The 57,671-nt window shown below is 65.0% G+C and carries 5 protein-coding genes (1 of these 5 running past the window's edge); all 5 read left to right on the top strand.

The features are described from left to right. Nucleotides 1–139, top strand: partial view of an amidohydrolase gene (locus ACFI9K_RS02690; RefSeq protein WP_462662118.1) — the end only. Its footprint begins 1,319 nt before the window's first position; the window shows 139 of its 1,458 coding nt (coding positions 1,320–1,458); its start codon lies off the left edge, out of view; it ends in the stop codon at nt 137–139. A 96-nt stretch (nt 140–235) separates the two neighbouring features. Continuing rightward, nucleotides 236–661 (top strand): PPOX class F420-dependent oxidoreductase, encoded by a 426-nt coding sequence (locus tag ACFI9K_RS02685; protein WP_462662117.1) that lies wholly within the window; start codon nt 236–238, stop codon nt 659–661. A gap of 207 nt (nt 662–868) precedes the next feature. Next, complete coding sequence (locus ACFI9K_RS02680) at nt 869–21,853, top strand: non-ribosomal peptide synthase/polyketide synthase (protein ID WP_462662116.1); 20,985 nt, start codon at nt 869–871, stop codon at nt 21,851–21,853. A gap of 92 nt (nt 21,854–21,945) precedes the next feature. After that, entirely contained in the window at nt 21,946–43,749 is a 21,804-nt protein-coding gene (locus ACFI9K_RS02675) for a non-ribosomal peptide synthase/polyketide synthase (protein WP_462662115.1), read from the top strand. Between the two features lie 254 nt (nt 43,750–44,003). Beyond that, complete coding sequence (locus ACFI9K_RS02670) at nt 44,004–57,617, top strand: non-ribosomal peptide synthetase (RefSeq protein WP_462662114.1); 13,614 nt, start codon at nt 44,004–44,006, stop codon at nt 57,615–57,617. Nucleotides 57,618–57,671 lie beyond the last annotated feature (54 nt).

The following is a 57,671-nucleotide window of genomic DNA, read 5'->3' as shown; positions in this document are numbered from 1 at the left end:
GGCCCTCCGAGTCGGTGACGCGGCGGACATCGTCGTGCTCGTCGAGCACCCCGAGCACCGCACGGTGCGCGACCTCGCGGACACGGAAATCAGGGCCACGTTCTGTGCAGGTGCGCTCACCCACGCAGCTGCGGTGTAGGTGCGACGACCTCGTGCGCGTGTTGCGCAGCCAGAGGTACGCGAAACGCGCACGAGTTGATCGATGTTGTCGGTGCTGCCGCGTACCGTGGTTTCGATGACGTCTTTCACCGATCCGCGCGTGCTGGAGTTCCTGTCCGCAGGGACACGCACCGGCAAGCTCGGGTACCTCGCCTCGGACGGGCGGCCCCTCGTGGCCCCCATCTGGTTCGTCGTCGAAGGCGATGCAATCGTGTTCAATACGGGAGCAGACACGGCCAAAGGCAAGTCGATCCGCCGTGACCCCCGCGTGGTCCTGACCGTCGATCTCGAGCAGCCACCGTACGGATTCGTTCAGGTGCAGGGCATCGCGTCGGTCGACGAGGACCCGGCGGAACTGGTGCGCACCGCAACGGAGATCGGGGCGAGGTACATGGGGCGCGAGCGCGCCGACGAGTTCGGGACCAGAAATGGCGTTCCGGGCGAATTGATCGTTCGGGTGACGCCGAACAAGGTCATCGCCGCTTTCGACATGACCGCATGACGATCGGCGCTCTCTGTGCGGTCGGCACTGTAGATTGACCGGGTGCCGAATCGAGTCGGAGTGTGTCGGGGGACCCGAATCGGGTACCGAGGTGTAACGGTCCGGTGCGTACGTACGGATATGTACTGAAAGGTAACTTCGAGTTGGCTCCGGTGAGAAAATAGAGATCGAAGTAAGCAACTTGCTCGACGTGTTGGGTGCCCACCGATGGCTGCTGGTTCAGCAGCCGGTGGGGGCGCGTGTGATTGTGGGAAAGAGAGGCCTCGATTGGACCCGCTAGGTGTGGAAGGTGCTGGACACGACGACGGAGTCGGCAGTCCTGAGCATTCGTCGTTCCCCCTGTCACCGGCCCAATTGGGAATGTGGTTCGCGCAGCACGTGGACCCGGCCGTACCCGCGAACATCGCCCAGTACATCGAACTACACGGCGACCTCGACGTAGCGCTTCTGCGCCGGGCCTCGTCCCAGGCCGCTCTCGAACTGCAGTCCGGCTTCGTGCGGCTGCTCGAAATCGACGCCGAACCTCGGCAGGTCGTCGACCCCACTCTCGACGACTCCCTGAACTATGTGGATCTGCGCGGTGAGGCAGACCCGCGCGCCGTTGCTCTGGCGTGGATGCACGACGACTACAGCGCGCCCATCGACATTCTTCGCGACCGGTTGATCGCCGCTACCGTCCTGCGCTTGGACGACGATGTCTGGTTCTGGTACGAGCGCGTGCACCACGTGGTGCTCGACGGTTTCGGAGCCGTCACCTTCATGAACCGCGCGGCGGAGCTGTACACCGCAGAAGTGGATGGCGTCGAGCCGACCAAGAATCTGGCGTCGGACCTGACGAAGGTCTACGACATCGACGTGGCCTACCGCGACTCGAGTCGCTTCGAGGCCGACCGCGAGTACTGGGCGTCGCGCATCGACGGCATCGACGGAGTGACCACTCTCGCCGGACACACGGCCCCGCCCGCAGCGAAGAGTCAGATCGACAGCACGGCCCTGTCCGCCGAGACCATGGACCGGCTCGAAGCTCTGCGAGCTGACACCGACACGACGATGGCCACCATCGTGATCGGTGCCTTCGCCGCCTACCTCGCCCAGATGACCGGCCGGGAAGACGTCGTTCTCTCGCTTCCGGTGACCGCACGTACCACTGCGGTACTCCGCCGTTCCGGTGGCATGGTCTCCAACGTCGTGCCATTGCGGCTCGACGTGGCAGGCGACACCACCGTCGAAACCCTTCTCGCACGCGTCAACGCGGAGGTCTCCGGGGCCCTGCGTCACCAGCGTTATCGGCATGAGGACATCCGTCGCGATGCGGGCAACGCCAGCGGTCAGGCATCGTTCTTCGGGCCCTGGGTCAATATCATGCTGTTCTTCGGCGAGGTGCGCCTCGGATCGATGGTCGGCGGGATCAATATTCTCTCGACCGGTCTGATCGAAGACTTCGGTCTGAACCTGTACACCAGCGTCGCCGGTTCCTCCACCCACATCGACTTCGAGTCCAACCCCAACTTGTACGGGGCGGAGCAGGCGGGGCGGAACCACGAGCGGTTCGTCGACTTCTTCGCCCGCTTCGTGGCGTCGGGCCCGAAAGATCGGGTGTGGGATCTCGAGCTGACGGACGGTACCGAGCGTGAGCTCGTCGTCTCGACGTGGAACGCAACCGAGCACGATACGAATCCGCTCACGTTGCTTTCGGCATTCGAGAGGGCAGCTGGGACGAACCCCGGCGCGACGGCTCTGGTGTACGAGGGCCGGGCGCTCACCTACGGCGACCTGTCGGCCCGCGTCAACGTGCTTGCTCGACACCTGATCGACATGGGCGTGGGCCCCGAGACGCTCGTCGGACTGTCGATTCGACGCTCGTTCGACCTGGTCGTCGGCATGTACGCCATCGTGGCGGCCGGCGGTGCGTGGGTACCCATCGATCCCGACCATCCTGCCGAGCGCACGGCGTACATCCTGGACTCCGCCCAGCCGCGCTGTGTGCTGATCTCCTCCCTCGACGAGGTTGCCCTGCCCGCCGGAACCGAGACGGTGGCGGTCGACCTTCTCGATTACAGCTCGCGATCCGCCGCGCCGATCCGCGACTCCGAACGCACTGCGCCACTGAGGCTGTCGAATACCGCCTACGTGATCTACACGTCCGGCTCGACAGGAAGACCGAAGGGTGTCGCGGTAGAGCATCGAGCAATCCACAACCAGATGGAGTGGATGCTCGCGGAATACCCGATGGACTCATCCGACGTCTACCTGCAGAAGACCGCCACCACGTTCGACGTCTCGCTCTGGGGTTTCTTCCTTCCGCTCCGAGTCGGCGCAACCATGGTGCTCGCGACGCCCGACGGTCACCGCGATTCGGTGTACGTGGCGAGCAAGATTGCCGAACATCGAGTAACGGTCACCGATTTCGTGCCGTCCATGCTGACAGTGTTCGTCGCCAATGCGCCGGTGAACACGTGCAGCTCGCTGCGACACGTGTTCGTGATCGGTGAGGCGCTGCCGGTCGAGACCGCTGCGTCATTCCGCTCTATCTGCCGAGCCGGACTTCACAATCTCTACGGCCCCACCGAGGCCGCTGTCTCGGTGACGTACTACGAGAGCAGCCCGCAGGACACCCGATCCGTGCCGATTGGTGTGCCCGAGTGGAACACCCGGGCTTTCGTACTCGACAACCGACTGCGGCCCTCGCCGGTGGGAGAAGCAGGTGAGCTCTACCTCGCAGGCGTCCAACTGGCCCGGGGGTATGTGGGTCGACCCGACTTGAGCTCGGATCGTTTCGTGGCCAACCCCTACGGTGCCGACGGAGAGCGGATGTACCGCACCGGCGACCTCGTTCGGTGGCGCAGCGACGGAGTGCTGGACTACATCGGCCGAACTGATTTCCAGGTCAAGTTCCGCGGTCAGCGGATCGAGCTGGGCGAGATCGAAACCGTGTTGCTCGCACACGAATCCATCTCACAGGCAGTGACCCTGGTCGTGGAGACTGTCACCGGCGATCAGCTCGTCGCGTACGTCGTCGCGGCCCCCGGACGATCCATCGAGTCCGCTGCCGCAATCGAATTCGCTGGACACGCGTTGCCGTCCTACATGGTGCCGGCTGCGGTGGTCGTCCTCGATGCACTGCCGCTGAACACCAGCGGCAAGCTGGACCGGAAAGCGTTGCCGGAACCGGTGTTCAGCAGCGCGAAGAAGTATCGGGCACCGAAGAGCCGCGCAGACTACGTGGTCGCGGGAATCTACGAGGATCTGCTCGGGGCGTCCAAGGTCGGTCTGGACGAAGACTTCTTCGAGCTCGGTGGCAACTCGCTGATAGCTACTCAATTGGTGACCCGCGTGGGCAGTGCTCTGGGAGTACGGCTCGGCGTTCGAGAGCTGTTCGAGGCACCCACCGTCGGTGCGCTCGCGGCCAGGGCGGAATCGGCGGCCCGGCTCGGAGCGGACGTGCCGGTGTTGGAGGCCAAGGAGCGGCCCGAGCGCATCCCGCTTTCGCCTGCGCAGCAGCGTATGTGGTTCCTCAACCGCTTCGACCCCACGACAGCGGTGTACAACCTTCCTTTCTCCGTCAGTCTGACCGGACCCCTCGACGTGGTCGCCTTGTCGGCTGCATTCGCCGACGTCGTCGATCGACACGAGACGTTGCGGACCGTGTACCCCGAGGTGGACGGTTCACCCGAACAGGTTGTGCTCCACGCGGCCAGGACACCCGCGAAGATCACGCCCATCCGGATCGAACGGAACGAGCTCGGTGGCCGGCTGCACGAGTTGGTGGCCAAGGGTTTCGACGTCACGATCGACACTCCATTCCGGATCGCGCTCTTCGAGATCTCACCGACCGAACACGAACTCGCCATGGTGCTGCACCACATCGCCGCCGATGGCGCGTCGTTCGGTCCGCTCGCACGAGACGTGCTGGTGGCCTACGCGAGCCGGATCAACGGGCGCGCACCCGAGTGGACGCCGCTCGAGGTGCAGTACGCGGACTACGCGTTGTGGCAGCGAGCTGTGCTCGGACCCGAGACCGACCCGCTGTCGATGGCCTCCCGCGAAATCGCCTATTGGAGTGCGACTCTCGAAGATCTGCCGGATCAGTTGGCGCTGCCGTCGAGCAGGCCGCGCCCCGCGGTCTCCTCGAACGCGGGTAGCAAGTTGCGCGTCGAGGTTCCGGCGGGACTGCACGCCTCGCTGACACAGCTGGCGCGCGCGAACAACGCCTCGCTGTTCATGGTGATGCAGGCGGCCTACGCGCTGTTGCTCGCCCGACTGAGCGGCACCACCGACATTGCCATCGGAGCGCCGGTGGCGGGCCGCGGCGAGCCTGCGCTCGACGATCTGGTCGGCATGTTCGTCAACACCCTGGTGTTGCGCACCGATGTCGATCCAGGATCGACGTTCGAGGAGCTCCTCGAACGAGTCCGCGACACCGATCTGTCTGCGTTCGCTCATGCGGATGTGCCGTTCGAGCGACTCGTCGAGGTGCTCAATCCGGTCCGTTCGACGTCCAGGCATCCGTTGTTCCAGGTTGCGATCTCATTGGAATCCGCGATGTCGCGGGAGCTCACAGTCGGCGGACTACGAGCGGTGGCCGCCGAATTCGACGTCCCCATCGCCAAATTCGACGTACAGCTGTGGCTGACCGAGCACTTGGACGACGGCGTGCCCGCGGGTATCGATGCGGTGTTCGAGTACGCCACGGATCTGTTCGATGCAGAGCTGGTCGACAGTTTCGCTCGTCGATTCCTCGACATCCTGGACGCCGTCACGATCGACCCGACGGTTCCGGTCGGTGACGTCGACATCGTCGACGCCGTGGAATACGAATCCGTCGTGTCCACGTGGAACGTGTCGGGACCGGACGTCTCTCGCGAGGTCACTCTGATCGACGTGCTCGACGCCGCAGCCTCGGCACGCCCGGATGGAGTCGCCATCCGCTTCGGCGGTACGTCGATGACGTACGGTGAGTTCGATTCCCGCACCAACAGCCTTGCGCGCGTGTTGATTTCGCATGGCGTCGGCCCCGAGAGTCTAGTCGCGGTCGCCCTCCCGAGGTCGGCGGAACTCGTCGTCGCGCTCGTCGCTGTGGTCAAGGCCGGTGGCGGTTACCTACCCGTCGATCCCAGCTACCCGCTGGACCGCGTCGAATACATGCTCGACGATGCGCGTCCGACATCCATCCTCTTCTCGGGAACAGGCCCGGTCGAGCTGCCTGCGGACGTCCAATCTCGTCTCGGCGCAACGTTCGTCGATATCGACACGGTCGACTTGGCCTCGATGTCGGATGCTCCGGTGACCGACGCCGATCGCATCCGTCCGCTTCGACCCACCAACGTCGCGTACGTCATCTACACCTCGGGTTCCACCGGTCGTCCCAAGGGTGTTCTGATTCCGCACCGCAACGTGGTTCGGTTGCTCGCGAACACCGAGGCGGTCTACGGCTTCGGAGCGGACGACGTGTGGACGATGTTCCATTCCTACGCGTTCGACTTCTCTGTGTGGGAACTGTGGGGTCCGTTGTTGTACGGCGGAACCCTGGTGGTTGTCGACTACTTCACCTCGCGCTCACCCGAGGCGTTCCACCAACTGCTGGTGGACGAACGGGTGACAGTGCTCAATCAGACCCCGTCGGCGTTCTACCAACTGTCCGAAGCCGACCGCACGGCCGCCTCGGCCGGCGGAGAGCTGTCTCTGCGCTATGTGATCTTCGGCGGCGAAGCACTCGAACAGCGGCGATTGAGCGGTTGGTTCGAGCGGCACGGCGATCGAGCGCCGCAGCTGATCAACATGTACGGCATCACCGAGACCACCGTGCACGTGTCTTATCAGGCATTGGGCCCTGCGTCCGTCGCTACGAGCGCGTCGGTGGTCGGTAAGCCGATAGCTGGACTGCGTGTTTACGTCCTCGATACCCGCATGCATCCGGTGCCCGTGGGGGTCCCCGGCGAAATGTACGTTGCCGGTGGGCAATTGGCGCGCGGATATCTCGGGCGCGCGCCACTCACCGCCGTGCGGTTCGTCGCCGATCCCTTCGCCTCCGGATCCGATGGGGGGTCGTTGCTGTACCGCACCGGTGACCTCGCGCAGTGGAACGCGTCCGGCGAGCTCGAATATTTGGGCCGCTCCGACGATCAGGTCAAGGTGCGTGGGTTCCGGATCGAGCTCGGCGAGGTGGAAGCTGCGGTGACTGCGCAGCCGACGGTCACTCAGGCTGCCGTCGTCGTCCGTGAGGATTCGCCGGGTGCGGCGCGCCTCGTGGCGTACGTGGTCTCCGCTGCGGTCGAGGGTCGCCCGATCGTGGACATCGAGGATCTCAGGGCTGGTATCGCTGCAGCCCTGCCGGAATACATGGTGCCGTCCGCCTTCGTTGTCCTCGACGCGATTCCGCTGACGGTCAACGGCAAACTCGATCGCCGTGCGCTTCCTGCGCCGGTGTTCGAGGTGCGCGAATTTCGCGCTCCCACCACCCCGATCGAGGAAATCGTCGCCGACGTCTTCGCGGACGTGCTCGGGGTCGAGCGGGTGGGATTGGACGACGACTTTTTCGAGCTCGGCGGTAACTCGCTGATTGCCACCCAGGTGGTCTCACGGCTAGGTGTCGCACTCGACGCCACCGTGCCGGTGCGCATGTTGTTCGAGGCATCGACGGTTGCGATGCTCGCGGTGCGCGTCGAACAGGCCGCCGGGGAGGGCGGGCGGACTGCGCTGGTCGCTACGGTCCGTCCCGAGCGAATCCCGTTGTCGCTTGCGCAGCAACGCATGTGGTTCCTCAACAGGTTCGACGTCGACTCCGCCGCATACAACATTCCGTTCGCGCTGAAGTTGACCGGCGACCTCGATGTGGCTGCACTGCAGGTCGCCATCATGGATGTCATCGACCGGCACGAGTCCCTGCGCACGGTCTATCCCGATACCGCGGACGGACCGCAGCAGTCGATCCTCGACGCCGCTCAGACGGTGCCGAACCTGATGCCGATCCCGACGTCCGCAGCCGATATTCAGCGGCAGGTCTTCGCCCTGGCGTCGACGACGTTCGATGTGACCGTCAATGTTCCGATCCAGGCCCGACTGTTCGAGATCGGCCCACGCGAACACGTGATCGCCATGGTGGTGCACCACATCTCGGCCGACGGCTGGTCGATGGGCCCACTGGCGCGGGACATCATGATCGCCTACGCCTCGCGCACCGCGTGGGAGAACCCTGCCTGGATGCCGTTGGAGGTGCAGTATGCCGACTACAGCCTGTGGCAGCGTTCGGTTCTGGGCTCCGAGGACGATCCGCAGTCGCTGATCTCGGGTCAGGTGAACTACTGGGCGGACATCCTCGCCGGGCTACCCGACCAGCTCGATCTGCCGACCGACCGGCCGCGCCCCAGCCGCCAGTCCTACCAGGGCTCCTCCATCGGATTCGACGTGCCTGCGGATGTGCACCAGGGACTGTCCGCGCTGGCGCACACCCACAATGCGTCGCTGTTCATGGTCGTCCATGCTGCGCTGGCAGTTCTTCTGGCCCGCTTGTCCGGGACCGAGGACATCGCCATCGGTACGCCGGTCGCAGGCCGCGGTGACGCAGCGCTCGACGACGTGGTCGGGATGTTCGTCAACACGCTCGTCCTCCGCACCGACATCGACTCGGGGCGCACGTTCTCCGAACAGATCGGCCGCGCGCGTGAGGTAGCGCTCGGAGCCTTCGGGCACGCCGATCTACCGTTCGAGCGTCTGGTCGAGGTCCTCAACCCGTCTCGTTCGCAGGCTCGACACCCGCTGTTCCAGGTGATGCTCTCGTTCGAGAACCTCACCCGGACACACGTCGACCTGCCGGGCCTGTCGGTGGACAGCGTCGCTCTCGATGCCGAGGTCGCGAAATTCGATCTGCAGCTCACCGTCACCGAGTCCATCGGAGTCGACGGCCGCGGACAGGGTATGGCGGCCGAACTGACCTACGCCACAGACCTTTTCGATGCCGAGACCGTCCGCGGTTTCGCCGATCGATTCGTGCGGATGCTCACCGCCGTGGTGGCCGATTCGTCGGTGGCTGTCGGCGACATCGATCTGCTCGCCGACGGCGAGCACGACCGCGTGGTGGCCGAGTGGAACGACACCGAGCACGAGGTACCGTCCGACGTCACGCTTGTGAACCTGTTCGACCGACAGGTCGCCCTGACCCCGGACGCACCCGCGTTGGTCTTCGAGGGCGACCGACTGACGTACGCCGAGTTCGATGCGCGAGTCAACCGTCTTGCGCGCCACCTGGTGTCGTTGGGCGTCGGCCCCGACACGTTGGTCGGGCTCGCGATCGCCCGCAGCCTTGATCTGTTCGTCGGTATGTACGCGATCGTCAAGGCCGGGGCCGGATACGTCCCGATCGACCCGACCCAACCGGCGGATCGAAACGACTACATCGTGGCTACCGCGGCACCGATCCGAGTGCTGTCCACCGTGCGCGACCACGTGGAGTTCGCCGGCGTCGACACGATCGACATCGACACCCTCGATACGTCGAGCTTTTCGCCGGAACCGTTGCGCGACAACGACCGGCTCGCCCCCCTGCGTGAGCAGAACCTCGCCTACGTCATCTTCACATCGGGTTCGACAGGACGCCCCAAGGGCGTCGGAGTGTCGCATCGCGCCATCGTCAATCGATTGCTGTGGATGCAGGGCGAATACGCGCTGACGCCGCAAGACGTGGTGCTGCAGAAGACTCCGTCGACCTTCGATGTGTCGGTGTGGGAGTTCTTCTGGGCGCTCCAGGTGGGCGCAACGGTGGTGATCGCCGTTCCCGACGGTCATCGAGATCCCATCTACCTACTCGATGTCATTGCGCGCGAGCGTGTCTCGGTAGTGCACTTCGTGCCGTCGATGATGTCGGTGTTCGTGCCCGAGGTCGAGCGGCGTCGCAGCGCTGGGGCATCGCTCCGGCTGATGTTCGCCTCGGGTGAGGCACTGCCGCCCACCACCGCTCGCGCTCTGCGGCGTGCGGTCGCGTCGGTGGAACTGCACAACCTGTACGGGCCCACCGAGGCCGCCGTGGACGTGACGTACCACGCCGTCACGGACTCGGATTCCGAGGTCATGCCGATCGGTGCTCCGGTATGGAACACCGCTGTCTACGTGCTCGATTCACGACTGCACCCCACCCCCGTCGGGGTTGCAGGTGAGCTCTATCTCGCCGGCACCCAGCTGGCGCGGGGCTACGTGGGACGTCCCGATCTGACTGCGGACAGGTTCGTCGCGCACCCGTTCGCTGCGGGCGGGGCACGGCTGTACCGCACCGGCGACGTCGTGCGCTGGAATCGCGACGGCGAGCTCGAGTACGTCGGACGTTCCGACTTCCAGGTCAAGTTGCGTGGCCTGCGCATCGAACTCGGTGAGATCGAAACGGCACTGCTGGCACAACGATCGATCTCTCAAGCCGTTGTGGTGGTCCGCCGCGAACAGCTCGTCGGATACGTCGTCCCGTCGGGAGTGTCGGTCGACACCGGAGCCGTCCTGTCGGCGCTAAGAGGCCGTTTGGCGGAGTACATGGTGCCGTCGACACTCGTCGTGCTGCCCGAATTCCCCCTCGGTGCCAGTGGAAAGCTCGATCGAAAGGCGTTGCCCGACCCCGCATTCGAGGTCACCGAATACCGCGAACCGACCAACGACATCGAACGTACCGTCGCCGAGGTGTACGCCCAGGTGCTGGGCGTCGAGCGTGTGGGTCTTGACGACGATTTCTTCGAGCTGGGTGGAAACTCGCTCATCGCAACGCAACTCGTGTCCCGTCTCGGTGTTGCGCTGGACACCCGGATCGCCGTCCGCGAGCTGTTCGACGCGTCGTCGGTGGCCGACCTCGCAGCCAGACTGGGCACCCTCGTCGCCACCGGCAGCAGGCCCCCCTTGGTCCCGCAGCCCCGTCCGCAGCACATCCCGCTGTCGCTGGCGCAGCAGCGGATGTGGTTCCTGAACAAGTTCGACGTCGAGTCGGCAGCCAACAACATTCCGATCGCCGTACGGTTGTCCGGTCTGCTCGATCGGCGGGCCATGCAGATTGCGGTCGCTGACGTCGTCGCCAGGCACGAGTCTCTTCGAACGGTGTTCCCGGAGACCGACGGCACAGCTCATCAGGTGATCGTCGATGCACAGACGGCCACCCCCGACCTGACGCCTGTCGACATAGCCGCACACGACGTGGCGGACGCGATGCGCGAACTGGCCACCACCGGCTTCGACCTGTCCAAGGACCTGCCGTTCCGGACGAGGCTGTTCGAGGTCAGTCCCACCGAGCACCTGCTCGTGTTCGTCGTCCATCACATCGCGGCCGACGGATTCTCTCTGGGTCCGCTGACTCGTGACGTGATGAATGCCTATGCCGCGCGGTCGATGAACCAGGAACCGTACTGGTCTCCGCTTCCGGTCGATTACGCCGACTACAGCCTCTGGCAGCGTGAGGTCCTCGGTTCCGAGAGCGATCCCACGTCCATCGTCTCGCAGCAGATCGACTACTGGACAGCGGCATTGGCCGGTCTACCCGACCAGTTGGATGTGCCGTCGGATCGTCCGCGGCCCGCCGTTGCCTCGAACAGCGGTGCGCTGGTGCGCTTCTCTATCGACGAGGATCTGCATCGCGGCCTGATCGACGCAGCGAGAGCCGAGAACGCCTCGCTGTTCATGGTGGTGCACACCTCGCTGGCGGTACTGCTGTCGCGGTTGTCCGGTGAAGCCGACATCGCGATCGGTACTCCGGTCGCCGGTCGTGGCGAGGCCGCTCTCGACGACCTGATCGGCATGTTCGTCAACACCCTGGTCCTGCGCACCGAGATCGATACGTCCCGGCGGTTCGACCAGGTGCTCGCCGACACCCGAGAGACCGACCTCTCTGCGCTGGCTCACCTCGACGTTCCGTTCGAGCGGCTCGTCGAGATCCTCAACCCTGCCCGTTCCACGGCGCGTCATCCCCTCGTACAGGTGGTTCTCGCGTTCCAGAACCTGGGTCAGAAAGACCTGGAACTGCCGGGACTGTCGGTGTCCACCGTCGACTTCGAAACCGTGGTCTCGTTGTTCGATCTCCAATTCACTTTCGTGGAGAAGATCGGTCCGGCCGGTGCCCCACAGGGCATGGTCGTCGACGTCACCTACGCGACGGATCTGTTCGACGAGGACACCGTCCTCGTTCTGTGCGAGCGGTTGGTCACCGTCCTGGGTTCGGTCGCGGAGAATCCCGCGGCCGTGGTCGGCGAGATCGAGCTTCTCGATGACAGTGAACGCACCCGAGTCCTTCGTGAGTGGAACGACACCGAGCATCCCGTCGACCGCTCGCAGACCTTGGTCTCGTTGTTCGAGGCCCAGGTCGAGAAGACCCCGGACGCAACGGCTCTGGTGTTCGAGGGTGAGTCGCTGACGTACGAGGAGTTCTCGAGTCGCATCAACCGACTCGCTCGCGTGCTGATCTCTCGCGGAGTCGGGCCGGAGACATCGGTTGCCGTCGCCGCTCGTCGGTCGATCGAGCTGCTCGTCGCCATCCATGCCATCGTCACGGCCGGCGGTGCATACGTCCCCATCGATCCGGACCAGCCTGCCGAACGTACGGGCCACATCCTCGACACCGCGGCTCCGGTCTGCATCCTGACGACCGACCGCGACGGGTTCTCCTTCGGCTCGGATGTCCCTGTTCTCGACATCGCCGAGAATTCGGCCGCGGGTCTCGACGTGTCGGACGCTCCGATCGGCGAGGCGGATCGACGTGCTCCGCTGCTGCCGTCGAACGCCGCGTACGTGATCTTCACCTCGGGTTCCACCGGTACCCCCAAGGGTGTTGCGGTGACACACATGTCCATCGTCAACCGTCTGTCGTGGATGCGAGAGCACTTCCCTCTGACGGCCGACGACGTGATGCTGCAGAAGACCCCGGTGACGTTCGACGTCTCGGTACCGGAGCTGTTCTTCCCGTTGCAGATCGGTGCGACGTTGGTGATCGCGAAACCGGACGGTCACCGCGACCCGACGTATCTCGTCGATCTCATCGTCGAACGATCCATCACCGCTGCTCATTTCGTGCCTGCACTGCTCGAGGTGTTCGTCGGAGAAGACGGTGTTTCGCGCGCAGAGTCGCTGCGGATGGTGTTCGCGTCCGGTGAGGCTCTGTCCGCAGGCGTGGGCGCTCGACTGCGAGCCGTGTTGCCGAACACGACACTGCACAATTTGTACGGTCCGACCGAGGCTGCTGTCGAGGTGACCTCGTACGACGTCACCGAGGCCGACGTCGACGTCGTGCCGATCGGGGCCCCGGTGTGGAACACCCAAACCTACGTGCTGGATTCACGTTTGCGACCGGTGGCTCCCGGAGTCGCCGGCGAGCTCTATCTCGCGGGTGTGCAGTTGGCGCGCGGATATCTGGACCGTTCCGATCTGACCGCCGACCGTTTTGTCGCCGACCCGTACGGCGAGCGTGGCGACAGAATGTATCGCACCGGCGACCTGGTGCGCTGGCGTGACGAGAACCGTCCGGGCACCGCCGGATCGGGTGGGGTCCTGGAATACCTGGGCCGCACCGACTTCCAGGTCAAGCTTCGTGGCCTGCGCATCGAACTGGGCGAGATCGAAACCGTGTTGCGGCGCCATCCCGGTGTCGGATCGGCTGTGGTGCTGGTGCATTCGATCGAGGTGACCGGCGATCAGCTCGTCGCGTACGTCGTGCCTACTCCTGGGTCGACCCTCGACCCGGCCGAGCTGACCGAGACAGCGGCGGGGTCACTGATCTCGTACATGGTCCCTGCGGCGTTCGTCGTGCTCGATTCCCTGCCTCTCACACCGAGCGGCAAGCTCGACCGTCGATCGCTCCCGGATCCCGAGATCGTCCAGCGCGAGTTCAGAGCACCGAGCACGGCCACGGAAATGGTTGTGTCCGATGTGTTCCGCGAGATTCTGAGCGTAGACCGAGTGGGTGCGGACGACGAGTTCTTCGCACTCGGTGGAAATTCGCTGGTGGCGACGAGAGTGGCGTCGCGTATCGGCGTCGCACTCGACACCACCGTGTCGGTTCGCGCGATATTCGAGGCCGCCACGGTGTCTGCGCTCGCAGCCCGACTCGACGAGCAGACCGGTTCCGGTGGACGAAAGTCGTTGGTACGCAGCGAGTTGCCCGAGACCATACCGCTGTCGCTCGCGCAACGCCGAATGTGGTTCCTGAACCAGTTCGACGTCGACGCCGCAACGAACAACCTTCCGGTGGCCATCGAGCTGACCGGCACGCTCGACGTCGAAGCCCTGGCTGCCGCCGTCGCCGACGTCGTCGAGCGGCACGAATCGTTGCGCACGATGTATCCCGAGGTCGACGGAACTGCGTCGCAGGTCATCGTCGACGCCGCGCAGGTAGTTCCGGAACTGCACGCCCGTTCGGTCGCCGAGGCCGAGGTCGTCGGTGCGCTCACCGATCTGTTCATGGGCGGATTCGACGTCGCGACGGTACCGCCGCTCCGCGCAGCGTTGCTGCGGATCGAACAGGAGCGTCACGTCCTTGCGTTCGTGACCCACCACATCGCTGCCGACGGCTATTCGATGGGACCGTTGACCCGTGATCTGATGATCGCCTACGGGGCCAGGTCTTCCGGCGTGTCACCGAACTGGGAGCCACTGCCGGTTCGCTACGTGGACTACACCCTGTGGCAGCTCGCCGAGCTCGGTTCCGATGACGACCCGCAGTCGCCGATCTCGACGCAGATTCGGCACTGGTCGCACACGCTGTCCGGGCTACCCGACGAAATCACGTTCCCCGGTGATCGGCCTCGCCCGGACACCGCGTCGTATCGCGGCGGAAACGTCGTCCTCAATGTCGGTGCAGCAACCCGGGCGAGCTTGATGGATCTGGCGCGCGACCATCGGTCGTCTCTGTTCATGGTGCTGCACACCGCACTCGCCGTACTGCTTGCGCGACTGTCCGGTGAGCGGGACATCGCGATCGGTACACCGGTCGCAGGCCGTGGCGACGCGGCACTGGACGATGTGATCGGCATGTTCGTCAACACCCTGGTGCTGCGCACGGACGTCGCGTTGGAATCGTCGTTCGTCGCTGCGCTGGAACATGTCCGGGAAACGGATCTGTCGGCCTTCGGCCATGCGGACGTTCCGTTCGAGCGTCTTGTAGAGGCTCTCGATCCGGCTCGTTCGGCCGCGCGACACCCGTTGATCCAGGTGATGCTGACCGTGCAGAACATGGAGCAGACCGAACTCGAGCTGCCCGGACTGCACGTGCGCGGACTCGACCTCGACATCGTCACGGCCAAGTTCGATCTGCAGTTCACGTTCACCGACAATGCCGACGGCAGCACGCGACTCGACGTCACCTATGCTCGCGACCTCTACGACGAGGACACCGCCCGCAGCTTCGGTACCCGGTTGCTGCGCATCCTCGACACGGTCGCCGAGAACTACGGCGTTCCGGTGGGAACCATCGAGTTGATGGACACGGCCGAGCGCGACCACGTTCTGGCGCTTGCCCGTACGGCACCCGCCGTCGTGAGTACGCCGGAGACGCTGGTGGACCTGTTCGCCGCTCGCGCCGCCGAGGCACCCGAGTCGGTGGCCGTGGTGTTCGGCGATCGCAGCTCGACCTACCGGCAGATCGACGAGGCATCCAATGCACTGGCCCGCCGTCTGTCGGCGGTCGGAGTGGGCCCGGAAAGCCTTGTCGCCGTGGTTCTTCCACGGTCCACTGACCTCGTCGTCGGCTTGCTCGGCGTGCTCAAAGCAGGTGGCGGCTACGTCCCGATCGATCCGTCCTACCCGGCCGATCGCATCGAGTTCGTGCTGACCGACTCGCGTCCTGCCGCCCTGTTGACCTGGTCCGGGGTCGAGGTGGATCTGCCGACGACATTGCCGCGCGTAGAGATCGACTCGTCCGAAGACGCGGTCGACACTGCGCCGTTGGAACCGACCGAACTGCGTTCACCGCGCTCCGACGCACACGTCGCGTACGTGATCTACACGTCGGGGTCCACCGGTAAGCCCAAGGGCGTGGTGATTCCGCATCGCAATGTCGTTCGCCTGCTTGCGAACACGCAGAGCGAGTTCGACTTCGGTCCCGAGGACGTGTGGACGCTGTTCCATTCCTTCGCTTTCGACTTCTCGGTCTGGGAGCTGTGGGGGCCGCTCACCACCGGCGGCACCGTGGTCGTCGTGGACTACTACACGTCACGGTCACCGGAAGCTCTGCGCGAGTTGCTGGTTTCCGAGCGGGTCACCGTGCTCAACCAGACACCGTCCGCCTTCTACCAGTTGGACGAGGCCGATCGAACCGCCGCCACAGCGGCCGATTACGCGCTGCGGTTCGTGATCTTCGGTGGCGAGGCACTCGAGCTGCGCAGGCTGTCCGGCTGGTTCGCCAGGAACGGTGACAGTCGTCCGCGACTGGTCAACATGTACGGAATCACCGAGACCACGGTGCATGTGTCGCACCGCGAGCTCGATGTGGCCTCGGCCTCGTCCGCCTCGGGATCGCTGGTGGGACGGGCGATTTCAGGACTCGCGGTCTACGTACTCGACTCCCGGCTCGGGCTCCTTCCGGTCGGAGTTCCCGGCGAGATGTACGTCTCGGGCGGCCAGGTCGCGCGGGGATATCTCGGCCGAGCAGGATTGAGCGCCACCCGTTTCGTGGCCGATCCGTTCGCTGCGGACGGATCGGTGCTGTACCGCACCGGCGATGTCGCACGGTGGTCCGCTTCGGGCGAACTCGAGTTCGTCGGGCGAGCCGACGATCAGGTCAAGATCCGCGGATTCCGGATCGAGCTGGGCGAGGTCGAATCGGCTGTCGCCGCAGCGGCGACCGTGGGCCAGGCAGCCGTGATCGCTCGCGAGGACACTCCGGGCTCGGCGCGACTGGTTGCATACGTGGTGCCCGTTGCGGGTGCTGTCGTGGACGTCGACACCCTGCGCTCGTCGGTCGCCGAGAATCTCCCCGACTACATGGTGCCGTCCGCGTTCGTCGTACTCGACACCATTCCGTTGACGGTCAACGGAAAGCTCGACCGGCGCGCGCTTCCCGCGCCCGCAGCTCAGCTTCGGCAGTTCCGTTCGCCGTCCACGCCGATCGAGGAGATCGTTGCCGGTGTCTTCGCCGGTGTGCTGGGAGTGGATCGCGTCGGACTCGACGACGACTTCTTCGAGCTCGGTGGAAACTCGCTCTTCGCAACCCAGGTAGTCTCTCGGATCGGTGCCGCTCTCGGCCGAAACGTGCCGGTGCGGATGCTGTTCGAGGCATCGACGGTCGAGTCGCTGGCGCACCGAGTGGAACGCAGCTCCGGGCCCGAGCGCCCTGCACTGGTGGCGCGGCCGCGACCGGACTTCGTCCCGTTGTCGCTGGCGCAGCAGCGCATGTGGTTCCTCAACCGGTTCGACAACTCGTCGACGGCCTACAACATCCCGTTCGCGATGCGGTTGAGCGGCAACCTCGACGTCGATGCGCTCGAGCAGGCCGTCCTCGACGTGATCGAACGTCATGAGACCTTGCGTTCGGTGTACCCGGACTCGCCGGACGGACCTCATCAGGTGATCGTGCCGATGTCCGAGGTGCGCACAGCATTGACCGTTGTGGACACCGATGCCGAATCCGTCGCTACCAGCGTCGGTGAACTGTTGGCGACCACCTTCGACGTCACCGCGTCGATCCCGTTGCAGGCGGTACTCTTTCGGGTGTCCGACACCGAGTTCGTGCTCGGAATGGTCATCCACCACATCAGCGCCGACGGGTTGTCCACGGTTCCCCTCTCGACCGACGTGATGACGGCGTACGCCGCGCGTTCCCGTCGATCCGATCCGCAGTGGTCTCCATTGGCCGTCCAATACGCCGACTACGCGCTGTGGCAGCGGGAGGTACTCGGCGACGACGGCGATGCCGACTCGATCGCAGCGCAACAGATTCGGTACTGGACGGACGCGTTGACCGACCTCCCCGATCAACTGGATCTGCCGTTGGATCACCCACGGCCCGCCGAGCAGACCTTCCGCGGCAGCCGCATCGACTTCCACATCGATGCCGAAATCCGCGCGTCCCTTATTTCACTCGCGCGTACCCACAACGCCACGGTGTTCATGGCCGTGCACGCAGCGTTCGCGACACTGTTGGCCCGCATCTCCGGATCGCAGGACATCGTGGTCGGTACCCCGATTGCCGGTCGCGGCGAAGCCGAGATCGAGAATCTCGTCGGAATGTTCGTCAACACGCTGGTGTTGCGCCTCGACGCGCGCTCCGATGCGAGCTTCGAGGACCTTCTGGTAGCGGCTCGCGAGACGGACCTGCAGGCCTTCGCGCACGCGGACATCCCGTTCGAGCGTCTGGTCGAGGTGGTGAACCCGACGCGTTCGACGGCTCGGCATCCCCTGTTCCAGGTGGGCTTCTCCTTCCAGAACTTCGTGCGGCGCAGCTTCGAGTTGGACGGTCTCGACATCTCGGCCCTCGACACCGACTCGACGACGTCTCAGTTCGATCTGCACCTGATCGTCACCGATACACCCGGATCGAGCGACCCGCAGAGCGCAGAGCACGGCGGGTTCGGGGCGATGTTGACCTACGCCACAGATCTGTTCGACGAGCGAACCGCCCGGACTCTGGTCGATCGGTTCCAGCAACTGTTGGGCGCAATCGTCGCATCGCCTGCGACCGCCATCGGCGATCTGGATCTCTTGCTGGGCGACGAGCGCGAGACCATGGTCTCGCGCTGGAACGACACGCATCGCAGCATCTCCGAAAGCACGTTGACCGACCTGTTCGCCGCATCGGCCGCGCGCGATCGCAGCGCCGTGGCTCTGATCCACGACGACGGATCTCTTACCTACGGCGAGTTCTCCGATCGCGTCGCACGGCTGGCGCGTCATCTGATCTCTGTTGGGGTCGGACCCGAAGTACGTGTGGGTCTTGCGATTCGCCGCTCCGTCGATCTGCTCGTCGGCATGTACGCGGTCTCGGCCGCGGGCGGTGCGTATGTTCCGCTCGATCCGGATCAGCCTTTCGAGCGCAACTCGTTCGTCCTCGAGACGGCCGAACCTCTGTGTGTGCTCGTCGCCGCGAACGGTGCAGACGAAGATGGGATCGCCTCGGTCGCGACGGCCGTCGACATCACCCAGCTGGACCTGTCCGGCTATTCCGCCGAGCCGGTGGCTGCGCACGAGCGGACGTCCGTGCTGCGCCCTGAGAACACGGCGTACGTCATCTTCACCTCCGGTTCGACCGGGCGACCCAAGGGTGTCGCGGTGAGCCACGGTGCCATCGTCAATCAACTCGAGTGGATGCGTGCGGAGTACGGCCTGGGTAGTGACGACGCGTCGCTGCTCAAGACGGCGGCAACGTTCGACCTCTCGGTGTGGGAGTTCTGGTCTCAGCCGACGTCGGGCGGACGGGTCGTCATCGCGGCTCCCGACGCGCATCGCGATCCGGACTATCTCCTGGCGACAATCCGCGAGCACGAGGTGACGACGCTGCATCTGGTGCCGTCGACCTTGACGATGCTGACCAGTGTCGCCGGCGGTTCCCTCGGACCATCCTTGCGTCGTGTGCTGGCCATCGGCGAAGCACTTCCGGCTGCTCTGGCGCAGGACTTCCGCCGTCGTAACACCGCCGAGCTGTACAACCTGTACGGGCCGACCGAGGCCGCTGTGTCGGTGACGGCTCACCCGGTGACCGACGCCGACACGGTTGTCGTTCCCATCGGTGTGCCGGAAGCGAACACTTCTGTCCACGTGCTCGATTCGCGTCTGCACCCGGTTCCGGCGGGAATTACGGGCGAGCTGTACCTCGCCGGTGATCAGCTCGCACGCGGGTACTTCGGCCGCGAGGATCTCACTGCGGAACGGTTCGTTGCGAACCCGTTCTCGGCGGACGGCGGGCGGATGTACCGCACCGGTGACCTGGTGCGGTGGCGTCTGGCGGACGGCGGTCCCGAGGGTGCCGACAGTGCACGACTCGAGTACGTCGACCGAGTCGACTTCCAGGTCAAGATCCGGGGATTCCGGATCGAGCTCGGGGAGATCGAAGCCGCTGTGCGCGCACTGCCTCAGATTGCCGAGGCTGCTGTGGTGGTCTACCGGGACTCGGTGGTCGGTCAGCAACTGGTCGCGTACCTGGTGGGTGTCGACGGATCGGCTCCCGACACGGCAGCGGCCGAGAAGGATCTGGCTCGCGTCCTGCCGTCGTACATGATTCCGGCCGCGTTCGTCGTGCTCGAACGGCTTCCGCTCAACGCCAACGGCAAGCTCGATCGCGCGGCACTTCCGAACCCCGAGTTCGCAACAGCCGAGTTTCGGGCACCGGTGGGACCGGTCGAGGAGGTCGTTGCGCAGACCGTCGTCGATCTGCTCGGCATCGACCGGGTCGGACGGGACGACGACTTCTTCGCGCTCGGCGGCAACTCACTGATTGCAACGCAGTTGGTGTCTCGACTCGGACAAGCGCTCGATGCGCAGGTTCCGGTGCGCGCAGTCTTCACTGCCTCGACGGTCGAGGGCCTCGCAGCTCACATCGCGCCCCTCGTCGGCGGGGGAGCCCGTCGGGAGCTGACGCCGGTCGAGCGGCCCGAGGTTCTGCCGCTCTCGGTGGCCCAGGACCGAATGTGGACGATCAACCGAGTCGATCCGGAGTCCGCCGCGTACAACATCCCGGTGGCGGTCCGACTGACCGGCGAACTCGATGTAGCTGCTCTCGCGGCGGCGTTCGACGACGTGGTGGCCCGACACGAGATTCTGCGGACCCGGTATCCGGAGGGCGCGGACGGTCCGATGCAACTCATCGGATCGGTCGCCGACGTCGGGGTCGACCTGACCCCGGAGAAGGTCGACCGAGACGCGGTGCCTGCCCGCCTGATGGAAGTCCTGGGGACAGGTTTCGACGTCACGAGCGAAGTGCCGGTACGTGCAGCTCTGCTTGAGGTCGGTGCGGACGAACACATACTGGCCGTTGTCGCGCACCATATTTCCGCCGACGGTTTCTCCATGGGCCCGCTCATCCGTGACGTGATGGTGGCCTACACGGCACGCGTCGACGGAGGCATGCCCACGTGGGAGCCGCTCGACGTCCAGTACGCCGACTTCGCGATGTGGCAGCGCGAGGTACTCGGCAGCGAGGCCGACCCGGACAGCGCGCTCGCCCGACAGCTGTCCTACTGGACCGAACGACTGTCCGGAGCTCCGGAAGTGCTGGAACTACCGACCGATTCACCGCGTCCGGCCCGGCCGTCGATGCACGGTGCTGCCTATCGGTTCACCATCGGTCGGGATGTCGCCGGTCGCATCGAGGAGATCGCGCGGGAGCACGCGGCCACCACGTTCATGGTGATCCACAGCGCGTTCGCCGTCCTGCTCTCGCGGCTGAGCAACTCCACCGACATCAGCATCGGCACGCCGAGCGCCGGCCGCGGTGAGCAGAAACTGGACGACCTGGTCGGCATGTTCGTCAACACTCTGGTTCTGCGTACCCGCGTGCAGCGCGCCGATTCGTTCCTGGATCTGTTGCAGCAGGCCAAGGAGACCGATCTCGCCGCGTTCGGCAACGCGGACGTGCCGTTCGAGCGTCTCGTCGATGCGCTCGGTCGGGCCAGGTCCACTGCATACACGCCGTTGTTCCAGGTGATGCTGACGTTCCAGAACCACACCACCGGAACGTTCGAGCTGCCAGGACTGCGCATCGAGGCGCTCGACGCCGGCGACGACCAGGCGAAGTTCGACCTGCAGTTGACCGCGGTCGAGTCGTTCGACGAGGCGGGATCACTCGCTGCGATCGAGGCGACGTTCACCTATGCGACGGAGCTGTTCACCGAGACAAGTGTGGCGATCTTCGCCGAGCGCTTCGGAAAGATCCTCGAGGCGGTCACGGCCGATCCGATGGTGGCCGTGGGCTCCATCGACGTTCTCACCGACGACGAGAAGGCCGAGTTCGCACCCAAGGCCACTCCGAAGACGATCGACGACCTGCCCGAGTTGGTGGCGCAGGCAGCGGCCGTCGCACCGGACGAGATTGCGTTCGAGCACGAGTCGACACGGGTGACGTTCGCCGCCATGAACGACAAGGTGACGCAGACGTCGGCGACGATGGGCGGTGCCATGAAGCCGCAGGCACTCATGACGGTGACATTGTCCGCTCTGGTGCCCGGCATACTTCCGGCCCTCGGTGCACAAGGGCTCACCACGGCTCTGGCATCGTTGATCGAACGTGCGGAGTCGGTGATCGCGTCATCGTGAGCGGTGCCGATCCCGGCAGTACGTATCCCCGCCGACCGGGCGGGGCCAACGAGAACGACACGGCACGGTTTTCGATCAGGAGGAATGGATAGATGGCGTCAGGCGGCCTCGGCGGTAGCTCTTCGACTATCGAGGACCTGCCTCGGCTGGTTCGGAGCGTCGGTGCGCTCGAACCGGATCGGGTGGCGCTGACGCACCTCGGTGTGGAGCTGACCTACGTCGGTCTGGATGCGGAGATCACCGCCCTCGATACGGCGATGGGCGGCGCCCTCGGACCCGACGCTCTGGTGCCCGTGGTGCTGTCCACCGCTGTCCCCGGTCTGATCGAGGCAACCGAGGGTGGCCTCGACGCCGTCGTCGCGGGTCTCATCGGCGACGCGGTGTCGGTGTTGGGACACGACACGGCAGCCGCTTCGTCCACGGCAGCCGGGCCCCAGAGTTCGGCCGAGGCCGACACGCTCTATCGGCGTTTCGTCGAGCAGGTCGAGCAGACCCCGGACGCACCTGCCCTGACGTTCGCCGGCGAGACGCTGACGTACTCGCAGTTCGCGGATTCGGTGAACAGGTTGGCCCGACACCTGATCGAGCGCGGTGTCGGCCCGGACGCCCGAGTCGGCCTGTCGATTCGTCGATCGATGGACCTGCTGATCGGCATGTACGCGATCACCGCCGCCGGTGGTGCGTACGTTCCACTCGACCCGGATCATCCGTCCGATCGGTTGGGGTACGTCCTCGATATCGCCGAGCCGGTGGTGGTGGTCACGACCTCCACCGATCACCCCGACGTGCCGGCGTCCACCGAGACCGTGTCGGTGGATACGGTCGATCTGTCCGGGTACTCCGCCGGCCCGGTGACCGACGAAGACCGCCGCGCACCACTCACGTCCAGCGATCTCGCGTACGTCATCTTCACTTCGGGGTCGACCGGTCGGCCCAAAGGCGTCGCGGTGGGGCACAGCGCGATCGTGGCCAACATCGCGTGGCGGCAGCGCGAATACGTCATGACTGCCACGGACGTCGTGCTGCAGAAGACGCCGTTCACCTTCGACGTGTCGGTGTGGGAGTTCTTCTGGCCGTTGCAGATCGGTGCCCGGCTGGTGATCGCCGAGCCCGACGGTCATCGGGATCCCGCGTACCTGGCCCGGATCATCGGTGAGCAGAGCGTCACGATTACCCACTTCGTGCCGTCGATGCTCTCGGTGTACGTCGCCGAACCCGCTGCAGCACAGGTGACGTCGCTGACGACAGTGTTCGCATCGGGTGAAGCCCTGCCGGCACGCACCGTCAATGCCTTCCACCGGATCTCTGCCGCGTCACTGCACAACCTGTACGGCCCCACCGAAGCCGCAGTCGACGTCACGTACTACCGCACGCAGGATGTCGAGGAGGCTGCTGTCCCGATCGGTGCCGCGGTGGCCGACACCGAGCTCTACGTTCTGGACGAGTCGCTGCACCGGGTGCCCAGAGGCGTCGAGGGCGAGCTGTATCTCGCCGGTGTGCAGCTCGCGCGCGGCTATCTGCGCCGAGGCGACCTCACCGCGGATCGTTTCGTCGCCGACCCGTTCGGCGGGCCAGGCGATCGGATGTACCGCACCGGCGACCTGGTGCGCAGGCGCTCCGACGGGCTGATCGACTACATCGGCCGCACCGATTTCCAGGTGAAGCTGCGCGGACTCCGCATCGAACTCGGTGAGATCGAATCGGCTCTGCTCGCCGAGCCGAACGTGAGCCAGGCTGCGGTGCTGGTGCATTCCGACGAGGCCCACGCGGAGCTGGGTGAGCATCTGGTCGGTTATGTCGTCTCGTCCGACCCCGAGATCGACCACAGCGATCTGGCAGCTGCGGTACGGCGTCGTACACCGGACTACATGGTGCCGTCGTTGTTCGTCGTGCTCGACGAGTTCCCGCTCAATTCGAGTGGCAAGCTCGATCGAAAGGCGTTGCCGGCTCCCGACTTCGGGTCACTCGTCCGTGAATACCGAGCTCCGGACACCGAGACCGAGTCCGCACTCGTCGAGATCTTCCAGAACGTCCTCGGTATGGACCGCGTCGGCATCGACGACGATTTCTTCGCGGTCGGAGGAAACTCTCTCAACGCCACCCGAGTCGTCGCGCGCGTCAACGCCGAACGCTGTGTGTCCGTGGACGTTCGCGCGTTTTTCGATGCCCCCACCGTGGCCGAGCTCGCCGCTGTCGTCGATGCAGCGGAGACGTCGAGTGGTGCACCCCGTGCCGCCCTCACCGCGCAGCCGCGACCGGAGCGCGTTCCGTTGTCGTTGGCTCAGCAGCGGATGTGGTTCCTGAACCGGTTCGAGCCCGAATCGGCCGTCAACAACATTCCGGTCGCCATCTCGCTGTCCGGCGATCTCGATCTCGATGCGCTGCGTGCGGCGGTCTCGGACGTGTTGGGCAGGCACGAGTCCCTACGGACGATCTATCCGGATCACGCCGGAGTGGGATACCAGCAGGTGCTCGAACCCGACTCCGCCACAGTGGATGTGGAGTTCTCGGACGTCGATCAGGCCCGGCTGCCGGAGACGTTGCTCGAGTTCGCTCTTCGGCCGTTCGACGTCTCGGCCGGTTTGCCCGTGCGCGCCGCCGTACTGGCGCTGTCTCCGACCGAACACGTTCTGGCCCTCGTGGTCCATCACATCGCGGCCGACGGATTCTCGATGGCACCGTTGACGCGAGACGTGGTGACCGCGTACGTGGCCCGCAGTTCCGGACAGGAGCCCGCGTGGACGCCGTTGCCCGTTCAGTACGCCGACTACACGCTCTGGCAGCGGTCGGTGCTCGGAGACGAGAACGATCCGACCTCGCTGATCGCCGCACAGGAGGCCTACTGGCGCTCCCAATTGGCCGGCGCGCCCGAACAGCTCGACCTACCGACGGATCGACCTAGGCCGGCGGTGGCGACCACCCACGGCGGTACACATCTGTTCGAGATCGATGCGGACCTCGCCGCGGCGGTCGAACAACTCGGGCGCACCCACGGGGCCACGACCTTCATGGTGGTCCACTCGGCACTGGCCGTTCTGCTGGCGACGTTGTCCGGTACCGACGACGTCACGATCGGAACACCGGTCGCCGGTCGCGGAGACGCCGTCCTCGACGACGTCGTCGGCATGTTCGTCAACACGCTCGTGCTGCGCACCATGATCGACCCCGCAGCCGGTTTCGCGGATCTGCTCGGCCGAGTCCGCGAGACCGATCTCGCCGCGTTCTCGCACGCCGAGGTTCCGTTCGAGCGACTGGTCGAGGTTCTCGCGCCCACTCGCTCGACCGCTCGTCATCCACTGTTCCAGGTCATGCTGACATTCCAGAACCTGGACGCCACGTCCGTGGAGATTCCCGGTCTTCGGGTGAGCGCGCTCGATTACGAGGCCGATCTCGCGAAGTTCGATCTGCAAGTGACCCTGTGGAACTCGGTGGCCGAGGGCACCGATCCGGCCGGATTGACCGTAGCGCTGACGTACTCGGCCGATCTGTTCGACGCGTCGACGATGGCCGCATTCGGCGAGCGGTTCCTGCGGGTGCTCGACTCGGTGACTCGTGCGCCTGCCGCGCCCATCGCGGAGATCGATGTGCTCGATGCCGAGGAACGGTTGCAGGTGCTTCGAGCATGGAACGCGACCGGCCACGAGGTGTCGTCGGACCTGACGCTGGTCGAGATGTTCCGAGCGCAGGTCGAGGCCACGCCCGATGCCCAGGCTCTGGTGTTCGAGGGCGAACGGTTGACCTATGCCGAGTTCGCCGCCCGGGTCAATCGTGTTGCACGAGAACTTGTCTCGCGTGATGTCGGTCCGGACACGTTGGTCGCTCTCGCGATGGACCGCAGCATCGAGCTGTTCGTGGGCATGTACGCGGTCGTGACGGCCGGTGGGGCCTACGTGCCCGTCGATCCGAGCCAGCCGCGCGAGCGCAACGACTACATCGCCGAAACGGCGAATCCGGTTCTGGTGGTGTCCTCTACCCGTGATCACCTCGAACTCGACGGATTCGAGACAATCGATATCGACGCGCTGGACGTCTCGGCACATTCCAGCGAACCCCTCGACGACGCCGATCGCCGGGGGCCGTTGCGCCCGCACAACCTCGCCTACGTCATCTTCACGTCCGGATCCACCGGCCGCCCCAAGGGCGTCGGCGTCTCGCACGAATCGATCGTCAACCGTTTGTCGTGGATGCAGCACGAGTATCCGCTGACCGCCTCCGACATGGTGCTGCAGAAGACGCCCGCGACGTTCGACGTCTCGGTCTGGGAGTTCTTCTGGGCTCTGCAGAACGGTGCCTCGGTGGCCGTCGCTGTACCGGACGGCCATCGCGACCCCGGATATCTCCTCGATGTCATTGCGCGCGAAAACGTTTCGGTGGTTCACTTCGTTCCATCGATGATGTCGGTGTTCGTTCCCGAGGTCGCTGCGCGCGCCGAGTCCGCAGCAACCCTGCGGCTGGTGTTCGCCTCCGGTGAGGCGTTGGCACCGACGACTGCGCAGGCGCTGCGCCGGGCGCTGACGGCCATCGAGGTCCACAACCTCTACGGCCCGACCGAAGCCGCGGTGGACGTGACGTACCACCGAGTCACCGACGACGACACCGCCGTCGTACCGATCGGTGCGCCGGTCTGGAACACGGCCGTGTACGTACTGGACTCCGCTCTGCGACCGGTGCCGGTCGGAGTGCACGGAGAGCTCTACCTCGCCGGAACGCAGCTTGCTCGGGGCTACGTCGGGCGAGCGGATCTGACGGCGGATCGCTTCCTGCCCAACCCGTTCGCCGAAGACGGAGCCCGGATGTATCGCACGGGCGACGTGGTGCGTTGGCTGCCGGGCGGTGAACTGGACTACGTCGGGCGTTCGGACTTCCAGGTCAAGCTTCGCGGTCTGCGGATCGAACTGGGTGAGATCGAAGCGGCCTTGCTCGAGCAGCCGTCGGTGAGCCAGGCAGTGACCGTGGTCCGGGCCGATCGGTTGGTGGCCTACGTGGTGGGCACCGGGAGCGTGGACACGCAGTCTCTGCGTGATGCGTTGAGCGAGCGCCTCGCCTCGTACATGGTGCCCGCCGTGATCGTCGTTCTCGACGCTCTGCCCCTCGGCGCAAGCGGCAAGCTGGACCGCAAGGCCCTGCCGGATCCCGAGATCGAGGAAGTCGAGTATCGTGCACCGTCGAATCCCGTCGAGGAGATCGTCGCTCGGGTGTTCGCGGACGTTCTCGGAGTCGACCGCATCGGCGTCGACGACGATTTCTTCGCTCTGGGTGGCAACTCTCTCGTCGCCACCCAGGTGGTCTCGCGGTTGGGTAGCGAACTGGATGCGACGGTCCCGGTTCGTGCACTGTTCGAGGCCAGTACGGTTGCGGCACTGGCGGTTCGGGTGGAGAGTCACCTGGGTGACGGTGCCGCGGCACCGTTGGTTCCGCAGAATCGGCCGGAGACGGTTCCGCTGTCGATGGCGCAGCAACGGATGTGGTTCCTGAACCGATTCGATCCCGAGTCGGCCGTGAACAACATTCCGGTCGCCATCCGGCTGCGTGGTTCGTTGGACGTCGCCGCACTACGCGCTGCGGTGTCGGACGTCCTCGAGCGCCACGAATCCCTGCGCACGGTGTACCCGAGTGTGGACGGCTCGGGACACCAACTCGTGCTTCCCACTCGGACCGTCGTCCCGAATCTCGAGCCGGTCGCGGCAACGTCCGATTCGATCGTGGCCGACGTGACCGCCTTCGTGGCCGCAGGCTTCGACGTCACTGCTGCAGTTCCGTTGCGAGTGAGACTGTTCGAGGTCTCCGAGCAGGAACATGTCCTGGTGTTCGTGGTGCATCACATCAGCGCCGACGGTTGGTCCATGGGTCCGCTGACCCGCGATGTGATGACCGCGTACCTCGCACGAGTGGCGGGCGAGTCGCCGTCCTGGCAGCCACTGGCGGTGCAGTACATCGACTTCACGCTGTGGCAGCGCTCGGTTCTCGGTAGCGAGGCCGACTCGGCGAGCCTGATTTCTCGGCAGGCAACTTTCTGGCGCGAGACGTTGGCGGAGATGCCGTCCGAGCTCGCTCTTCCGCACGATCGGCCACGTCCCGCCGAGTCCTCGGGGGCCGGTGGCCGCGTCGAATTCGAGATCGCCCCCGACGTCCATGCCGGTCTCACTGCCCTGGCCAGGGAGAGCGGCACCACGACGTTCATGGTGCTGCATACCGCCCTCGCGGTATTCCTTGCGCGCATGTCGAATTCGACGGACATCGCCGTCGGCACGGCCATCGCCGGCCGCGGAGATGCCGCACTCGACGACGTGATCGGAATGTTCGTCAACACCCTGGTACTGCGTACCGAGGTGCACCCGGGCAAGGGCTTCGACGGCATGCTTGCCGACGTCCGCGAGGTCGATCTGGCGGCCTTCGCGCACGCCGATATCCCGTTCGAGCGTCTGGTCGATCTTCTCGACCCCGAACGCTCCGCTTCACGACACCCACTGTTCCAAGTGGCGATCGCCTTCGAGAACCTGCCGCCGAGCACCTTCGCGCTGCCCGGGTTGGAGGTCTCGGCCGTCGATCTCGACGTCGAGACGGCCAAGTTCGATCTGTCGCTGACGTTGCGTGAGTCAGACGGCGGCGGTATGTCCGCGGCGTGGCTCTACTCGCGAGATCTGTTCGACGAGGCGACCATTGCGGGCTTCGCCGACCGCTTCCGCCGTCTTCTCGACGGTGTGGTGGCGGATCCGAGTACTCCGGTCGGCGACCTGGGGATTCTCTACGAGGACGAATACGACCGCTTGACCCACGTACACGGCGACGAGGTGTTGGCGGGTGGCACTCTCGCCGAGATCTTCGCTGCCGGAGCCGCTCTCGGTCCGCAGGCGATCGCCATCCGCTACCGCGATCGTTCCATCACGTACGCCGAGCTCGACAGCACGTCGTCTCAGCTCGCCCGTCTGCTGATCTCCAGGGGCGTGGGGCCGGAGACCGTCGTCGCGCTCGGGTTCCAGCGCTCCTACGAGATGGTGCTCGGGGTGTGGGCAGTGGCGAAGGCCGGAGGTGCCCACCTCCCGGTCGACCCGACATACCCGAGCGATCGCATTGCCCACATGGTCGGTGATTCCGGGGCGGTACTCGGCCTGACCGCGGCGGCACACCTGGCTTCGGTGCAGGGATCCGGCAGCGGGCCGGAATGGATCCGTCTCGACGACGACGAGTTGGTAGCAGCGGTGCGCGCTCACTCCGCCGATCCGATCACCGATGCGGATCGGTTGCAGCCGTCGGTGTTCCAGAATCCGGCGTACGTCATCTACACCTCGGGCTCGACCGGTAAGCCCAAGGGCGTCGTGGTGACGCACGCCGGGCTCGGTGGCGTGCTCGACGCCGCGGGCGATCTGTACCACCTGACACCGTCGGCGCGATTCCTGCATATCTGCTCGCCGAACTTCGATCCGTCCGTCCTGGAATGGATGGCGGCGTTCTCGGTAGGTGCAACTCTGGTGATCGTGCCTGCCGAGATCCTGGGCGGTACCGAGTTGTCGGAGCTGCTGAAAGCCGAGCGGGTCAGCCATTCGATCATCACTCCCGCGGTGCTCGGCACGATGGATCCCGCGGGTCTCGACGCGCTCGAAGTGCTCTCGGTCGGCGGCGACGTCACCACGCCGGAACTGCTCGCGCGATGGGCCCCTGGCCGCAAGTACTTCAACGGCTACGGACCGACCGAGACGACCATCATCTCGAGCTTCGCAGACCTGACTCCCGGCGAACCGATCACCGTCGGGCGGCCCATTCACGGTATGTCAGCACTGATTCTCGACGATCGATTGCGTCCGGTGCCGTCCGGAGTGGCCGGTGAGCTCTATCTGGCCGGCGGTGCTCTCGCTCGCGGTTATCTCGGTCGGCCCATGCTGTCCTCCGAGCGCTTCGTTGCCAACCCCTACGGTGTCGGCGGCGGCCGGATGTATCGCACCGGAGACGTGGTGCGTTGGACCGAGGATCTTCAACTGCAGTTCGTGGGCCGCACCGATTTCCAGGTGAAGGTGCGTGGGTTCCGTATCGAACTCGGCGAGATCGACTCGGCACTGACCGCGTACCCGAGTGTCGAGTTCGCCGTGACACTCGGACACCGGTTGCCCTCGGGCGTCACCACGCTCGTCTCGTACGTACTTCCGGTCCGCGACGCATCGGTCGACGTGGACGACCTGACAGCGTTCGTCGGAAAAGCGCTGCCCAACTACATGATTCCGGCATCTATCACAGTGCTCGACGCGGTGCCGCTGACATCGGTCGGCAAGCTCGATCGGGCAGCGCTTCCCGCTCCGGCGTTCGAGGCACGCGAGTTCGTCGCGCCGGCCACCGCGGTGGAGCAAAGCGTGGCGACCGTGTTCGCGGAGGTGCTGGGAGTCGATCGGGTGGGTGCCCAGGACGACTTCTTCGAGCTCGGTGGCAACTCGCTCATCGCGACGCAGGTGGTCTCGCGTCTCGGTGCGATTTTGGACACCACCGTGCCCGTACGCATGTTGTTCGAGGTGTCCACCGTCGCAGCGCTGGCGGATCGCCTCGAGTCCGGCGTCGGTTCGGGCTCGCGTGCGCCGCTCGTGGCCGGACCTCGGCCCGAGCGTCCACCACTGTCGCTGGCACAGCAGCGCTACTGGTTCCTCAACCAGTTCGACACCTCGTCGGCCGTGGACAACATTCCGTTCGCGGTACGTCTGACCGGTGAGCTCGACACGGCGGCATTGGCTGCCGCCGTCGGCGATGTGGTGGAACGCCACGAATCGCTGCGCTCGCTCTACCCGGACTCCGAACACGGACCGTTCCAACGGGTACTCCCGGCTGCCGAGGCCACTCTGGACCTGTCGGTGCGGACAGTTGCAGCGGCCGACGTACCGGAGACAGTGAGCCGCTTCTTCCTGCGCGGCTTCGACGTGACCCGCGAGGTTCCGGTGGACGCGATGCTGGTGCGAATCGACGGGGAGGCCGTCGAGCACGTCCTTGCTTTCGTCGTCCATCACGTTTCTGCCGACGGCGCATCGATGGGACCGTTGGCAACGGATGTGATGACCGCATACACCGCGAGAGCGGCAGGCTCGGCTCCGGACTGGGAACCCCTGCCGGTGCAGTACGCGGATTTCGCGCTGTGGCAGCGCACCGTTCTCGGCTCCGACGATGACGAGAATTCTGTTGCGTCGCAACAGGTTCGGTACTGGACAGAAGCACTGGACGGTCTGCCCGACCAGCTGGTGCTGCCCACCGACCGACCCCGCCCCCCGACCCAGAGTTTCCGGGGCGAGACGGTGCGCTTCACCGTGGATGCCGCGGTGCACGCTGCCGTCGCCGACCTCGCGCGCGCACGTCAGGCCAGCGTCTTCATGGTCGTCCACTCGGCCTTCGCCGCATTCCTGGCACGTGTGGCAGGAACCGAGGACGTAGCCATCGGGACTCCCATCGCCGGCCGCGGCGAGAAGGCGCTCGATCCGATGATCGGGATGTTCGTCAACACGTTGGTGTTCCGGTCCACGGTGCACCCGTCGATGACCTTCGAGGAGTTGCTGGCGCAGTCGCGCGAGCGCGACCTCTCGGCATTTGCTCACGCGGACATACCGTTCGAGCGTCTGGTCGAGGTGCTCAACCCGGTGCGCTCCACCGCGCGAAACCCGCTGTTCCAGATCGGCTTGTCGTTCCAGAACCTGGCCGACCTGAGCTTCGAGTTGCCGGGACTGACCGTCCGCGGTGTCGACGCAGAGTCGACCCTCGCCAAGACCGACCTCCAGCTGACGGTGTCCGATCGCTACGCCTCCGACGGCACGCCTGCGGATATGGACGCCGAATTCACTTTCGCCACCGACCTTTTCGAAAGGTCGACGGTCGAGGCCTTCGCTCGTCGACTCGTCGCGGTGCTGGCCGCAGTGGCTGCGGACCCGAGCGCGATTGTCGGAGATCTGGACCTGCTCGACGAGACAGAGCGCACAACCATCCTGCACACATGGAACGACACCGATCACGATGTCGATTCGTCGCAGACTCTGGTGTCACTGTTCGACGCTCAGGTCGACGCGCGTCCCGATGCTCCGGCGGTTCGGTACGCCGGCCGGACACTGACCTACCGCGAGTTCGACAAACGGATCAACCGTATGGCGCGGCGGTTGATCGCCGCTGGAGTGGCCCCGCAGGTGACGGTGGCACTCGCGCTCGGGCGTTCGGTCGAGTTGCTCGTCGCGATGTACGCGGTGAGCAAGGCCGGCGGAATCTATGTGCCACTCGATCCGGATCAGCCGGCTGCCCGCATCGCCGACATCGTCGACGACGCATCGCCACTGTTGATCCTGAGCTCGACCCGTGACGGGTTCTCGGCTCCCGAGGACAATGGTCGGTCCGTGCCCGTCGTCCTGATCGACGCGGATTCGGACGAGTACGCAGACATTTCCGATGCCCCGATCACCGACGACGAACGACGTGCGCCGCTGCGTGCCGCGAACACGGCGTACGTGATCTTCACGTCCGGCTCGACCGGTCGACCCAAGGGGGTCGCCGTCAGTCATCGCGCCATTGTCAACCAGTTGCTCTGGGCGCGTGCGGAATACGGCATCGGCGTCGACGACGCGGTGTTGCTCAAGACCGCGGCGACGTTCGATCTGTCGGTGTGGGAATTCTGGACGGCGTCGATCTCCGGCGGTTGCACCGTGGTCGCCGAGGCCGGTGGACACCGCGATCCGAGCTACCTGCTGGAACTGATGGCAGAGGCGAACGTGACGACGCTGCACACGGTGCCGTCGATGCTCGACGCGTTGATTGCGGCGTCCGGCGGCACGCTGCCGTCCGGCGTGCGTCGAATCCTGGCCATCGGCGAAACACTGCCGCCTACCACCGCTCAGCGTGCGCTCCGCGCGACGCGGGCACGCCTGGACAATTTGTACGGTCCCACCGAAGCGGCGGTGTCGGTCACCGCGCACCGGGTGCACGATTCCGGGACGGGGCCGGTTCCCATCGGTGCTCCCGAATGGAACACCCGTGTCTACGTGCTGGATTCACGTCTGTCGCCGGTGCCGATCGGTGTCACGGGAGACCTGTATCTTGCGGGCAGTCAGCTGGCCGACGGTTATGTCGGGCGGCCCGATCTCACCGCGGAGCGGTTCGTGGCCGATCCGTTCTCGCCGGTTGGACGGCTCTATCGCACAGGCGATCTCGCAGCATGGCGCGGCGACGGTGAACTGGAGTACGTGGGTCGTTCGGACTTCCAGGTCAAGATCCGCGGCTTCCGCATCGAGCTCGGTGACATCGACGCCGCGCTCCGCTCGATCGAATCGGTACGCGATGCGGCCGTGGTCGCCTCGAACGACGAGCGCCTCGGGGATCGACTGATCGCCTACGTGGTGCCCGTCGACGGCGTATCGGTCGATCCCGAGACCGTGCGCGCGTCGATGGCGTCGTCGGTGCCGTCCTACATGGTGCCGTCCGCCATTGTGATCCTCGACGTCCTGCCACTCAACGCCAACGGCAAGCTGGACCGAAAGGCTCTGCCGGAACCGGTGTTCGAGGCCGCAGAGTTCCGGGCACCGACCGATCTCGTCGAAGTGACGGTCGCCGGTGTGTTCGCGGACATCCTCGGTGTCGAGCGCGTGGGTCTGGACGACGACTTCTTCGCGCTCGGCGGAAACTCGCTGATCGCCACCCAGGTGGTCTCGCGTCTGGGCTCGGCTCTCGACACCGTTGTTCCGGTGCGGGCCATCTTCGAGTCGCCGACGGTCCTGGGACTTGCCCGCGCCATCGAATCCACCGTCGGTGCCGGTGCGCGCCGTGCTCTGGTGCAGCGCAGGCGGCCCGAGCAGATCCCGCTGTCGCTGGCACAGCAGCGGATGTGGTTCCTGAGCCAGTTCGATCCCACCTCGGCGGTGAACAACATCCCGGTGGCGATCCGACTGTCCGGCGATCTGGACGTGCTTGCACTGGTGCGAGCGGTGACGGATGTGGTCTCGCGGCACGAGATTCTGCGCACCGTGTACCCCGAGTTCGACGGGCGAGGCAGTCAGGTCGTCCTCGGCCTCGCCGAGGGCGCACCGTCCGTCGACGTCATCGACACGGCAGCCGCCGATGTGCCCGAGACGTTGCGGCGGTTCGTCTCCGAGGGCTTCGACGTCACCAGCGCCGTTCCGGTGCGGGTGGCGATCCTGCGGATCGACGAGCGTGAGCACGTCCTGGCATTCGTGGCCCACCACATCGCCGCCGACGGATTTTCCATGGGACCGTTGACCCGCGACATCATGGTCGCCTACACCGCACGTGCGGCGGGCGACGATCCGCAATGGGCACCGTTGCCCGTCCAGTACGCAGATTTCACGCTGTGGCAGCGCGAGTTGCTCGGCACCGAGGGCGATCCGGAATCGCCCATGGCTCAGCAGCTCGGCTATTGGCGTTCGGTACTGCGCGGCGCGCCTGCACAACTCGATCTGGCGACCGATCGACCGCGGCCGGCGGTGGCGACGAACAGAGGTGCGGCATACAACTTCTCGCTCGACGCCGAACTGCACGAAAGCATCGCGCGGGCGTCTCGGGAGAACAACGCGACGGTGTTCATGACCGCGCACACCGCTCTCGCAGTGCTGTTGGCTGCGTTGGCGGGAACCGACGACGTGGTGATCGGGACCCCCGTGGCCGGGCGCGGAGACTCCAACCTCGACGACCTCGTCGGTATGTTCGTCAACACCCTCGCACTGCGCACGTCCGTCGAGCCGGGCACGACGTTGCGCGATCAGCTCGCTCTGGTGCGAGAGGTGGACCTCGGGGCGTTCTCGCACTCCGACATACCGTTCGAGCGACTCGTCGACGCGATCGCGCCGGAACGGTCGCAGGCCAGGCACCCGATCTTCCAGGTGATGCTCACGTTCCAGAACCTCGGCGAACAGTCGTTCGCGCTTCCCGGTCTCGACATTGACGGTGTCGATCTGTCGAGTGCGATCGCGAAGTTCGATCTACAGGTGACACTGTGGGAGAAGTTCGACTCCGCAGGCGCGCCCGATGGCGTCGACGTCCAATTCGATTACGCCACAGATCTGTTCGACGAATCGTCGATGGTCGCCTTTGCGCGCAGGCTCGTCCGGGTTCTGGAGTCGATGACGGCCGAGATCGACCGACCCGTCGGCGACGTCGATCTCCTCGAGTCTGCCGAGCGCACCGCCGTCCTCGAACAGTGGAACGCGACCGACCACGAGATCGACGATCGGCACACCCTGGTCTCCCTGTTCGCCGAGCGGGTAGCAGCAGCACCGAACAACGTGGCCCTGGGCTTCGGCGACGAGCAGATCGACTACGCGGAGTTCTCCGGACGGGTGAATTCGCTTGCCCGAGTACTCATCGGGGAGGGCGTAGGACCCGAGACCGTGGTCGCGATCGCGATGCGCCGTTCGCCGGACATGCTCGTCGGCATCTACGCGGTCGTCGCTGCAGGCGGTGCCTACGTGCCGGTCGACCCGGACCAGCCGTCCGATCGGATCGAGTACATCCTCGAGACGGCAGCACCGGTTGCGGTGCTGACCACCACTCGCGACGGGGGCGTCGCCGGCTCGTCCGTTCCGCAGATCCTGCTGGACACCGTGGACACCGATGCGTACGCGACCCGACCGGTCGCCGATTCGGAGCGACTGGCACCGCTGAGGCCGTCGGACACCGCCTACGTCATCTTCACCTCGGGCTCGACGGGCAAGCCCAAGGGTGTCGCCGTCACGCACGCCGCCATCGTCAACCGTCTGCTGTGGATGCAGCACGAGTACGAGCTCACCGTCGACGATGTGGTGCTGCAGAAGACCCCTGTGACGTTCGACGTCTCGGTGTGGGAGTTGTTCTGGCCGTTGCAGATCGGTGCGCAGCTCTACATCGCCGAGCCGGACGGTCATCGGGACCCCGCATATCTGGTGGAGACGATCGAACGCCGCGGTGTCACCACCGCGCACTTCGTTCCCTCGTTGCTCGCCGTGTTCGCTGCCACCGACGGCATCGGGCGATGCAGCGCTCTGCGGATGCTGTTCGCATCGGGTGAGGCCCTACCGGTTTCGGTAGCAGCCGGCATCCGCCGGGCACTGCCCGCTGTGGAACTGCACAACCTGTACGGGCCGACCGAGGCCGCCGTGGACGTGACGTTCCATCGGGTCACCGACGCAGACACAGTGTCGGTGCCTATCGGCATGCCGGTATGGAACACCCGGGTCACCGTGCTCGATGCTCGTCTGCACCCGGTGCCGATCGGCGTGCCGGGCGAGCTGTACCTGGCCGGAACCCAGCTGGCCCGAGGCTATCTGGGACGACCCGACCTGACAGCCGACCGATTTGTCGCAGACCCCTACGGACCAGTCGGGAGCCGGATGTACCGCACCGGTGACCTCGTACGCTGGAACACCGGGGGAGAGCTGGAGTACCTGGGGCGCACCGACTTCCAGGTCAAGCTCCGCGGGCTTCGCATCGAGCTCGGTGAGATCGAGTCGGCGCTCATCGCCGACCCGACAGTTGATCAGGCCGTCGTGCTCGTGCGGCAGACGCCGTCGGCGGGCGAAATTCTGGTGGGCTACGTCGTACCCGCTTCCGGCGCGGCCGTCGATCCGGCGGCTCTGACGGCGATCGCGGCGCGGACGGTGCCCGAATACATGGTTCCCGCGTCCGTGGTGGTTCTCGAATCACTTCCGCTCGGACCGAACGGCAAGCTGGATCGACGTGGACTACCGGATCCGGAGTTCGGTAGCGACGCCGAGTTCCGCACTGCGAGCACCGATACCGAGCGCATCATCGCCGAGGTGTTCGCCGACGTCCTCGGACTCGCGACCGTGGGCGTCGACGACTCCTTCTTCGCGCTCGGTGGCGACAGTATCGTGTCCATTCAGTTGGTCTCGCGCGCCAAGGCGAGAGGAATCCAGTTCGGTCCGCGAGATGTGTTCGAGCGCAAGACCGTTGCCGGGCTGGCCGAGGTAGCCGTCATCGTCGGCGAAGGTGCGGACACGGTCGTCCTCGACGAACTGGACGGCGGCGGAATCGGTTGGCTGCCGCTGCCACCGTTCGGTGCGGCACTACTGCAGCGCGGCGGTGGGTACCGTCGCTTCCATCAGGCGCTCACACTCGAGCTTCCGGAAGGGATCGACCGCGACGGTGTCGTGGCCACGCTCACTGCCGTCGTCGATCATCACGACATTCTTCGGTCCACCCTCATGCACGACGATCGTGGCTGGGGCCTCGAGGTCGGCGAGCTCGGTTCGGTGGACGTCGACGAGCTGCTGACGACGTCGTCGGCGGACGGTGGAGCCGCCGCAGTCGATGCGGCGGTCGGATCGCTCGATCCGGAGAACGGGCGCATGCTCGCATTCGTGTGGGTCGACAGCGCGCCGAACACACTGACAGTCGTCGCGCATCACCTCGTCGTCGACGGCGTGTCGTGGCGAATCCTGGTGCCGGACTTCGTGTCCGCGTGGGCGCAGATCGCAGGCGGCGCCACGCCGGTTTTGCCGGATGTCGGTACTTCGATGCGGCGATGGACACACGCACTCGTGGAGGAAGCCGCCCGCCGGACGCACGAGTTGCCGGAGTGGCGCACCATCGCCCGGACCCCGGACCCGGTCCTGGGGGAGCGGGCCTTCGAGCCGGCCGTCGACGTGGTGGACACCCTTAGCCGAGTCGAGATGTCCCTGTCGCCGGATACCACGCGTACCTTGCTGACAACGGTTCCCGAGATCTACCACGGCGGAGTCGCGGACGGACTGCTCGCCGCACTAGCGCTGGCAGTCACCGCGCTGCGCAGGGAACAGGGAATCGATGCCCCGGCGACACTGCTTCAGCTCGAAGGTCACGGCCGCGAGGAGGCCGTGGTCCCCGGAGCAGATCTCGGCCGGACCGTCGGCTGGTTCACCAGCCTCTTCCCGGTTCGGCTCGACCTGACCGGAATCGACGTCGACGACGCCCTCGGCGGCGGCTCTGCCCTGGGCGACGCCGTGAAGGCCGTCAAGGAGCAGATGCTGGCGTTGCCCGACCGTGGAATGGGATGGGGGCTACTGCGCTACCTCGATCGAACGAGCGAGACGGAGCTGGCCCCGCTGTCCACCGGGCAGATCAGTTTCAACTATCTCGGTCGGGTCGGTACCGGGGATGTACCGGAGGACATGAAGTCTCTCGGCTGGTTGCCTGCAGAGGACGCCACCGGTCTGTCTGCAGCCGGTGACCCGGACATGGCCGCTAACAAGACCATCGACATCAACGCCATCGTGGTCGACACCGACGACGGAAGCGCCCTGAGTGCTTCGCTGGCATTCCCGCGCGGCGCGATCTCGGAGGCGACCGTGGCGCGGCTGGCACAACTGTGGTCGGGGCTGCTCGACTCGCTCGCGGCCCACGCACGTACCCCTGGTGCCGGTGGCCTCACTCCGTCGGACCTTCCGTTGGCGCGCGTGAATCAGGCCGACATTCTCGGCTTCGAGCAGCGCTATCCGGCACTGACCGATGTGTGGCCGCTGGCACCGTTGCAGCAGGGCTTGCTGTTCCATGCCCTGTTCGCCGACACCTCGCTGGACGTCTACACGATGCAGGTCGTGCTCGACCTGGCAGGCGAGGTCGATCAGGAGCGTCTGCGTGATGCCGCGCAGGCCCTGCTGGATCGGTACGAGAACCTCCGCGCCGTGTTCGCGGTGACCGCGGACGGCGACAGCGTGCAGATAGTTCAGCAGGGCGTGCAATTGCCTTGGCGCAACATCGATCTCAGTGGTGTCGAGGAACACGCACGCCCCGCAGCGGTCGCGGCCGCACTGGACGAGGATCAGCGGAAGCATTTCGACATCACCAGCGCCCCGTTGTTGCGGTTCCTGCTGATTCGCTTGGGGCCCACGACATACCGACTGGCGATGACGAACCATCACGTGTTGCTGGACGGATGGTCGCTGCCGCTGGTGATGAAGGAGCTGCTCTACCTGTATGCCGTTCGCAGCGATACGTCGTCGATGCCGCGGCCGCGCTCGTATCGCTCGTTCCTGCAGTGGCTCGGTCAGCGCGACCCGGAGACCTCCAGGCAGGCGTGGGCCCGTTCACTCGACGGCGTCGACGAGCCGACACTGCTGACTCCACCGACTCTGGGCCGTGAGATCTCGACCCGATCGGCGGAGACCGAGTTACGGATCGACGCGGAGGCCACCGCAGCGTTGATCGCGCTCGGTGGACGCCTCGGCGTCACCGTGAACACGTTGGTACAGGCCGCGTACGGAATGCTGTTGGCTCAGATGACGGGCCGCAACGACGTGGTCTTCGGAGCCACGGTGTCGGGTCGGCCCGCGGACCTGCCCGGAGTCGAGTCGATGATCGGCTTGTTCATCAACACCATTCCGGTACGGGTTCGCCTCGATGCACACGACTCCGTGGAGCAGTACCTCACACGGCTCCAAGGTGAGCAGGCAGATCTGCTCGATCACCACCACGTGGGATTGGCGGACATCCAGCGGGATGCTGGGCTGGGCAACCTGTTCGACACGCTGACGGTGTTCGAGTCGTACCCGGTGAACGAGGCCGAGTTGGCGCAGCAGGCCGCATCGATCGACGGCATGACCGTCGAGGGTGTCGGCTCCAACGACAACACCCACTACCCGCTGACCCTGCTAGTGGTGGCGAACGAGGAAGTGACGCTGACGGCGAAATACATCAGCGACCTGTTCGACACCCGTGCGGTCGAGTCGATCCTGGCGCGCATCGTCTCGCTTCTCGCTACGTTCGCGGCGGACCCCACGCGCCGGGTCGTCGACATCGACCTGCTCGACACCGCGGAGCGCACACGGATACTCGACGAGTGGAACGACACTGCCCGCGAGATCGATTCCGCGGCAACGCTCGTGTCGATGTTCGAGGGTCGGGTGGCGCAGTCTCCGGACCGGATCGCGGTCTCCTTCGAGGACGATCGATTGACGTACGCGGAATTCGCGGGTCGAGTGAACGCGCTTGCGCGACTGCTGATCCGCGAGGGCGTCGGCCCGGAAACGATGGTCGCCATCGCCATGCGGAGATCGGTGGACATGCTCGTCGGTGTCTACGCGGTGCTGACCGCGGGCGGGGCGTACGTCCCGATCGATCCCGACCAGCCGGCGGAGCGCGTCGAGTACATCCTGGCGACGGCCGATCCCGTTGCGATTCTGACGACGGCGGCGGATTCGTCTGCCGTGGAATCGGTCTCGTCCGCCGCACTGCGAATCGTGGTCGATTCCGTCGATCTCACCGGATTCGCCACCGATGCGGTTCGCGTCGACGAGCGCCGCGCCGCGCTGCTCCCCGACGACGTCGCGTACGTCATCTTCACCTCGGGCTCCACGGGCAAGCCCAAGGGTGTAGCCGTGACGCACGCCGCCATCGTCAACCGGCTCGTGTGGATGCAGGACGAGTACGGTCTGACCGTCGACGATGTGGTGCTGCAGAAGACTCCGGTGACGTTCGACGTGTCGGTGTGGGAGTTGTTCTGGCCACTGCAGATCGGCGCAGAACTGGCGATAGCGAGACCGGACGGACATCGCGACCCGGCCTACCTGGTCGAGATCGTGACCGAGCGGTCGGTCACCGTCGCACACTTCGTGCCGTCGATGTTGGCCGTGTTCGCGGCAGCGGACGGAATCTCGCGGTGTTCGAGCCTGCGCATGCTGTTCGCGTCCGGCGAGGCGTTGCCGGTATCGGTGGCCTCGGCAATCGCTGCGGCACTGCCGGATACGAGCCTGCACAATCTGTACGGCCCCACCGAGGCGGCGGTGGACGTGACCTACCACCGCGTGACCGCCGCCGACGTCGCCGGCGTACCGATCGGTGTGCCGGTGGCCAACACCCGAGTGACCGTGCTCGACGCACGGCTACGACCGGTGCCGGTCGGCGTCGCGGGTGAGCTGTACCTTGCGGGAGTCCAACTGGCGCGCGGTTACCTCGGGCGAGTGGATCTGACCGCAGACCGGTTCGTCGCCGATCCGTACGGCGCACCGGGTACTCGGATGTATCGGACCGGCGACCTGGTCCGGTGGAACGTCGACGGCGAGCTCGACTACATCGGGCGAACCGACTTCCAGGTGAAACTGCGTGGCCTGCGTATCGAGCTCGGCGAGATCGAAGCAGCGTTGACGGCACACCCCGACGTCGACCGATCGACCGTGCTGGTGACCTCGACCCCGTCGGGGGAGATATTGGTCGGCTACGTCGTGCCCGCTTCCGGCCGGGTAATCGACGTCGAGATGTTGACGGCGTCCGTGGCCGAGCTGGTGCCCTCCTACATGGTGCCCACTCAGATCATGGTGCTCGACGCGTTTCCTCTCAACGCGAGTGGCAAATTGGATCGAAAAGCATTACCGGAACCGGTGTTCGAAGTGCGGGAGTTCCGCCTGCCGGGCACCGATGCCGAAGTGGCCGTCGCGGAAATATTCGCAGAGGTGCTCGGTGCGGAGCGGGTGGGTGCCGACGACGACTTCTTCGCGCTCGGAGGTAACTCACTCGCCGCCACTCGGGCTGCAGCACGCATCACTGCGGCCCTCGGCAAAGCGATCGGAGTGCGTGAGCTCTTCGAGAACTCGACCGTCAGCGCGCTCGCGGCGCATGCACAAGCCAGCGAAATCGCGCACCGGCGTCCGCCACTGACCGCTGCCGACCGCTCCGATGCGATCCCACTGTCTTTCGCGCAGCAACGAATGTGGGTGCTCAATCAGCTGGATCCCGATTCCGGGGCGTACAACATCGTTCTCGCTCTGCGGTTGAACGGCAGGCTGGACGTGGATGCACTGCAGCAGGCCGTAGCCGATATTGTCCGGCGACACGAACCGCTCCGTACCCGATACCCAGCACGGGACGCAGGGCCTTATCAGGAGGTGTTGCCATCGGACCAGTCTCAGGTTCCCGACTTGACCCCTGTTCGCGTCGACGATGCCGAGCAGTTGGCGGAGAGGGTGGTCCCCCTGGTGTCTGGCGGATTCGACGTCTCGTCTGCACCGCCTCTGCGCGGCGGATTGTTCGAGACGGCGAACGACGAATGGGTCTTCGTCATCGTGGTCCACCACATCGCAGGCGACGGTGAATCGATGGCACCACTCGCCCGTGACGTGATGACCGCGTACCTTGCTCGGACGAACGGTGCGGTTCCGCAGTTTGCGGCGCTGCCCGTCCAGTATGCGGATTTCGCCGTGTGGCAGCGTGCTTATCTCGGTGCCCCCGACGACGAAGACTCGGTTTTTGCGGCGCAAGCCGCGTTCTGGTCGAACGAACTTGCAGGCGTCGACACCATGCTGGCACTGCCCACGGACCGGCCCTACCCAGCCGTCCGCACGCTCAGTGGCGGCACCGTCGATCAGCAGTTTTCGCCACGCACTCATGCTCTGTTGGATCAGGTCGCTCGAGGGTCCAACTCGACGATGTTCATGGTGTTGCACGCCGCCCTCGGTGTCACGCTCGCGCGAGTGACCGGTTCACGAGATTTCGCGATAGGGACGCCGGTGGCAGGTCGAGGCGATTCTGCCCTCGACGATCTGGTGGGGATGTTCGTCAACACACTTGCGCTCAGGACCAAAGTCGAACCGACCGACGGCTTCGCCGAGGTGCTCACCCGAGTTCGCGAATCCGATCTTCGTGCGTTCGACAATGCCGACGTTCCGTTCGATGAGGTGGCCGGAGCGGGCGGGGCACCGCTGTTCCAGGTGGCACTGTCCGTCCAACCACACGGTGATGCGACGTTCACGCTGCCCGATCTGTCCATCGCGGTGGCCGAGGGAGTGGCACCTGCGGCGAAGTTCGATCTGCAGTTGACGGTCGAGCGCGAGACAGACGAGCGGGGTGGGCCAGGAGGCCTTTTCGTCTCCTGGACCTATGCGCAGGACATCTTCGATCGAACGACGGTCGAGACGCTTGCGGAACGCTTCGGTGCGGTCGTCGAGGCAGTCGCAGCTCATCCGGCAGTACTGGTGCGCGATATCGACATCACGGTGGACGAGGACCGCAATCTCGATTCGGCCGAACGAGAAGCGGACTCCGCACGGACCGAGGTCACGGTGACTCGGAATGTGACCATGCCACAACTACTTTCCGATGCAGTTGCAGCCGATCCGGAAGCGCCCGCAATGTTCGAGGGCCAGGACGAGCGGTCGTATTCGTCGGTCGATGCCGAATCGTCTCGTTTGGCCAGGGAACTGATGGACGCGGGCGTACGGCCCGGTTCGGTCGTCGCAGTGGCCTTGCCGCTGTCGTCTCGATGGATCACAGTGAGTTGGGCAGTGTGGAAAGCGGGAGCATCGGTACTCGATCTTTTCGAGCAGGATGCGAACGTACCGAATACCTACTCCGATCTGCCGGTAGCTGCTGTCGTCTCCTCCAGCATCGATGGCTTCTCCACCGAGGTGCCGTGCATCGGACTCGACGACGAGACGACTGCGGCGCGGGTGGCCGCCAGGTCGTCGCGACCGGTGACGTATCGAGACCGCAGTGAGCCTGTGACCGGCGACCTGCCGGCACTGATACTTGGACCTAGGCAGCCGGGCGACGAGACCGTGGTGGTCTCTCATGCGCGTCTGGCGTCGATCGCAGTGCAACTCATGTCCGAGTACTCGCTCACTCACGAATCTGCCTTGGCCGTGCTCGGACGGCCGGACGGGGTGACGAAAGCGGTCGTGGCCGTACTGGGGGCGGCAGCAGGTGCGCTGGTCGCAGTCGATGCTCCCGCGACGGCCATCGTGGAGTCCGAAGCCGTCTCCGACTATCTCGCGGCCAACTGGATCACGCACGCTTTCACCTCCGAACACTCGGCACTCGAGGTGATCCGGGGACTGACCGACGAGGAAGTGCCAGACCTCGAAGCGGTGGTCTGGTGTGGTGCGGGGACGTTCGCGGAGCTTGCAGAACAGGAGGGAGAGCACTCGGGGGCGGTGGCCTCATACGAGCTCACCAGGGATTTGTCGCCTCGGTGATACGGCGATATCGAAGTGGCGGTGAACGTTACGTCAGCGCATGGGCGGCTGTCCGGCCGTCCCTGCGCGTAACGAATCGGAGCCTCGATCGATGGTCACGGTGGTGCGTGCCGCGGGAGATCTCGAGTATTCGATAGGCAATACTGATGTGATCGGACCGGGCGCGTCGAACAGGCGTGCGTGGTCGGCAACGCGCAGTGCGGGAGCGAGACGGGCGACCGACAGTTTTCGCTCGATGTGAGGAGTTTATTCGGATGGCTGTGGAGGATTCGGGAACAACGGGCGAGAGCGGACGATCGGGTGGCAGGCGTCGGCGCCCCTCCCGGCCGCGCAGGCCGCGCGCAGTACTTCTCCCCGATCTTCTCGCCTCGGCCGTCGAGTCCGATCCTGCCGCCACCGCTCTCGTGTTCGAGGGGCGCACAGCCTCCTATGCAGAACTCGACGAGCGATCCTCCAAGATCGCTCGCCTACTGATCGATCGCGGCGTCGGACCAGGAGACTTCGTCGCCTTGGCCATCTCTCGGTCCGACGTTTCGGTGACGTGCATGTGGGCAGTGTCGAAAACCGGCGCAGCATTCATACCGATCGATCCGACATACCCGGCGGACCGAGTCGAGTACATGGTCGCCGATTCGGAGGCCGTGCTCGGGCTGACCACGCCCGAGTTCGCACAATCGCTGTCGTCGACGGTCGATTGGCTCGTCATCGACGATGCCGAGACAGAGAAGAGCATTGCCGCGCAGAGTGCGGAACCCGTAACAACCGAAGATCGGTTACGCGCACTCGATGCCGCGCACGCGGCGTACATGATCTACACGTCAGGTTCGACAGGGAAGCCCAAGGGCGTGGTGGTCACCCACACAGGTCTGGCGAACTTCTTTCAAGAACTGCTCGAGCGCTTCCCGCTGACCGCGGAATCAAGAGTCCTCCACCTGGCCTCGCCGAGCTTCGACCCGTCCATCTTCGAGATCATCCTGGCCGTCGCACGAGGATCGGTTCTGGTCATCGTGCCGAGTTCAGTGCTCGGTGGCGAAGAGCTCGCGGCGCTGATTCGAGACAATCGAGTCACACACGCCTTCATCACGCCATCGGCCCTGGCATCGGTGGATCACACGGATGTCGACTCGCTCGGAACCATCTTCGTCGGCGGTGAAGCCTGCCCGCCCGAGCTCGTCCGCCGGTGGGCGCCCGGGCGCGCATTGCACAATCTGTACGGACCGAGCGAAACTACGATGACCACCAGCGCTTCGGAGCCCATGGTGGCGGGAGCTCGAGTCACGATCGGCGGTCCTATTCGCGGAATGGGCGCCCATATTCTCGATGCGGCGATGACACTGGTTCCGGACGGAGTCGCGGGAGAGCTCTACCTGTCCGGACCGGCACTCGCTCGTGGTTACCACCGCCGACCGGGCTTGACGGCAGATCGCTTCGTGGCCAACCCGTTCGCCGACGCCGGTACGCGGATGTATCGCACCGGCGACCTTGTGCGATGGCGTGTCGAAGACGGCCACCGAACGATGGAGTTCCTGGGCCGCAACGACTTTCAAGTCAAGATACGGGGATTTCGGATCGAGTTGGGCGAGATCGACTCGGCTCTGACCGATCACCCCGGCATCGAGTTCGCAGTGACGGTCGGGCGCGAGACGCCGTCAGGGGCTACTGTCCTGGTGTCGTACGTTCTTCCGACGTCGCCGGCGGATTTCGATGAGAATGCGATAAAATCATTCCTCGCGGAACGACTTCTCCGGCAGATGGTTCCAGCAATGCTGGTTCGGTTGGATTCGATTCCGCTGACTCCGGTCGGAAAGCTGGATCGTGCGGCTCTGCCCGCCCCGGTGTTCGACACCGTCGAGTTTCGGGCACCCTCGTCGGAACTAGAGACAACCATCGCGGAAATATTCGGCACGCTGCTCGGGATCGATCGGGTCGGAGCGGACGACGACTTCTTCGAACTGGGCGGAAACTCGCTCATCGCAACGCAATTGGCGTCTCGACTGGGTGCCGCGACGGGCGTGCGCGTTCCGCCTCGCCTGATCTTCGAGGGATCCACCGTCGCGGAACTGGCGCTCCGGGTCCAAGCCGGAACATCGGAGGCGGCGCACCCGCCGCCTCGGGCGCTACCGCGGCCGGACCGGATCCCGCTGTCGCTGGCGCAGCAACGGATGTGGTTCCTGAACAGATTCGACACCGACTCGGCCGCGAACAACATCCCCGCGGCTATTGCCCTCGATGGTGACCTCGATGTTCAGGCACTCACGCTCGCCGTGGCAGATGTGATCGAACGACACGAATCGCTCCGTACCTCCTATCCCGAGATCGACGGCATCGGCTATCAACTGGTGCACACTTCCGCTGACAGCGGGGTCGTGTTGCGCTGCGAATCGATCGACGAGGAGCTCGCGCTCGATCGCGTGCGCGCCCTGGCCTTCGGCGGATTCGACGTCACCAGAGAGGTTCCGCTCCGGCTCGCCCTCTTGAATGTCGGTGAGCACAGGTACGTCTTCGTCATCGTTGCGCACCACATCTCTGCCGACGGAGCGTCCATCGCACCTCTGGTGGGCGATATCATGATCGCGTATTCTGCCCGCGCAGAAGGGCGAGTGCCCGAGTTCGCTCCTTTACCAGTCCAGTACGCCGATTATGCGCTCTGGCAGCGTGAGTTGCTCGGCGCGGACGATGATCCCGAGTCCGTCGGGGGCCGCCAGATCGCCTTCTGGAGAGAAACTCTGGCAGGTCTTCCAGAGCAGATCGATCTGCCGACCGACCGGCCGCGTCCACTCGATCCGACCGGGATCGGGCGGGTCGTGGAGTTCGAGGTCGATAGTTCGATCACCGCCGAACTCGACCGTGTGGCACGCGCGCAGGGCGCGTCTCTTTTCATGGCGGCGCACGCTGTTTTCGCAGTCCTGCTGTATCGATTGTCGGACTCGGTCGATGTGGCCATCGGTGCCCCCACCGCCGGCCGTGGTGAGGAGGTTCTCGACGACCTCATCGGAATGTTCGTCAACACCTTGGTCCTGCGTTCGGTCGTGGATCCGGCAGAGTCGTTCGAGGAGTTTCTCGCCCGCACCCGAGAGGCCGATCTTCAGGCCTTCGCGAATGCCGATCTACCTTTCGAGAGGTTGGTGGAGGTTCTCGATCCCACCAGGTCCGGCGACCGGCATCCGCTTTTCCAGGCCGCCTTGTTCTTCCAGAACCACGCGACGATGTCGCTCGAACTTCCCCAGCTCTCCATCGAACCGCTCGCTCTCGGTGAAGTGGTGTCCAAGTTCGACCTCCAACTGGTACTGGAAGAACGCGAAAGCGGCAGCGAAAATCGCTCGATCTCGGGCACGTTCACTTACGCCGCAGACTTGTTCGACGAGGGGACCGTCCGGCGTTTCGCGGATCGATTCCTGGCGATCGTGCGGCAGGTCGTTGCCGATCCGACGGCACCTGTCGGCGATATCGACCTACTCGGCGATGCCGAGCATGCGGTGGTATCGGCGCAGTCGGCTGCGGATGAGGTGCCCGTGGACGATCGCGCTGTCCTGGACGCCTACTGCGCGCAGGTCGAGGTCACACCGAACGCTACGGCCGTGGTGTTCGGTGACGATGAGCTGACGTATCGGCAGTTCGACTGCCGCGTGAATCGGCTCGCACGTCACCTCATCGGCCGGGGAGTGGGACCCGACGTTCTCGTCGGAGTGTCGATCCGTCGGTCGATCGATCTGGTCGTTGCCATCTACGCCGTGCTGCGGGCGGGCGGTGCGTACGTTCCGATCGACCCCGATCTGCCGGCCGAGCGCACGGCCCACATTCTCAGAACCGCAAACCCACTGTGTGTGTTGACCGTTCGCGCCGAGACGTCGACGGCACTGTCCGGTTCTCTCGTCGTCGCCGTCGACGAGTCGGAACTTTCCGACCTCGATGGTTCGCCAATTCGAGTCGACGAAGTGGTGCGTACCGACAACGACGGACTCGCTTACGTCATCTTCACCTCGGGATCCACGGGCAATCCGAAGGGCGTCGCAGTCTCTCACCGGGCAGTGGAGAACCAGCTGGTATGGATGACTCAACAGTATGCGCTGGGCCGTTCCGACGTCTACTTCCACAAGACCGCAACGACATTCGACGTGTCGGTGTGGGGTTTCTTCCTCCCGCTGCGCGTCGGGGCAACCCTTGTCCTGGCGACGCCCGACGGCCATCGCGATCCCGAGTACATCTCGCGCGCCATCGCCCGATACGCAGTCACGGTCACCGACTTCGTTCCGTCGATGCTGTCGGTGTTCGCCGCACACGCTCGGGCAGCCGAATGCGCTACTCTGCGTGATGTTTTCGTTATCGGAGAAGCGCTTCCTCCCGAAACCGTCACCGATTTCGCCGCGATCAGCGATGCCCGACTGCACAACCTGTACGGGCCTACCGAAGCCGCGGTATCGGTCACCTCGTTCCAAGCGCAGCCGGGGGTCACGGGCTCGGTACCGATCGGCGTCGCCGAATGGAATGTGGGCGCAGTGGTTCTGGACCGTCGACTCCACCCCGTTCCCGCGGGTGTGCAGGGGGAGTTGTATCTGACCGGACGCCAACTGGCGCGCGGGTACGTGGCTCGCCCGGATCTGACATGCGATCGATTCGTCGCCGACGTCACCGGCTCGGGTGGCCGCATGTACCGCACCGGAGACCTCGTTCGTCGGCGACTCGACGGCATCCTCGAATACATCGGGCGAAGCGACTTCCAAGTCAAGTTCCGTGGCCAACGCATCGAACTAGGCGATATAGAGTCCGCCCTGCTCAAGTCCGCAGACGTCGGTCAGGTCGCAGTACTCGTGGTCCCCGTTGCGACAGGAGACCAACTGGTGGCCTATGTGGTCGCGGCTCAGGGAGCAGCGGTGGATCGAGCGGGGCTCACTGCTTTCGCCAAGAACCTCTTGCCCGCATACATGATTCCCGAGACATTCGTCGTGCTCGAATCATTCCCCCTCAATTCGAGCGGAAAGCTCGACCGGCGAGCGCTGCCGGCTCCATCGTTCGAAAGTCGTGACTACCGAGCGCCGTCGACGCCCATCGAGGCGATAGTGGCATCGGCGTTCTCCGACGTTCTCGGAGTGGATCGCGTCGGTCTCGACGACGACTTCTTCGAGCTCGGCGGCAACTCCCTGATCGCAACGAGACTGGCCGCCCGTGTCGGTGCTGCGTTGGGATGGCATGTGCCCGTGCGTGATCTGTTCGAGTTCTCCACCGTGTACTCGTTGGCGGCCGCGGTCATGTCTCGATCGAACGAGCGAGCGATGCCCACCCTCGGTCCGGTCGAGCGACCCGCGACCGTGCCACTGTCCTATGCCCAGCAACGGATGTGGTTCCTGAACCGATTCGATGTCGACTCCTCTGCCGACAATCTTCCGCTCGCAATTTCTCTCGACGGTGATCTCGATATCCCAGCTTTGCAAGCGGCGATCGCTGACATCGTGCACCGGCACGAGTCCTTGAGGACGCTCTACCCAGAGGTGGACGGACGTGCACAACAACTGGTCCTGACCGAGAGGTATCCGCTGCCCGACATCGACCCGCAGCCGATCGCCGCCGGCGACATGGTGACCGTCCTGACCGAGGCAGCGATGGCCCCGTTCGACGTGACTCGGGAAGTACCGTTGCGCGCCTCTCTGTACCGTCTCGACGAACGCCGACACGTCCTGATGGTCGTCGTTCATCACATCAGCGGTGACGCGTTCTCGATGGGCCCATTGGCGCGAGATCTCGTCGCGGCCTACTCGGCACGCACGGCAGGCACTGCTCCCGGCTGGGCTCCGCTCCGGGTCCAGTACGCCGACTACACCCTGTGGCAGAGAGAAGTGCTCGGTGAGGAGGACGATGCCGACTCGTTGATGGCATCGCAACTCGATTACTGGACAACAGCTTTGGCGGGGATTCCGGACCGAATCGACCTGCCGACCGATCGGCCTCGGCCCGCTGTGGCGAGCAACGCAGGTGCCGCCGCGCGGTTCGACGTCGACCCTCAGGTTCACGCCGGTCTGGCCCAAATCGCACGTGAAAACGGGTCGACGCTGTTCATGGTCGTTCACGCGGCCCTGGCAGTGATGCTTGCTCGGTTGTCGGCCAGCGATGACGTCGTGGTCGGCACCCCGATCGCCGGGCGCGGCGACGCTGCTCTGGACCAACTGGTCGGCATGTTCGTCAACACCCTTGTGCTGCGGACCGGCGTGTCACCGAACGAGACCTTCGTAGATGTCCTCCGCAGTGTCCGAGATTCGGACCTCGAAGCGTTCGCCCACGCGGACGTCCCGTTCGAGCGGCTCGTGGAAAAGCTCAATCCGGAACGCTCGCAGGCCCGTCACCCGCTGTTCCAGATCGCCCTCTCGTTTCAGAACACCGCGACGGACTCGCTCGAATTGCCTGGACTGAAAATTGCAGGCGTCGACATCGAAGACACGACGGCCAAGTTCGACCTGCAGTTCACTCTGTCCGAACGCGTGGATCGCGACGGTGGTGCGGCGGGGATCGAAGGCATGATCACCTATGCAACAGACCTTTTCGACGCCAGTTCGATCGACACTCTGGCGTCGCGGTTCGATAGTGTTCTGAGCCAGGTTTCGCTCGACCCGAATGTCGTAGTGGGGGACCTGGAGCTGTCCGCAGCGTCCGAAGTCGAGCAGCTCCTGCGCGCGCCGGTGGGAACCGTCGAACCACGTCGACTCGTCGACCTGATGGCCGATGCGGTCGCAGCGAACCCGAGTGGGATTGCGCTCGAGCTCGGAGATGTCTCGCTGACGTACCGTGAACTCGACGAGAGGTCGTCGCTGCTCGCCGATCAGCTGATCCGGCGGGGGATCGGCCCAGGTGATGCGGTCGCCGTAGCCATCGTGCGTTCGATCGAATCGGTCACTGCGGTATGGGCAGTGGCGAAAACGGGTGCCGCGTTCGTGCCTGTCGATCCGAACTATCCTGCAGATCGAGTCGAGTTCATGCTCTCCGATTCGGGTGTCGACATCGGTCTGACCACGGTGGATTCCCGAGACGGTCTTCCTTCAGGCCCGGATTGGCTTGTGGTCGAGCAACTTTCGGGCACGGCGGGCGATGCTGACGCTGCAGGTGCGTTGCAGGCACGACCGGGCCGGGTAGACGACGCCGCGTATTACATCTACACCTCGGGCTCGACGGGAAAGCCCAAGGGCGTGATGGTCACTCATCGAGGGCTGGCGAATTTCGCCGCTGAGCAGCGCGACCGATACGGGTTGTCCACCCATTCCAGGTCTCTGCACTTTGCCTCTCCCAGCTTCGACGCGTCCGTTCTCGAGCTCTTACTCGCCGTCGGATCCGGATCGACTCTCGTCGTCGCTCCTCCGATGACGTACGGAGGCGGCGAGCTCGAGGCGTTGCTGCGCGAGCAGCGCATCACTCACACATTCCTGACTCCGACCGTGCTGGGGTCGCTGGATCCGGCCGCAGTCGGCGGTGTGGAGGTCGTCGTGGCCGGCGGGGAGCACTGCAGCCCGGAATTGATGGCGCGGTGGTCTGAGCAGGTCGCCTTCTTCAACGGTTACGGACCGACCGAGACCACGATCATGACCAACATCAGCGACGCACTCACGCGCAACGACCTGCTTTCCATCGGTGGCCCTATCCGTGGAATGTCCTCGTACGTGCTCGATTCACGGTTGCGTCCTGTCCCCCTCGGTGTTATCGGAGAGCTCTACATCGCAGGGGTTCAGCTCGCTCGGGGTTACCACCGCAGACCCGGACTCACCGCCGACCGCTTCATCGCGAACCCGTTTCTGGGCGCTGGATCACGCATGTATCGAACTGGGGACCTGGTGCGCTGGCGAGCTGCGCCGGCCGGCAACGTGATCGAATACGTGGGTAGGTCGGACTTCCAGGTCAAGATCCGCGGCTTCAGAATCGAGCTCGGTGAAATCGACTCGGTCATCGCGTCGTACCCCGGGGTGGACTTCGTCGCGACCATCGGCAAGACGCTCGCGTCCGGTGGTGGAGCGTTGGTCGCGTACGTGCGGCCGATGTCCGGGTCGGTAGTGGACAGCTCCGAGCTTCTCGCGCACGTCGCTCGCGCCGTGCCCGCCCACATGGTGCCGTCCGCGGTTGTGCTGCTGGATCGAGTGCCCCTGACTCCGGTCGGCAAGCTGGACCGAAATGCGTTGCCGGATCCGGTGTTCGACTCCGTCCCGAGCGCGGAACCGACAACGGCGACCGAGCGCGCCCTGAGCGAAGTGTTTGCCGAGGTCCTCGGCGTCGACCGAGTGGGCGTCGACGATTCGTTCTTCGCCCTCGGAGGCGACAGCATCGTCTCGATTCAGCTGGTGTCGAGAGCCCGTGCCCGTGGGTTGAATTTCGGCCCACGCGATGTGTTCGAGCGAAAGACTGTCGCCGGACTTGCGGAGATCGTCGAATCCGGTGTCTCGGTCGTGCTCGAGGAGCTACCAGGTGGGGGGGTGGGCACGATTCCGCTGACTCCCGCCGTCGGCTTCATGGTGGAGCGCACCGGCGGTTCCGATCGCTTCACCCAGAATTTGGCTGTGGAACTACCGGTCGGCATCACAAGCGAGCAATTGGTCGCCACCTTGACCGCCGTCGTCGATCGTCACGACATGCTCAGAGCGGTCCTGCACGCTGACGAGTCCGGAGTCCGAACCCTCGAAACTCGTCCACCGGGGACGGTGGATGTCGAGTCGGCCGTGACCAGGACGACCTATGCGCCGACCGCGACCGCCGAAGAACTCGTCGAGATCGCAGCGGACGCTCTCGAAGAGTCGCTGAGCGCACTGGCCCCCGCGCGAGGTTCTGTCACCAGATTCGCGTGGCTGGATCCTCGAACGGAGGAGGGCGACGCGCTCGGAACCGCCGGTCGGTTGATCATCTCGGCGCACCATCTCGTCGTCGACGGTGTTTCCTGGCGAATCATAGTGCCGGATCTGATCGCAGCGTGGGTTCAGGTCTCGAGTGGCTCCGCGCCCACTCTGGCGGTCCCCGGAACTTCGTTCAGAAGATGGGCCCACGCCCTCGAAGAGAATGCACGTGGGGCCGAACGGCAAGCCGAGCTTCCCTACTGGAACACCGTTCTCGACGGTATCGAGGTGCCCGTCGGAAGCCGAGAATTCGACCCGTCGATCGACCTTGCCTCATCGGTACGCAAGGTTCACATCGAACTCGACGAAGCTACGACCGAAGCGTTGACCACGAAGGTACCTACCGCGTTCCACGCAGGCGTCGACGACATTTTGCTGGCCGCGCTCGGGCTGGCCGTCGTACGATGGCGCGCCGAGTACTCGTCGTCGGTGTTGGTCCGACTCGAAGGACATGGGCGCGAAGAGGAACTGGTGCCCGGTGCCGACCTCTCGCGCACGGTCGGTTGGTTCACCAGTATCTATCCGGTCCGACTCGATCTCGGTGGGGTCGATGTCGAGGACGCGTTCCTCGGTGGGCCCGGGGCCGGCGATCTGATCAAGTCCGTCAAGGAACAGCTGCGGGCAGTGCCCGACAAGGGGCTCGGCTACGGGTTGCTGCGATACATGGGCGATCCGGACGTTGCTCCGCCCTCCGCTGCACGTGCGCAGATCAGCTTCAACTACCTCGGACGGGTGTCGGCTGCCGACATCCCCGAGGGCATGTCGCAGTACGGCTGGATTCCTTCCGGTGATCTCGGCGACCTCTCGGGTGTTCCCGACGACGATGCACCGGCGATGGCACCGGTGGATATCAACGCGATCGTGATCGGCGGACGGCTGACCGCGGACTTCGGCTTCCCGGACACACTTTTGTCGGAGACTCGGGTGCGAGTGCTGGCCGAGTTGTGGCAATCGACACTGGAGTCGATCGTCGCTCACGTCGGCCGGCCGGGTTCGGGTGGTCTTACGCCCTCGGACGTGCCGCTGGTCGACGTCGCGCAGCGTGATATCGAGCGCTGGGAGGCGGCGCGTACCGGCGTGGTGGACATCTGGCCACTATCACCATTGCAGAACGGACTGCTCTTCCACGCGCTGGTTGCCGAATCGTCGACCGACGTCTACACCACCCAGGTGCAGCTGTATCTGGGCGGTGAGGTGGATCCGAGCCGGCTCCGTACTGCCGCCGAGCGCATTCTGTCCAGATACGCGAACTTACGGACGGCATTTCTGCGTGACTCCGAAGGTAATGCCGTGCAGGTAGTCGTCGACGCGGTGGACGTGCCGTGGCGAACCGTCGACCTCGAGGGGGCGGGCACGGCAGCCGTGGATCAGGTGCTTCGTGAGGAGCAGGCGCGCGGGTTCGATATGACGACCCCGCCACTGATTCGGTTCATTCTGATCCGGACGGGTCCGGACTCCTGGGTGCTTGCCGTAACCAGCCACCACATTCTCCTCGACGGCTGGTCGATGCCGGTTCTGATGAAGGATCTCTTGGTGCTCTACGCAACGCACGGTGACACCACCCCGTTGCCACGAGTTCGGTCGTATCGGAACTTCTTGGAGTGGATCTCCACTCGGGATCTGGCGATGTCGTTGACGGCATGGAAGCAGGCGTTCGACGGAATCGACGAACCGACGTTCCTCGCGCAGAACGCGGTGAGCTCCGGCAGCGAGCTCGAGGTTGACGAGTTCAAGCTGGTGCTCGACGAATCGGCGACTTCGCGGATGGCCGCAGCGGCGTCGAAGCTCGGCGTCACCATGAATACCCTTGTGCAGGTCGCTTGGGGAATTCTGTTGTCGCGCTTGATGACCAGAGACGATGTCGTGTTCGGGACGACAGTATCGGGTCGACCGGCCGAGCTGGACGGTATCGAGTCCATGGTCGGATTGTTCATCAACACGGTCCCGGTGCGGGTCGCGCAGAACCCCCGGATGACGGTCGCTGAGCTCGTCGACCGAGTTCAGAACGAGCAGTCGGGGCTGCTGGATCACCACTACGTCGGATTCACCGACATCGCCGAGGCCGTGGGGGAGGGCGCGCTGTTCGACACACTCGTTGTGTTCGAGTCGTATCCGATCGACACCTCAGGGCTGTCTGCAGCGAGCTCGATCGACGGCATGTATGTCACCGGTGTGGAAACCAAGGATGCAACTCACTATCCGCTGACCCTGGTGGTGATGGCGAATACCATAGTCACCTTCACGTTGAAGTACCTGAAAAATCTGTTCGGCAGCGACGACGCGTCCCAGATCACCTCTCGCTTCGTACGCGTACTCGACGCCGTCGTCGCGGACGACACGCGTTCGATCGGTTCGATCGACATCCTCGATCCCGACGAGCGAAAGTTGGTTCTCGACTCCTGGAGCGGTTCTGCCGATATCGCGGCGGTAGACGACACGCTGATCTCGCTGTTCGAGAGCAGGGTCCGGACCTCACCGGACTCGGTGGCGGTTGTCTGCGCCGGTACTCGGATCACCTACACAGAACTCGACGAGCGTGCGAACCGCCTTGCTCGTGTTCTCGTCGACGGGGGAGCTGCTCCGGAAACGCTGGTGGCTATTGCTCTTCCGCGAGGTGTCGACATGGTCGTCGGCCTCATCGCGGTCCTCAAAAGCGGGGCCGGCTACCTACCGATCGACACCACGTTGCCTGCAGAGCGTGCTCGTTTCATGCTCGACGACGCACGGCCTGTTGCACTGTTGACCGACAGTGACGGCAGCAGTTCGTTGGCGGACTCGGGTGTGCCTGTACTCGACATGCACGGGTCGGGAACGGACGATCGGCCAGCGGGTCCGATCGGTGCCGATGAGCGTCCATCGGGTTCGAGCAGTGCCCGGTCGCTGGCATACGTCATATACACCTCCGGTTCGACCGGTGTGCCGAAGGGGGTCGCCGTCCCGCACGAGAATGTAGTGCGGTTGTTCCGCAATACCCACGCGCTCTTCGATTTTCGTGAGACCGATGTCTGGACGATGTTCCACTCGTTCGCGTTCGACTTCTCCGTCTGGGAGATCTGGGGCCCGCTGCTGCACGGTGGTTCACTCGTGATCGTCGACTACGAGACGTCACGGTCGCCTCGAGAGTTCGCGGAGTTGGTCTCGTCGGAAAACGTCACCGTACTGAGCCAAACGCCCTCGGCGTTCTACCAGTTCGCCGAGGCAGATCGGCAGGGTGGGCATCGCACCAATGCACTGCGTCATATCGTGTTCGGCGGGGAAGCACTCGAAACCGAGAAGCTGTCCACATGGTTCGAGCGCTACGGTTCTTCGGGTCCGGTGCTGACCAATATGTACGGCATCACCGAGACGACCGTGCACGTGACACATCACGCCATCGACCACACCGGAAGCGAGGCGCACAGTCCGATCGGTACCGCGATCGATGGCCTCGGAACATATGTACTGGACCAAGGACTGCGCCCTGTTCCGGCCGGCGTCATCGGTGAAATCTACGTTCATGGTGGTCAACTGGCACGCGGTTATCTCGGTCGGTCGGCGCTCACGGCGGGCCGATTCGTCGCCGACCCCTTCTCGAATGCGGGGTCGGCCATGTACAGAACGGGCGACCTGGCGCGGTGGACCGAAGAGGGGACCCTCGACTATCTGGGTCGAGCAGACTCGCAGGTGCAATTGCGCGGTTTCCGAATCGAACTCGGAGAGATCGACGCTGCGCTGATGTCGGCACCGGGTGTGAAGCAGGCAGTCTCTGTCATGCGTGAGGACAGTTTGCTGGGGGCCCGAATCGTCGGCTACGTCGTCGGCGACGGTGCTCCATCGACCGAGGCAGTTCGTGCGCACCTGGCGGCTCGACTCGCGTCCTACATGGTGCCCGATGTACTGGTCGTGCTCGATTCGCTACCGCTCACCGTCAACGGAAAGCTCGACCGTCGTGCGTTACCGGATCCAGAGGTCCGACGGCTCGAGTATCGAGAGGCTCGGACGATATGGGAAGTGGCGGTAGCTGCGTCGGTCGGTGATGTGTTGGGACTCGATGAGGTCGGTCTCGACGACCGCTTCTTCGATCTGGGCGGTAACTCGCTGACAGCGGCCAAGCTTGCATCGCAGATACGATCGCGCTGCAATGCGACGGTTTCGGTGCAATGGATCCTGACCGAACCTACTGTCGAATCGTTGGCAAAGCGGATCCAGACGTCGGTGGAGTCGGCCGAGGGCGACGCGCCGACAGATTCTCTCGCCGCCGTTTTCCCTATCCGCGCCGACGGTGACCGACCGGCGTTGTTCTGCATCCACCCGATGGTGGGACTGGCGTGGAACTACGCGACACTCGGTGGATCTCTCACCGTGGGGCGTCCCGTGTACGGACTCCAGCTACCGAGACTGACTGCGGACGTGCCTCGAGTCGACAACCTGGTCGATCAGGCGCAGGTCTATGTTCAGGAGATACTGCGCGTCCAGCCGGCGGGCCCGTACCACCTGATGGGCTGGTCGTTCGGTGGCGTGCTGGCACACGCCATTGCCGTGGCCTTGCAGGAGTTGGGTCACGAGGTCGCCACGCTGGCCATGCTCGACAGCCTTCCGCGCGTCGACGAATCCGCCTTTGCTCAGGAGTTCTCGGAAAACTTGAGGGCCCTGGGAATCGATATCGGTACCGGCCCGAAGAGCAGCGTCCTCGATGACTCCGTGCGAGAGCAGATCGTGTCTGTGGTTCGGTCACAGGTCGGTCTGTTCGAGGACGATCAGGTTCTCGAACTTTTGGACGAGGCAGTCGCCAGTGCGGCCAGGATCAACGGTTACAGCCCAAGTGTCTTCAAGGGTGACCTGCTCTATTTCAGTGCAGCGCTGGATCATCCGACGCCGGCCGATGCCGCAGAGCATTGGATCGATTTCGTCGTCGGTGACGTCACCGAGATTCCCATCGACGCTTCGCATGGTGATATGACCACCGCGGAGTCGCTTTCCACGGTCGGCCGCGAACTCGACGCGTGGATGGTGCGTGCGGGAAAGGATTGAGAATTCTCCGAACGGTCGTGGGGGGGGGGGGGCCGGGGGGGGGGGGGGGGGGGG

The organism is Rhodococcus sp. PSi06 (assembly GCF_054960675.1).
The sequence above is the reverse complement of the archived record's forward strand: the minus strand, read 5'-3'. Positions and strand labels throughout refer to the sequence as shown.

What these genes read in the sequence shown, in the direction of transcription:
- ACFI9K_RS02670 (WP_462662114.1), top strand. Translation starts at nt 44,004, where the DNA reads ATGGCTGTGGAGGATTCGGGAACAACGGGCGAGAGCGGACGATCGGGT.
- ACFI9K_RS02680 (WP_462662116.1), top strand. Translation starts at nt 869, where the DNA reads ATGGCTGCTGGTTCAGCAGCCGGTGGGGGCGCGTGTGATTGTGGGAAA.
- ACFI9K_RS02685 (WP_462662117.1), top strand. Translation starts at nt 236, where the DNA reads ATGACGTCTTTCACCGATCCGCGCGTGCTGGAGTTCCTGTCCGCAGGG.
- ACFI9K_RS02675 (WP_462662115.1), top strand. Translation starts at nt 21,946, where the DNA reads ATGGCGTCAGGCGGCCTCGGCGGTAGCTCTTCGACTATCGAGGACCTG.